Source organism: Mesobacillus harenae, from assembly GCF_013343715.1.
GTDB lineage: Bacteria > Bacillota > Bacilli > Bacillales > Cytobacillaceae > Mesobacillus_A > Mesobacillus_A harenae.
In genome coordinates this window covers 56,056-113,726 of the sequence record NZ_JABUNR010000002.1, presented here as the reverse complement: position 1 = coordinate 113,726, position 57,671 = coordinate 56,056, and the positions used below count along the sequence as shown (strand labels likewise).

The 57,671-nt window shown below is 41.7% G+C and carries 60 protein-coding genes and 3 riboswitches (2 of these 63 only partly in view); of the genes, 46 read left to right on the top strand and 14 right to left on the bottom strand.

The window, feature by feature from the left end:
- Nucleotides 1-164, bottom strand: the 5' portion of a protein-coding gene (locus tag HRJ06_RS02830) for a hypothetical protein (protein WP_174728515.1). Its footprint begins 157 nt before the window's first position; only the first 164 of its 321 coding nucleotides appear in the window; it begins with the start codon at nt 162-164; the stop codon falls past the left edge of the window.
- 555 nt (nt 165-719) lie between these two features.
- Between HRJ06_RS02830 and HRJ06_RS02825 the strand changes: the two genes are divergently transcribed.
- Together HRJ06_RS02825 and HRJ06_RS02820 are read left to right on the top strand one after the other, a co-directional pair.
- A complete protein-coding gene (locus HRJ06_RS02825; RefSeq protein ID WP_174728512.1) occupies nt 720-1,442 on the top strand; it encodes a response regulator in 723 nt (240 codons plus the stop codon).
- Nucleotides 1,420-2,787, top strand: a complete 1,368-nt coding sequence (locus HRJ06_RS02820) for a sensor histidine kinase (protein WP_174728509.1) — start codon at nt 1,420-1,422, stop codon at nt 2,785-2,787. Before HRJ06_RS02825 ends, HRJ06_RS02820 begins: the two co-directional genes overlap by 23 nt.
- Before the next feature lie 42 nt (nt 2,788-2,829).
- On the opposite strand, the gene HRJ06_RS02815 is transcribed toward HRJ06_RS02820, so the two are convergent.
- The 5 genes from HRJ06_RS02815 to HRJ06_RS02795 form a co-directional block, all read right to left on the bottom strand.
- Nucleotides 2,830-3,585, bottom strand: coding sequence for a (S)-benzoin forming benzil reductase (locus HRJ06_RS02815; protein WP_174728507.1), 756 nt, complete (start codon nt 3,583-3,585; stop codon nt 2,830-2,832).
- A 393-nt stretch (nt 3,586-3,978) separates the two neighbouring features.
- The gene (locus HRJ06_RS02810) at nt 3,979-4,713 is read right to left on the bottom strand and encodes an ABC transporter ATP-binding protein (protein ID WP_174728504.1); all 735 of its coding nucleotides are present in this window, start codon (nt 4,711-4,713) and stop codon (nt 3,979-3,981) included.
- Nucleotides 4,710-5,408, bottom strand: a complete 699-nt coding sequence (locus HRJ06_RS02805; RefSeq protein ID WP_174728501.1) for an ABC transporter permease — start codon at nt 5,406-5,408, stop codon at nt 4,710-4,712. The genes HRJ06_RS02810 and HRJ06_RS02805 overlap by 4 nt, the downstream gene beginning before the upstream one ends.
- Nucleotides 5,409-5,429: 21 nt before the next feature.
- Complete coding sequence (locus HRJ06_RS02800) at nt 5,430-6,287, bottom strand: ABC transporter substrate-binding protein (protein ID WP_174728498.1); 858 nt, start codon at nt 6,285-6,287, stop codon at nt 5,430-5,432.
- An 11-nt stretch (nt 6,288-6,298) separates the two neighbouring features.
- Nucleotides 6,299-7,216, bottom strand: coding sequence for a helix-turn-helix transcriptional regulator (locus HRJ06_RS02795; protein WP_174728496.1), 918 nt, complete (start codon nt 7,214-7,216; stop codon nt 6,299-6,301).
- Nucleotides 7,217-7,477: 261 nt separating this feature from the next.
- On the opposite strand from HRJ06_RS02795, the gene HRJ06_RS02790 reads away from it, so the two are divergent.
- From HRJ06_RS02790 to HRJ06_RS02760, 7 genes are all read left to right on the top strand, one after another.
- The gene (locus HRJ06_RS02790) at nt 7,478-7,825 is read left to right on the top strand and encodes an ArsR/SmtB family transcription factor (RefSeq protein ID WP_174728493.1); all 348 of its coding nucleotides are present in this window, start codon (nt 7,478-7,480) and stop codon (nt 7,823-7,825) included.
- 101 nt (nt 7,826-7,926) lie between these two features.
- Nucleotides 7,927-9,225 (top strand): arsenite/antimonite efflux transporter, encoded by a 1,299-nt coding sequence (locus HRJ06_RS02785; protein WP_174728490.1) that lies wholly within the window; start codon nt 7,927-7,929, stop codon nt 9,223-9,225.
- Between the two features lie 50 nt (nt 9,226-9,275).
- Nucleotides 9,276-9,695, top strand: coding sequence for an arsenate reductase (thioredoxin) (gene arsC, locus HRJ06_RS02780; RefSeq protein WP_174728487.1), 420 nt, complete (start codon nt 9,276-9,278; stop codon nt 9,693-9,695).
- Nucleotides 9,696-9,740: 45 nt separating this feature from the next.
- The gene (gene arsD / locus HRJ06_RS02775) at nt 9,741-10,088 is read left to right on the top strand and encodes an arsenite efflux transporter metallochaperone ArsD (RefSeq protein ID WP_174728483.1); all 348 of its coding nucleotides are present in this window, start codon (nt 9,741-9,743) and stop codon (nt 10,086-10,088) included.
- A gap of 18 nt (nt 10,089-10,106) precedes the next feature.
- Nucleotides 10,107-11,879 (top strand): arsenical pump-driving ATPase, encoded by a 1,773-nt coding sequence (gene arsA / locus HRJ06_RS02770; protein WP_174728480.1) that lies wholly within the window; start codon nt 10,107-10,109, stop codon nt 11,877-11,879.
- A gap of 425 nt (nt 11,880-12,304) precedes the next feature.
- Nucleotides 12,305-13,081, top strand: coding sequence for a DUF4931 domain-containing protein (locus HRJ06_RS02765; RefSeq protein ID WP_174728477.1), 777 nt, complete (start codon nt 12,305-12,307; stop codon nt 13,079-13,081).
- Between the two features lie 136 nt (nt 13,082-13,217).
- A complete protein-coding gene (locus HRJ06_RS02760) occupies nt 13,218-14,390 on the top strand; it encodes an FtsW/RodA/SpoVE family cell cycle protein (RefSeq protein WP_174728474.1) in 1,173 nt (390 codons plus the stop codon).
- Between the two features lie 378 nt (nt 14,391-14,768).
- Here HRJ06_RS02760 and HRJ06_RS02755 read toward each other — a convergent pair whose 3' ends face one another.
- On the bottom strand, nt 14,769-15,737 hold the full coding sequence (locus HRJ06_RS02755) for an ABC transporter substrate-binding protein (protein WP_174728471.1): 969 nt from the start codon (nt 15,735-15,737) through the stop codon (nt 14,769-14,771).
- Between the two features lie 213 nt (nt 15,738-15,950).
- On the opposite strand from HRJ06_RS02755, the gene HRJ06_RS02750 reads away from it, so the two are divergent.
- From HRJ06_RS02750 to HRJ06_RS02730, 5 genes are read left to right on the top strand one after another with little or no spacing between them, the layout of a single operon-like run.
- Nucleotides 15,951-16,955 (top strand): FecCD family ABC transporter permease, encoded by a 1,005-nt coding sequence (locus HRJ06_RS02750; protein ID WP_174728468.1) that lies wholly within the window; start codon nt 15,951-15,953, stop codon nt 16,953-16,955.
- Complete coding sequence (locus tag HRJ06_RS02745; protein WP_174728465.1) at nt 16,952-18,007, top strand: FecCD family ABC transporter permease; 1,056 nt, start codon at nt 16,952-16,954, stop codon at nt 18,005-18,007. The genes HRJ06_RS02750 and HRJ06_RS02745 overlap by 4 nt, the downstream gene beginning before the upstream one ends.
- Before the next feature lie 30 nt (nt 18,008-18,037).
- A complete protein-coding gene (locus HRJ06_RS02740) occupies nt 18,038-18,868 on the top strand; it encodes an ABC transporter ATP-binding protein (protein ID WP_174728462.1) in 831 nt (276 codons plus the stop codon).
- Nucleotides 18,849-19,610: an IucA/IucC family C-terminal-domain containing protein gene (locus HRJ06_RS02735; RefSeq protein ID WP_174728459.1), complete on the top strand. Its 762-nt coding sequence runs from the start codon at nt 18,849-18,851 to the stop codon at nt 19,608-19,610. The genes HRJ06_RS02740 and HRJ06_RS02735 overlap by 20 nt, the downstream gene beginning before the upstream one ends.
- Nucleotides 19,611-19,622: 12 nt before the next feature.
- On the top strand, nt 19,623-19,880 hold the full coding sequence (locus tag HRJ06_RS02730; RefSeq protein ID WP_174728456.1) for a DUF2573 family protein: 258 nt from the start codon (nt 19,623-19,625) through the stop codon (nt 19,878-19,880).
- A 21-nt stretch (nt 19,881-19,901) separates the two neighbouring features.
- Here the strand turns inward: HRJ06_RS02730 and HRJ06_RS02725 are convergent, their stop codons facing one another.
- Entirely contained in the window at nt 19,902-20,090 is a 189-nt protein-coding gene (locus HRJ06_RS02725) for a hypothetical protein (RefSeq protein ID WP_174728453.1), read from the bottom strand.
- A 350-nt stretch (nt 20,091-20,440) separates the two neighbouring features.
- Here HRJ06_RS02725 and HRJ06_RS02720 point away from each other — a divergent pair, with 350 nt between their 5' ends.
- Complete coding sequence (locus HRJ06_RS02720) at nt 20,441-21,358, top strand: proline dehydrogenase family protein (RefSeq protein WP_174728450.1); 918 nt, start codon at nt 20,441-20,443, stop codon at nt 21,356-21,358.
- 53 nt (nt 21,359-21,411) lie between these two features.
- On the opposite strand, the gene HRJ06_RS02715 is transcribed toward HRJ06_RS02720, so the two are convergent.
- Nucleotides 21,412-21,543 (bottom strand): YuzL family protein, encoded by a 132-nt coding sequence (locus tag HRJ06_RS02715; protein ID WP_174728447.1) that lies wholly within the window; start codon nt 21,541-21,543, stop codon nt 21,412-21,414.
- A gap of 217 nt (nt 21,544-21,760) precedes the next feature.
- Here HRJ06_RS02715 and HRJ06_RS02710 point away from each other — a divergent pair, with 217 nt between their 5' ends.
- The 29 genes from HRJ06_RS02710 (at nt 21,761) to HRJ06_RS02570 (ending at nt 52,234) form a co-directional block, all read left to right on the top strand.
- Nucleotides 21,761-24,145, top strand: coding sequence for a 3-hydroxyacyl-CoA dehydrogenase/enoyl-CoA hydratase family protein (locus HRJ06_RS02710; protein ID WP_277874650.1), 2,385 nt, complete (start codon nt 21,761-21,763; stop codon nt 24,143-24,145).
- A 175-nt stretch (nt 24,146-24,320) separates the two neighbouring features.
- Nucleotides 24,321-25,496: an acetyl-CoA C-acetyltransferase gene (locus HRJ06_RS02705; protein WP_174729296.1), complete on the top strand. Its 1,176-nt coding sequence runs from the start codon at nt 24,321-24,323 to the stop codon at nt 25,494-25,496.
- Nucleotides 25,497-25,547: 51 nt separating this feature from the next.
- Nucleotides 25,548-27,332, top strand: coding sequence for an acyl-CoA dehydrogenase family protein (locus HRJ06_RS02700; RefSeq protein ID WP_174728442.1), 1,785 nt, complete (start codon nt 25,548-25,550; stop codon nt 27,330-27,332).
- Between the two features lie 236 nt (nt 27,333-27,568).
- Entirely contained in the window at nt 27,569-27,925 is a 357-nt protein-coding gene (locus tag HRJ06_RS02695) for an arsenate reductase family protein (protein WP_174728439.1), read from the top strand.
- A 59-nt stretch (nt 27,926-27,984) separates the two neighbouring features.
- Entirely contained in the window at nt 27,985-28,368 is a 384-nt protein-coding gene (gene gcvH, locus HRJ06_RS02690) for a glycine cleavage system protein GcvH (RefSeq protein ID WP_174728436.1), read from the top strand.
- A 223-nt stretch (nt 28,369-28,591) separates the two neighbouring features.
- Nucleotides 28,592-28,831 carry a YusG family protein gene (locus HRJ06_RS02685; protein ID WP_174728433.1) on the top strand — a complete coding sequence of 80 codons (240 nt, stop codon included), beginning with the start codon at nt 28,592-28,594 and terminating at the stop codon, nt 28,829-28,831.
- 388 nt (nt 28,832-29,219) lie between these two features.
- On the top strand, nt 29,220-29,573 hold the full coding sequence (locus HRJ06_RS02680) for a toprim domain-containing protein (RefSeq protein ID WP_174728430.1): 354 nt from the start codon (nt 29,220-29,222) through the stop codon (nt 29,571-29,573).
- Between the two features lie 10 nt (nt 29,574-29,583).
- Nucleotides 29,584-29,895 (top strand): thioredoxin family protein, encoded by a 312-nt coding sequence (locus tag HRJ06_RS02675; RefSeq protein WP_174728427.1) that lies wholly within the window; start codon nt 29,584-29,586, stop codon nt 29,893-29,895.
- Between the two features lie 426 nt (nt 29,896-30,321).
- Nucleotides 30,322-30,681 (top strand): SCP2 sterol-binding domain-containing protein, encoded by a 360-nt coding sequence (locus tag HRJ06_RS02670; protein ID WP_174728424.1) that lies wholly within the window; start codon nt 30,322-30,324, stop codon nt 30,679-30,681.
- 52 nt (nt 30,682-30,733) lie between these two features.
- Nucleotides 30,734-30,834, top strand: a riboswitch (SAM riboswitch).
- A 79-nt stretch (nt 30,835-30,913) separates the two neighbouring features.
- Complete coding sequence (locus tag HRJ06_RS02665) at nt 30,914-32,230, top strand: O-acetylhomoserine aminocarboxypropyltransferase/cysteine synthase family protein (RefSeq protein ID WP_174728421.1); 1,317 nt, start codon at nt 30,914-30,916, stop codon at nt 32,228-32,230.
- Between the two features lie 113 nt (nt 32,231-32,343).
- Nucleotides 32,344-32,457, top strand: a riboswitch (SAM riboswitch).
- A 152-nt stretch (nt 32,458-32,609) separates the two neighbouring features.
- Nucleotides 32,610-33,635 (top strand): ATP-binding cassette domain-containing protein, encoded by a 1,026-nt coding sequence (locus tag HRJ06_RS02660; RefSeq protein ID WP_174728420.1) that lies wholly within the window; start codon nt 32,610-32,612, stop codon nt 33,633-33,635.
- Nucleotides 33,628-34,296: a methionine ABC transporter permease gene (locus HRJ06_RS02655; RefSeq protein ID WP_174728417.1), complete on the top strand. Its 669-nt coding sequence runs from the start codon at nt 33,628-33,630 to the stop codon at nt 34,294-34,296. Before HRJ06_RS02660 ends, HRJ06_RS02655 begins: the two co-directional genes overlap by 8 nt.
- Before the next feature lie 12 nt (nt 34,297-34,308).
- Nucleotides 34,309-35,154: a MetQ/NlpA family ABC transporter substrate-binding protein gene (locus HRJ06_RS02650; protein WP_174728414.1), complete on the top strand. Its 846-nt coding sequence runs from the start codon at nt 34,309-34,311 to the stop codon at nt 35,152-35,154.
- Between the two features lie 396 nt (nt 35,155-35,550).
- A complete protein-coding gene (locus HRJ06_RS02645) occupies nt 35,551-35,922 on the top strand; it encodes a carboxymuconolactone decarboxylase family protein (RefSeq protein WP_174729293.1) in 372 nt (123 codons plus the stop codon).
- 211 nt (nt 35,923-36,133) lie between these two features.
- The gene (locus HRJ06_RS02640) at nt 36,134-36,310 is read left to right on the top strand and encodes a YuzK family famiily protein (protein WP_174728173.1); all 177 of its coding nucleotides are present in this window, start codon (nt 36,134-36,136) and stop codon (nt 36,308-36,310) included.
- A gap of 702 nt (nt 36,311-37,012) precedes the next feature.
- Entirely contained in the window at nt 37,013-37,798 is a 786-nt protein-coding gene (sufC, locus tag HRJ06_RS02635; RefSeq protein ID WP_174728411.1) for a Fe-S cluster assembly ATPase SufC, read from the top strand.
- An 18-nt stretch (nt 37,799-37,816) separates the two neighbouring features.
- Nucleotides 37,817-39,127, top strand: coding sequence for a Fe-S cluster assembly protein SufD (gene sufD, locus HRJ06_RS02630; protein ID WP_174728408.1), 1,311 nt, complete (start codon nt 37,817-37,819; stop codon nt 39,125-39,127).
- A complete protein-coding gene (locus HRJ06_RS02625; RefSeq protein ID WP_174728405.1) occupies nt 39,127-40,356 on the top strand; it encodes a cysteine desulfurase in 1,230 nt (409 codons plus the stop codon). Before sufD ends, HRJ06_RS02625 begins: the two co-directional genes overlap by 1 nt.
- Nucleotides 40,346-40,783 carry a Fe-S cluster assembly sulfur transfer protein SufU gene (sufU, locus tag HRJ06_RS02620; protein ID WP_174728402.1) on the top strand — a complete coding sequence of 146 codons (438 nt, stop codon included), beginning with the start codon at nt 40,346-40,348 and terminating at the stop codon, nt 40,781-40,783. The genes HRJ06_RS02625 and sufU overlap by 11 nt, the downstream gene beginning before the upstream one ends.
- 55 nt (nt 40,784-40,838) lie before the next feature.
- On the top strand, nt 40,839-42,236 hold the full coding sequence (sufB, locus tag HRJ06_RS02615; protein WP_174728399.1) for a Fe-S cluster assembly protein SufB: 1,398 nt from the start codon (nt 40,839-40,841) through the stop codon (nt 42,234-42,236).
- Between the two features lie 134 nt (nt 42,237-42,370).
- Nucleotides 42,371-43,216 (top strand): DUF72 domain-containing protein, encoded by an 846-nt coding sequence (locus HRJ06_RS02610; RefSeq protein WP_174728396.1) that lies wholly within the window; start codon nt 42,371-42,373, stop codon nt 43,214-43,216.
- 131 nt (nt 43,217-43,347) lie between these two features.
- Nucleotides 43,348-44,175: a sulfite exporter TauE/SafE family protein gene (locus tag HRJ06_RS02605; RefSeq protein ID WP_174728393.1), complete on the top strand. Its 828-nt coding sequence runs from the start codon at nt 43,348-43,350 to the stop codon at nt 44,173-44,175.
- Between the two features lie 64 nt (nt 44,176-44,239).
- The gene (locus tag HRJ06_RS02600) at nt 44,240-45,613 is read left to right on the top strand and encodes a bifunctional metallophosphatase/5'-nucleotidase (protein WP_174728390.1); all 1,374 of its coding nucleotides are present in this window, start codon (nt 44,240-44,242) and stop codon (nt 45,611-45,613) included.
- A gap of 58 nt (nt 45,614-45,671) precedes the next feature.
- Nucleotides 45,672-45,974: a YunC family protein gene (locus tag HRJ06_RS02595; protein ID WP_174728387.1), complete on the top strand. Its 303-nt coding sequence runs from the start codon at nt 45,672-45,674 to the stop codon at nt 45,972-45,974.
- Between the two features lie 210 nt (nt 45,975-46,184).
- The gene (locus HRJ06_RS02590) at nt 46,185-47,294 is read left to right on the top strand and encodes an HD-GYP domain-containing protein (RefSeq protein WP_174728384.1); all 1,110 of its coding nucleotides are present in this window, start codon (nt 46,185-46,187) and stop codon (nt 47,292-47,294) included.
- A 58-nt stretch (nt 47,295-47,352) separates the two neighbouring features.
- Nucleotides 47,353-48,120: a sporulation protein YunB gene (gene yunB, locus HRJ06_RS02585; protein ID WP_174728380.1), complete on the top strand. Its 768-nt coding sequence runs from the start codon at nt 47,353-47,355 to the stop codon at nt 48,118-48,120.
- A gap of 69 nt (nt 48,121-48,189) precedes the next feature.
- Nucleotides 48,190-48,374, top strand: a riboswitch (Lysine riboswitch).
- Nucleotides 48,375-48,513: 139 nt separating this feature from the next.
- Nucleotides 48,514-50,085, top strand: a complete 1,572-nt coding sequence (locus tag HRJ06_RS02580; RefSeq protein ID WP_174728377.1) for a Na+/H+ antiporter NhaC family protein — start codon at nt 48,514-48,516, stop codon at nt 50,083-50,085.
- A gap of 527 nt (nt 50,086-50,612) precedes the next feature.
- Nucleotides 50,613-52,136: a sodium-dependent transporter gene (locus tag HRJ06_RS02575; protein WP_174728374.1), complete on the top strand. Its 1,524-nt coding sequence runs from the start codon at nt 50,613-50,615 to the stop codon at nt 52,134-52,136.
- On the top strand, nt 52,136-52,234 hold the full coding sequence (locus HRJ06_RS02570) for a methionine/alanine import family NSS transporter small subunit (protein WP_174728371.1): 99 nt from the start codon (nt 52,136-52,138) through the stop codon (nt 52,232-52,234). Before HRJ06_RS02575 ends, HRJ06_RS02570 begins: the two co-directional genes overlap by 1 nt.
- Before the next feature lie 253 nt (nt 52,235-52,487).
- On the opposite strand, the gene HRJ06_RS02565 is transcribed toward HRJ06_RS02570, so the two are convergent.
- The gene (locus HRJ06_RS02565; RefSeq protein WP_422392710.1) at nt 52,488-53,450 is read right to left on the bottom strand and encodes a M23 family metallopeptidase; all 963 of its coding nucleotides are present in this window, start codon (nt 53,448-53,450) and stop codon (nt 52,488-52,490) included.
- 174 nt (nt 53,451-53,624) lie between these two features.
- Here HRJ06_RS02565 and lipA point away from each other — a divergent pair, with 174 nt between their 5' ends.
- Nucleotides 53,625-54,584: a lipoyl synthase gene (gene lipA / locus HRJ06_RS02560; RefSeq protein WP_277874651.1), complete on the top strand. Its 960-nt coding sequence runs from the start codon at nt 53,625-53,627 to the stop codon at nt 54,582-54,584.
- Nucleotides 54,585-54,903: 319 nt separating this feature from the next.
- On the opposite strand, the gene HRJ06_RS02555 is transcribed toward lipA, so the two are convergent.
- Entirely contained in the window at nt 54,904-55,662 is a 759-nt protein-coding gene (locus tag HRJ06_RS02555) for a YhcN/YlaJ family sporulation lipoprotein (RefSeq protein ID WP_174728362.1), read from the bottom strand.
- A 115-nt stretch (nt 55,663-55,777) separates the two neighbouring features.
- On the opposite strand from HRJ06_RS02555, the gene HRJ06_RS02550 reads away from it, so the two are divergent.
- Nucleotides 55,778-56,053: a YutD family protein gene (locus HRJ06_RS02550; protein ID WP_174728359.1), complete on the top strand. Its 276-nt coding sequence runs from the start codon at nt 55,778-55,780 to the stop codon at nt 56,051-56,053.
- 476 nt (nt 56,054-56,529) lie between these two features.
- Here the strand turns inward: HRJ06_RS02550 and HRJ06_RS02545 are convergent, their stop codons facing one another.
- From HRJ06_RS02545 to glpX, 3 genes are all read right to left on the bottom strand, one after another.
- Nucleotides 56,530-56,817 carry a cytosolic protein gene (locus HRJ06_RS02545; RefSeq protein WP_174728356.1) on the bottom strand — a complete coding sequence of 96 codons (288 nt, stop codon included), beginning with the start codon at nt 56,815-56,817 and terminating at the stop codon, nt 56,530-56,532.
- Nucleotides 56,818-56,907: 90 nt separating this feature from the next.
- Nucleotides 56,908-57,174 (bottom strand): DUF3055 domain-containing protein, encoded by a 267-nt coding sequence (locus HRJ06_RS02540; RefSeq protein WP_174728353.1) that lies wholly within the window; start codon nt 57,172-57,174, stop codon nt 56,908-56,910.
- A gap of 31 nt (nt 57,175-57,205) precedes the next feature.
- Nucleotides 57,206-57,671, bottom strand: the 3' end of a protein-coding gene (gene glpX, locus HRJ06_RS02535) for a class II fructose-bisphosphatase (protein WP_174728350.1). The gene runs 503 nt beyond the window's last position; only the last 466 of its 969 coding nucleotides appear in the window; the start codon falls outside the window, past its right edge — the gene reads right to left on this strand; the stop codon is at nt 57,206-57,208.

Below are 57,671 nucleotides of genomic sequence, written 5' to 3'. Positions count from 1 at the left end.
AATGCCTTGAGCTCAAGCTCTGCCCCCGCACCTCCTGTATCTTCATCTCCTAGTGTGACCCCTGTCGATTCAACCTCGTGCTGAGCCATCCATAACTCAGATTGTCCTCTGTGTTCCTGGGCTTCCTCGATAAGTTTTGTAAGCGAGTGAATAGTCTTTTTCATTTTCATCACCTCTATTCCTTATCTATCCTCTTATAGTGATTTAAAACAAGTTCCCTTTATCAAAAATCTTCAGCGCCGAGGAGGTAGTTTTTTCACGATAGGGCATAACCTTCCCGACCGCCCCGCGGAAAGCAGCGCCTGAAACGAAAATCTTTAACTGAGCCAATAAAAAAAGATTGGCATGATAGCCAATCCGTCCAAAAGGGAGTTACTATTAACATTATAAAAAGGGAAGTTTGTAAAACTTTTACGCTTGGGCACTTAGCACTCTTGAAAATAGGATTTCTCATTATACTAAGTGTAAGAAAACCGATGACTCTTAAAGTGTTACCGATTTTCAGGCTTGGTTTCTTCTGATCCAATATATTAAAAAGGTTGGTCACTATTTTCAAGGTGTTAACAGGAAGAGTCATTAATTCTTCCTTTTTAGTGACTCCTTGTTGTTTTTGTTATCTTTATAATAATTAATAGGTATGTGAATCTTATGTTGAAGTTATGTGGAAGTTGTGAAGATTTATCTTTAGAAGATAAAGGAGCAATAAGGGGAGAGCGGCCGTGCGTGAAACGATTTTGCTTGTTGATGATGAGAAAATGATTAGTGAAGTATTGGAAGCCTATTTAAAGAAGGATGGCTACCAGGTTTTTATCGCTGATAATGGAATTGATGCCTTGAAAAAGGCTGACACAGTTCAGCCTGACTTAATTGTTCTTGATTTAATGCTTCCGGATATTTCTGGTGAGGAGGTATGCAGACTTATTCGTAAAGACTCCGAAGTACCGATATTAATGCTCACAGCTAAATCAGGTGAGGCTGAGCGGATAAATGGAATTGTTATCGGTGCTGATGATTATGTGACAAAGCCTTTCAGTCCAAGGGAAGTTGTCGTCAGGATCCAAGCTATTTTCCGCAGAGTCAAAAAATCATCAAAAACCAGCGGGATGGAGCTTTCTTTTAACAAACAGGGGCTTGTAATCAACTTGTTTAAAAGGGAAATAGAAATTGGCGGACAAATTATTAACGTCACCCCGATCGAATACAGACTATTGTCAAATTTAGCTCAGCATCCAGGCAGGGTATATAGCCGGATGGATTTGCTGGAAAAAATACAGGAAGATGGGTTTTCCTATGAAGGTTATGAGCGCAGCATCGATACTCATATTAAAAACCTACGAAAAAAGATCGAGGCAGATGCACGTGATCCTAAATATATCCTGACTGTCTTTGGAATGGGTTATAAGTTTGGGGGATCACCGGATGTTAAAAACGCTTCGATCTAAAATCCTATTTTATTTTTTGCTAGTTTCCTTGACAGGTATCCTGCTTGTCAGCTTTGGAATTCAATGGGGTTTTGAAGCAAGTTTTAATCATTATATTAATGAGAATCGGACTGACCGGGTTAAACAGCTGATAAGTGACTTAAAATTGGAGTATCAGGATAGCGGTACTTTTACAGGAGAAAGAGTGTCGCAGCTACTTCATGAACATGCAATGACGGACAGCCTTTATTATCAAATTTATACACCTGAAGAGGTTTTATTGCTCGACTCAACCTCTATCCGCGGGATTATGGAAGGAATGGGTTTAAGAAACAACCCCTATTTGGAAGATAACTGGAAGACTTCCATGGAGACCTTTACACATGAAGGAGAAACCATTGGCATCCTTAAAGCCTACTATCCAAAAGGTTTCGTAGATAGTGAATACGTTTTCCTGCAAACAATTAAGAACTATATTATTATCGCGGGGGCAATAACCGTTATATTGGCTCTGGCGTTCAGCATGCTGTTTTCCAAACGCCTGACAGCAGGTGTAAACAGTCTGTCTTCAGCTGTAGAAGAACTAATGATGCATCGGAAAAACGTGCGTGTTCCATTAGAAAACCTGTCTCTGGAAATGAAACAGCTTGGAATGGCTTTCAATGACCTGTCTAAATCACTGGAAAAAGAAGAACGTCTTCGAAAGGAATTCACTGGGGACCTTGCCCATGAGCTGCGCACGCCGCTGGCCACCCTAAGAAGCCAGATTGAAGCTTTTCAGGATGGTGTTTGGGAGCCGACTCCAGCAAGACTTAAACAAAGCCATAGTGAATTAATGAGACTTGTCAGGTTGGTTAATGAACTAGAGAAGCTCCTTGCTGCCGAGAATCCGCAAATCCGCTTAAACAAAACAGACCTTGAAGTTAGTGAACTATTAGGATCAATGAGTGAGCTCGTAATGCCTGTTTTTAACCAAAAAGGCGTAGAACTGAGGGTTCTGACCCCGATAAAGGATTTATGCTTTAAGGGTGACCGGGATAGGATAATGCAAATATTAACAAACGTTATCAATAATGCGCTAAAATTCACTCCTGAGCATGGTACCGTCACCATTGCAGGGATTGAAGAAGGAGATATGGCTGGGTTTATGATCGCTGATGATGGAAACGGGATTGCTAGTGAGGATTTACCTCATATATTCGAACGATTTTACAGGGGAGATAAATCACGTGCCCGAAAAACTGGCGGTGTCGGGATTGGCCTATCAATTGTCAAGGCTCTCGTAGAAGCCCATAGGGGTACGATTGAGGCAGACAGTGAGCTTGAGGAAGGAACAATGTTTACGATTTTATTTCCAAAACAATAGGCTGAAAAAAAGGAGCCGGCATACTGCCAGGCTCCAATTTTTTTACAGCAGGTCGTTTACGCGATAGATTTTTCCGTTTTCCAGCTTGCCTTGCATGATAAGCCGGACGAGTGCTTCTGCAACGGTGTCGGGTTGACGGAGCAGTCCTTGTTCTTTGTAGCCTTGGAAGGTTTCGACTTCAGCAAAGGCTTCTCTGGAAGATGAACGGATTGTACCTTGCATTCCCGTATCCATGATTCCGGGGCTAAAGGCAATAACTAGGTTGTTGCTCTTTGCCTCATCCAGCTCCATTGCTGCGGTTTTGGTAAACATATTTAAGGCTGCCTTTGTACTGCAGTACATGCTCCAGCCGTGAACAGGACGTTCTGCTGCACCAGAACTGATATTGACCACAACCAGCCTTGCCCCGGAACGTGCCGCTTCGTTTAAAAACAAATTACTAACTAGAACCGGCGCTGTTAAATTAACTTGTACGCTAGTCAAAATGGAAGCTTCATCAAGGTTTCCAGCTGTATCAATTGGCTCAATTACTCCTGCATTATTAAATAAATAGACTGTGTCGGTGTCAGGACCAAAAATCTTTTCAGCTATCTTGTTAAAGACAATTTTGGTTTCCTCTAAGGAAGAAAGATCGCACTTATAGTGGAGATATCCGGCTCCTTGCTCTGCGGTCTGGCTTTTAAGCTCAGTGTTTTCTGAACGTGAGACAGATATCAACGTCATGTCCTTTGCTATCATTTTTTTTGCGATAGAAGCTCCTAGTCCCTTGGACGCCCCGGTTACTACTGCATAATTCATAACTATCACCTCATGGAATTGTTTTAACTCTATTCAACCATGAAATGAGTAAAATACCAAAATGAAAAGAAAATAATAACATCTAAAGATATCTGATGATTCTTAAAAAAATTCCATGAAAATGCCTGCTGTAAGTCCGAATCCGAGGCTGATTCGGACAGGATAAGAGGAAAAAGGCCGCGGCGAGTCCGAATCCAAGGGTGATTCGGACAGGATAAGAGGAAAAAGGCCGAAGCGAGTCCGAATCCAAGGGTGATTCGGACAGGATGTGAGGAAAAAGGCCGCGGCGAGTCCGAATCCAAGGGTAATTCGGACAGGATAAGAGAAAAAAAGCCGCAAAGAGTCTGAATCCAAGGGTGATTCGGACAGGCCTTGCAGGGCATCCCTCTGGAGTTACTGCAGAAAAGCTTTCCACTCACCAATAAATGGTGTGGCTGCTTCATTTGGTGATTCAAGGACAGCGGCAGTTTGTGCTAATTGCTTGATTTCCCCATCCATCAGGATAGCAAGGCGATGTGTTAAGTATTTGATTTCCATTAAATCATGGCTGATAAACACCGCCGTCGTCCCAGTTTGTGACATGATTTGTTTGAAATCCTTCAAGAGCTGTAATTTTGTAGGGAAATCTAAGGCTGAAAAGGGTTCATCCAGAAGGAGAAACTCAGGCTCAAGTACCATGGCCCTGGCAAGGTTGACTCGTTGTGCTTCTCCACCGGACAGGAGATGAGCATTCTTTTTGGCCAGGTGGGTGATGTTAAAAGCATCAAGCCAGTATGCAACCTTCTTGTTAATCTCTGACTTTTTGTTTTTTCGTAGTTTTAGTCCAATTGCAACGTTCTGATAGACACTTGTATCAAGCAATAGGGATTGTTGGAGAGCAACAGCACATTTCCTGCGCAGCTCTAAAGGCGCCTGCGTATTAAATATTTGCTCCTCTTGATAATAGATTTTGCCCTGGGAAGGAGGATCGAGCAGAGCGAGCGTTTTGAGGAGGGTACTTTTACCGGCACCATTTGGGCCCATAACACCAAGTACCTCGCCTTTAAGAACTTCAAGAGATGGAATGGATAAAATCATTTTATCACGTACGGTTACCTCGATATTTTCCAATCTGACCAAGGCTGTCATATTCTTCGCTTCCTTTGCTGTAAAAAAGTCAGGGTAAATGTAATGATGAAGGCGATTCCCATAAGAATAAAAGACAGGGCGAGTGCGACATCAAAATTCCCTTTGGATACTTCCATTACAATAGACGTGGTCAGGATTCGGGTTTCCCCGCGAATATTTCCGCCAACCATCATCGCAGCTCCTACCTCTGCCATCACCCTGCCAAATCCGGCAATGATGGCTGCGAATATAGCAAGCTTCGTCTCCTTCATTAAGATAATGAAAAACTGAATTTTTGTTGCTCCAAGTGCTTTGATCTGGAGGAGCAATTTTTCATCCAGCTGCTGGAATGCTGTGCTGGTCAGGCCAGTTACAATTGGCAAGGAGACGATCACCTGTGCTAGTATAATCGCTGTTGGAGTAAACAGCAGAGCTAAATCCCCGAGTGGACCAGATCTCCATAATAAAATTGTAATCCATAAGCCGGCTACAACTGGAGGCAATCCCATGCCTATATTTATAAGGACGAGCAGAATTCTCCTGCCCGGAAATCTGGAAAGCCCTAAGAAAATGCCAGCCGGGATTCCGATCATCATACTGATGAAAATAGCTGTAAAAGAAACTTTTAAGGTCCTTAACGTGATTTCCCATATTTCCGGATCGCCATTTATGAACATGTTAAAGGCTTGTTTCAGCCCTTCAAGTAAAAGGTCCATTCCCATCAGACTTTCTAATCGTTATTCTGTATAAGAGAAGAAAAGGGCTTCTCCGTACAGGTCTTGGCCAAATTCAGCTATAATGCTCTGCGTCTCAGCAGCTGTCATAAATTCAACGAAGGCTTTGGCCCCGTTTGAATTTATTTTTTCATGTTTATTTTCATTCACTTGCATGACATGGTAAATGTTTAATAGGGTGTTATCGCCTTCAGAGACAATCGATAAACCATTGAGATTATCCCTTTGAGCTAGGAAGGTGGCCCTGTCTGTAAGTGCATAGCCGTTTTTCTCTGAGGCAATCTGGAGAGTGCTTCCCATTCCCTGTCCTGTTTCTATATAAGAGGTTACACTTGCTGGTTCGATTCCTGCCATATTCCATAATTGGAGCTCTTTTTTATGGGTGCCCGAATCGTCCCCGCGTGAAATGAAAGGAATATCGGATGAAGCGATTTTTAGAATAGCACCCTCTACTGGCAGCCCTCTAATTTGAGCTGGATCTTCTTCAGGTCCCACAATAATAAAATCGTTATACATGACCCGCTGGCGGTTGATCGCATCGCGGCTGTCGATAATTTGCTGCTCCGCTTCTGGGGCGTGAACGAGCAGGACATCTGCTTCGCCGCGTGTTCCCATTTCAAGTGCCTGGCCTGTTCCAACGGCGATTGTTTTTACATTATAGGGTGCTTCACTTTCGAATTTCGGGAGCAGAACATCTAATAGGCCGCTGTCCTGAGTGCTTGTTGTCGTGGCAAGTATCAAGTCCGTTTTTTCAACTGCTGCGGCTTTTTCTGTGGGCTGACTTTTAGTTGAGTTAGAGCAGGCTGAGGCAGATAGGACAATAATGATAGCAAACAGACTTACTAGTATCATTTTTTTCATAGTGAACCTCCTTAAGGGTGCTGGTAGATGATTTTACCGAACTCGCTTCCATTGTAGCCAGCTAAATCATGAAGACTATTCTTAAAGCTTGTAAAATGAATGATGTCGAGAAGGTGCTCAAGAGCCTGTTTGTTTTGGGCGGTCCAGCGAAATACAAGGTCAAATTGTTCCTCAGCAATCGGGATAAATTCTAGCCCAAGCTGGCTGGCTGCACAGTGAATTCCAAACGTAACATCGGCGCTGCCTCTGGATATGTAAGATCCTGCAGATAAATGGTTCCATTCCTCCGTTTCATAGCCAACTATGTCAGAAGGGCTAACTTTTTCTTTAGCTAAAAAAGAATCCAGCAAAAACCTTGTGCCTGCGCCTTTTTGACGATTTACAAATTTAACGTCCTTGCGTGTTAAATCGGAAAAGTCTGTAATGTTCTTGGGATTGCCCTTTGCAACAATTAATCCTTGCTTACGGGAGGCTAATCGCATCACGGTAATTTGTTCATGGACAAACAATTGTTTGATAAAGGGCAGATTATATTCCTGAGAAGATGGGTCTAGCAAATGAATGGCTGCAATATCTGCACTGCCTCTGTATAACATCATTAATCCTTCCAGGCTGCCGATATAAGAGGGTTGCATGTGGATGCCTGCTGATTCTTGCGCAACATATTTAATTAAATGCTCAACCAGAAAATCATGGCTTCCGGCTAAATGAAGAGACCGGATAAACTGCTGATCTAGATTGGGTTTTGTTCTTTGAGGACGGGCTCCCATATTTCCTTTGAATCGGTCAAGCTCCTCCTGTTCAACCCTCATCTTATTTCCGACCTTAAACGCTGATAGCTCGCCGCGCTTAATTAGTTCATATACAGTATGTTTGGAAATCTTAAACATTTTTGCTATTTCTTCAGCGGTATACGTTATCTCAGCCATTTGTAACCCTCCTCACTAAGAAGTATAAAAATAAATGGAAGGTACTACTGTGAGTTTTGTCTCATTTCGTTAAGTTCCGCTTAGTTTTGTTCAGGTATGACACAGAGTGTTCACAAAATCATTCGTCCGGACCTGGCAGCCAGAAATAATTAAGGATGAAACTAAGCAAGTTGAAGTATGCTAAGTAAAATGAAAAATTCGCTATTGCGTATATAAGCATGTGCTTATATAATGATGGAGGGAAGATAGGAGGTTCGGCAAATGAAGGTAAAAAAAGCGGTTGAATTAGACAAAGCTGCAGTTATTTTAAAGCTTTTGGGGGATAAAACCCGGTTAACAATGCTGAAAATACTGGCTTGTGAAGATTGCTGTGTCTGTGAATTTGTTGAAATCTTTCATGCATCGCAGCCTTCGATCAGCCAGCACTTGCGAAAGCTGAAGGATGCTGGCCTTGTGAGAGAGAGTCGAAAAGGTCAATGGATGTTTTATTCCCTGAATAAGGAATATGAATATAAAGATTATGTCCTTGAAGTTTTGGATGCTCTACCTGATCAGCGCTACCGGCTGACAGAACTTGAAGAACAGGGCAAGCGGATTTCTTGCTGTTAAGGAAAATAGAGTTGAATTACAAGGACAGCCGGCAACCCACTTTATTTGAGATAGTCTAAAGAGCTTCTGTTTTTGTATTTGCTTTTAGGGGAGGTTTTATTGTGACTGAGGCGATACTCGCTTCACTTATTTTTTTAGCTACACTTACACTGGTTATTTGGCAGCCTAAAGGTTTGTCCATCGGCTGGTCAGCCTGCGCAGGTGCCATTGTTGCCCTGCTTGCAGGAGTAGTTTCACTTCAGGATGTTGCAGATGTTACAGGGATTGTCTGGAATGCAACCTTGACCTTTGTTGCGTTAATTATTATCTCGCTCATCCTTGATGAAATTGGCTTTTTTGAATGGTCTGCTTTACATATGGCCAGATATGCAGGCGGCAATGGCATCAAGATGTTTTTGCTCGTCACCGTGCTTGGCGCGATTGTTGCGGCGTTCTTTGCGAATGATGGAGCAGCGCTAATTTTGACACCGATCGTTTTGGCTATGGTCAGAGCTCTTAGGTTTGACGACAAAATGATTTTGCCTTTCATTATGGCAAGCGGCTTTATCGCAGATACGACCTCTTTGCCGCTTGTAGTCAGCAATCTTGTGAATATCGTGTCCGCCGACTTTTTCGATATCGGTTTTGCTGAGTATGCATCCCGGATGATTGTACCTAACTTCTTCAGTTTGGCAGCAAGCATTATGGTCTTGTATTTGTATTTTAGAAAAAGCATTCCTAAAACGTATGACCTTAAACATCTGAAACAGCCTAAGGAAGCGGTTAAAGATGAACGAATGTTCCGGTTATCCTGGCTTGTGCTGGCCGTTTTGCTAATCGGCTATTTTGCAAGTGAATTTTTGGGAATCCCAGTGTCGTTTATTGCTGGAGCCATTGCCATTCTGTTTTTGGCTATGGGCCGAACAAGTCCTGCTGTTCATACGAAAAAGGTACTAAAAGGCGCTCCATGGGCAATCGTTTTTTTCTCTATCGGAATGTATGTCGTTGTATATGGGTTGAGAAATGCAGGTCTTACGAGCCTGTTGGCTGGCCTGATTCAGGAAACAGCTGATCAAGGTCTGTTCGCCGCGACAATCGGCATGGGCTTTATCGCTGCTATTCTTTCATCGGTCATGAACAATATGCCAACTGTTATGATTGACGCACTGGCAATTGCGGAAACGGATACGTCAGGAGTTATCCGGGAAGCATTAATTTATGCGAATATTATCGGATCAGACCTAGGCCCTAAAATAACGCCAATCGGCTCATTGGCCACGCTGCTTTGGCTTCATGTCTTAAACACTAAGGGCGTGAAAATCTCATGGGGCTACTACTTTAAGGTTGGAATTATCCTAACGGTTCCTACCTTATTCATTACATTAGTTGGTCTGTATATCTGGCTGTTAATTCTTTATTAATGTTCGAACGATTTAACTAATAAAAAAGCTATCTAAAAGGAGCGTTTTATATGACAAAAAAAACTATCTACTTCTTATGTACAGGGAACTCTTGCCGGAGCCAAATGGCTGAAGGATGGGCAAAAAAACATTTAGGTGAAGAATGGACCGTTCGCAGTGCGGGACTTGAAGCACACGGGTTAAACCCGAATGCTGTCAAAGCTATGAAAGAAGCTGGGGTTGACATTACCAGCCATACTTCCGACGTGATTGATAATGAAATTCTAAATAACGCAGATTTAGTTGTAACGCTATGCGGACATGCTGCCGACCATTGTCCGGTTACCCCTCCACATGTGAAAAGAGTACACTGGGGTTTTGATGACCCGGCCAAAGCAGAGGGAACCGAAGAAGAAAAATGGGCTTTTTTCCAGCGTGTGCGTGATGAGATTGAAGCTAGAATCAAGGAATTTTCAGAGACAGGTAAATAAGAAAAGGTAAATCGCCTTAACAGAGCAAAATAGGAGGTAGCGATTATGGGGAAATTAGAGATTTACGATCCAGTTATGTGTTGTCCAACAGGAGTGTGCGGACCGAGTGTTGATCCGGATTTAACTAGAATAGCTTCAGCATTATTTTTGCTAAAAGGAAAAGGAATAGAAGTAAATAGATACGGCTTGGCAAATGAGCCGGACCAGTTTATTACAAATAAAGAAGTCAACCTGCTTCTAAACGAAAAAGGTGAAGATGCCCTTCCGCTTGTTTTTGTAAATGGGCAGCTTAAAAAGCAGGGCAGTTATCCGGCCAATAGCGAACTGGCCAGCTGGCTTGGCGTTGGTGAAGATGAGTTGGCTGCCCCGAAGGCTAAAAAGAATCTTTTATAGGAGAAAGAAGGGTTATTGATGTTCCCAGTATTCAGTCCTAAAGATTTCCCGCTGACTCCATTTTTGTTTTTTACAGGAAAAGGAGGAGTGGGCAAAACTTCTGCTGCGAGCGCACTGGCTGTTGAGCTTGTAAATAGCGGCAAAAAGGTTCTGATTGTGTCGACAGATCCGGCCTCAAATCTTCAGGATGTATTTGAAATAGAATTAACTAATGATATAATGCCGCTCCCAGCGTTACCTGGGCTCTCGGCATGCAACTTGGATCCGGAAGAAGCTGCCCGAAAGTATCGTGAAAAAGTGGTGGATCCCTACAGAGGGAAGCTGCCGGGCAGCGTTATTCAGTCAATGGAAGAACAATTATCTGGGGCTTGTACAGTTGAAATTGCGGCTTTTGATGAATTCACAGGTTTGCTGGCCAGCCCTGATTTAAAAGAGTCGTACGATCATATTATCTTTGATACAGCGCCGACTGGCCATACACTTAGGCTTCTTCAGCTGCCGTCTGCCTGGACAGACTTTTTAAATGAATCAACACATGGAGCCAGCTGTCTTGGCCCACTGTCCGGATTAGATGAAAAGAAAGAGTTGTACGCGCAAACTGTAAAAGCACTTTCCGATCCAAAACAGACAACGCTCATGTTAGTTTCCCGGCCTGATCAAGGGTCGCTTCAGGAAGCTGCCAGAGCATCAACCGAGCTAAACGAAATTGGCATCCAAAATCAGAACCTTTTGCTGAATGGGGTTCATCAAGCGGTTGTTCGTGGAGATGAGGTCTCGGAAGCTTACTACCGTAAACAGCAAACTGCAATCGCAGAAATGCCGGTTTCTTTAAAAAAAGTAAAAACATTTGAAGTTCCACTTGTTCCGTTTTCCTTGACCGGTCTTACTGCGTTAGGCATGCTGTTTCAAGGAACCTCCGTACAGGCCGAACTAGCTGGAAAAGAAGCAACCAACAAAGTAGATCTGCCGGATTTTTCTGGGATGATTAACAATCTCGCGGACAGCGGCAAAAAAATTATTTTTACAATGGGAAAAGGCGGAGTAGGGAAAACAACAGTAGCATCCGCGGTTGCAGAGGGCCTTGCCGAAAAAGGCAAAAGGGTTCATTTAACTACAACGGATCCGGCGGGGCGGCTGGAGCAGCTTGCCCAGAAAGAGGAAAGCAGCCTGATATCGATTAGCAGAATCAATCCAAAAGAAGAAGTAGAAAAGTACAAAGCAAGCGTTCTCTCTAAGGCTTCCGATACTCTAGATGAAGCTTCGCTTGAATATATGAAAGAAGATCTTGAATCTCCATGCACAGAGGAAATTGCTCTTTTTCAAGCATTTGCTGATATTGTGGCTCGTTCAAAGGATGAAGTCGTAGTCATTGATACTGCACCAACTGGCCATACCTTGTTACTGCTTGATGCCGCAAATTCTTATTCCAGAGAACTGGAGCGATCTACTGGGGAAATACCATTAAATGCTGCTGAACTATTACCGCGTCTCCGTAACGAGGAGGAAACAGAAGTGGTCATTGTTACTCTGGCGGAGGCAACACCAGTATTTGAAGCAAAGCGGCTTCAGGATGATTTGAAAAGAGCTGGTATAAACCCTGGCTGGTGGGTGATTAATCAAAGTATGCATGCTGCTGAAACGAATGATCCAATTTTAAAGGGTCGTGCAGCAGCAGAGCAGAAATGGATTCAAGAAGTCTCTCAAAATTTTGCAGAGCAGTATACTGTTATTCCATGGCTAAACCATGATAAAATAGGCTATAAAGATATAAAGAGTATGAAAGGAAAGTGAAACATGCAAATTACAGATCAAGCACGCGATGTGCTTAAGCAACTCTTTTCAGAGCGCAGCGCTGAAGGGATTCGTGTTTACTTTGCAGGCTTTGGCTGAGGCGGCCCACAATTAGGACTGGCTCTGGATGAGCCGGAAGAAAATGATGAAATACTGAATATTAACGAAATTAGAGTAGCTATAGATTCTCAAGTTAAAGACCAAGTCGGAGATCTGGTTTTGGATCTTGATGAGGCAAATAACGGGTTGGTTTTAAAAGGGAACGAGAGCAACTGTTGTTAATATAGCACGTATAGATAAAGCACACCGTTTTAACGATGGTGTGCTTTTCTAAATTTTCGTTGTCTCATAAATTAGCAGCTTGTAACATTAGATTTTGATTATTCCTCTATCAATCTTAAAAATATTTAAGCAGGTGAAAAAGTGTGGAAAACCTCAAACAATCTACCCATCTATTTTTCAACACCGCAATAGGTATCCAAAAACCAGAAAGTATCCGCAATAAAAATCAAAGTTGCCCATTCTGTGCCAGAGAGGAATTAGCCGAAATTATCGATATAGAGGATTCTATCATCCTCGTAAAAAATAAATATCCAGTACTCTCGGATGCTTTTCAAACAGTTCTTATTGAAACAGATCAATGCGATGGAGATATGTCAGTTTATTCTAAGCCTCACTTAATAAAACTGCTAAAGTTTGCAATCCGGCACTGGACAAAAATGGATGAAAGCGAGGATTATAAATCTGTAATTTTATTTAAAAACCATGGACCTCTTTCAGGTGGGTCTATCGCTCATCCCCATATGCAAATTGTTGGTTTAGAAAAGATGGATTATATGGAAAAGGTCCAAGAAAGTGATTTTGAAGGGCTGCTCATCCACGAAACAAAGGATATTGAATTTAATTTATCAACGAAGCCTCGCGTCGGATTTTATGAATTTAATATTAGGATGAAAGAGGAAAGTGGAATAGAGGAATTTGCTTTCAGCCTTCAAACAGCAGTCCATTATATTTTAAAGTCATTCCCATTCCCGTGCAGCAGCTATAACTTGTTTTTTTACAGACTAAACAGTGAGATAATTTGCAAGGCCGTACCGAGGTTTATCACAACTCCATATTTTATTGGTTATTCAATTCCGCAGGTGCCTAGCAATTTAGAGTGGATGAGGGAAGAAATCAAGTTACGCTATTACCAGATATAAATTTGATTTTACTTGCAAGGTATTATGTCGAATAACTTGTAAAAATATCCATTATCTAGTTAGAAGTTGTGATTTGTCTCTAGAAAAAATATAATGAAGTATTGTACGGTTCTTCACTTTTAAAGGGGAATAGGCCATGACTTCTAATAATAAAAATACGTCCAGACTAGACTATGGTTTGGTTTCAATATTAATTTTACTTTTTGTTACAAGCTGTATTGCCATTTACAGTGCACAATCTACTGGTCAATATAACGATAACTTCCTCATAAAACAAGTTATCTTTTATATAATCAGTATCGGTCTTATCGTCGGAGTGATAACACTCGATTCTGACCAGCTAAAAAAATTATCCTGGTATGTGTATGGACTGGGAATTTTCATGCTCGGATTTTTAATCGTAGCTCCGAGCAGCATTGCTCCGGTTATAAATGGTGCTAAGAGCTGGTATAAGGTTCCATTTATTGGCTCTCTTCAGCCATCTGAGTTTGTTAAAGTGTTTCTTATATTGGCCCTCGCAAGGCTGATTGTCGAGCATCATCAAAAAAACCGGATTAAAACAGTACAGAGTGACTTATGGCTGCTCGTTAAAATCGGTCTTGTAACAATGGTTCCCCTTTTGCTGGTTATGCAGCAGCCTGATCTTGGGACTTCATTAGTGTTTATTGCGATTATGCTTGGAATGGTTTTTATATCGGGCATTTCGTGGAAAATCCTAGCTCCGATTTTCGGGGGAGGATTAGCATTAGTCTCTGGTATCTTTTACTTTGTTCTGGCTCATCCAGAAATACTGGAGAAATATTTAGGCGTAAAAGAATATCAGTTTGGGAGAATCTACTCCTGGCTTGACCCGTATAATTATCAAAGTACAACGGGGTTTCAGCTAACGAGATCGCTTTTGGCAATTGGTTCCGGAGAAACGACAGGGAAGGGATACGGTACGAGGGAAGTCTATCTGCCTGAAAGCCATACGGATTTTATTTTCAGTATTATTGGAGAAGAGTTTGGATTCATGGGAGCAAGTGTAATCATTTCACTGTTTTTTCTGCTCATTTATCAAATAACAAAAGTGGGCATGGAAACGAAAAATGACTTTTACACGTATGTTTGTGTAGGTGTTATCAGCATGATTACGTTTCATGTTGTCCAAAACATCGGCATGACAATCGGGCTTTTGCCGATTACAGGAATACCGCTGCCGTTTATCAGCTACGGAGGCAGCTCGCTGATGGGGAACATGCTGGCTGTCAGCCTTATTTTCTCAATTAGATACCATTACAAAAAATATATGTTCTCAACGAGTGCATAATAATAAAGAGCAAAGGCCATTATAAATGGCTTTTGCTCTTTTTCAATAGAAAAATAATTAAAATGAAAGAGAGTAAAAACAGTTAGGTTAGATTTCCACTGCTGGTGGACGCTTTCCGCGGGCGGGGCCGAGCCGCTTCCCTCGCTGCGCTCAGTCCAGGGTCTCGACTTTCCCGCTTTTCCCGCAGGAGTCGCCACCCTCCGCTCCAATCGTCCGTGTTTATCAAAGTGCTCGGAAAGCAAGAGCCTGGAGTGGAAATCAGCATTCCCTACCATTCTAAACAAAAAAATGACAAAAGGAAGCGAGAAAGGATTTCTCGCTTCCTTTTGTCGACAATCAGGAACCTGCTGGCAAGCAGGTTCTCCTGAGAAATGTCTATTATTCTAAAAAGAATTTTTCAATATCATCAAGCATTAAGTTTGCTGCTACTACTCCGCCAGCTGTGTTCCAAATTGAATCGCTTACCTCGTGGACTTCACCGTTCTTTGCCACCTCAAGGTTTTGGAATAATGGATTGTTAATCCATTCCTCAGCCGCGCTCTTTGCTTTGCCTTCAGCATCTGCATAAGTGAAATAGAAGAGTTTATCTCCATCCATTTCAGGAATACGCTCAGGTGTTACACCTAAAGCTGCAAAGTCATTGACGTCCTGGCTCTCAGGGCGGGCGAATCCTAGCTGCTCTAAAATTACACCTGAGAATGAGTCTTTATAGTAAATTCGAACATCATTTGCCATGAATCTTACGATGGAGATTTCTTGGTTCAATTTGTCACCGAGCTTCTCAGATAATCCGGAAATTCGATCATTATAATCTCCGATTACTTTCTGCCCTTCTTCTTCCTTGTTTACTGCTTTTGAATATAACTCAAAGTTTTCTTGCCAGTTGCCGCGCAGTGTTTCAGCAAACACAGTAGGAGCAATGGCATCAAGTTGTTCATAAATATCCTCTTGGCGCATTTTGTTTCCAATAATTAGATCAGGCTGCAGGGCAGCGATTGCTTCCACAGTTACTGCGCTTTCGGTTCCAACTACCTGCACATCCTTCATATCAGCTGCAATATGATCATACCATTCGCCGTCAGGACTCCAAGACTGCACGGCACCAACTGGAGTAATCCCCAAAGCCAAAAGTGCTTCTGTGCCTTCGTTTGTTAAAATGACCACTTTCTCAGGCGCTTTTTCCAGTGTAGCTGTGCCCATAGCGTGCTCAACAGTATAGCTTGTGTCTTCAGTGTTACCCTCTTCTGCTTTACTTTCTTTAGTTGTTTCTTCTTTTCCGCCGCATGCCGCCAGCAAAATCACCATTAAAACGCTAATCATTGCTAAGAATCTTTTGCTTTTTTTCATTTGTTTTTCCCCCAAAAAAATTATGTTGTGAATGATAATCATTTTCAACGAGTACCATTTCATGATAAGATGTTGTTGAAGCGTTGTCAATATAAATGATAATCATTTTCATTAGAAATTTTGGCAGGTATAGAGTCTCTATTAAAAATGTTAAATATTAAACTGTTATTACCTGGAGTTATCACATTCATTCGACGCAGGAAGGTACTTATTATGCTACTAAAAAATACGGCACATAGATGGATTGGCTTACTGGTTGCACTGGCTGGGATCGTCCTTTTAATGTGCGCAAGCATTATATTTGGGTACACAGATACAACCTGGAAGATGGCTTACCTTGCATTCACCAGCTTTGATGGTTCAAATGAACACATAATTATTCAATCAGTACGGTTGCCAAGGGCGCTTATAGCTGCTGCAGTTGGAGCGAGCCTTGCGATAGCTGGTGTCCTTATGCAGACGTTAACGAAAAATCCACTTGCTTCCCCAGGTATCTTTGGTGTGAATGCGGGAGCTAGCTTTGCAGTCGTTGTGGCCGTATCGCTCTTTTCTGTTAATAACTTGCAAGCCTTTACATGGATTGCCTTTTTAGGCGCTGCTGTTGCTGCAGTTTCCGTCTATACAATTGGGTCACTTGGAAGAGAAGGCTTAACACCGATGAAGCTGACTCTTGCTGGAGCAGCTTTTGCAGCAATGTTCTCTTCCTTTACACAAGGATTTCTTGTCTTAAATGAAGTGGCATTAGAGCAGGTGTTATACTGGCTAGCTGGTTCGGTGCAGGGGAGAAAGCTCGAGGTGTTAACAAGTGTACTCCCTTATATTGCTATCGGCTGGATTGGCTCGCTATTTCTCGCGGGCAAAATGAACGTGTTGTCAATGGGAGAAGATGTCGCTAAGGGGCTAGGTCTGAAAACTGGATTAGTTAAAATAGCGGCAGGCATTATAATTATCCTTTTATCGGGAGGTTCAGTTGCCATTGCAGGTCCAATCGGATTTATCGGCATCGTGGTTCCTCATATCACCCGGGCTGTTGTAGGCATCGACCATCGCTGGGTCATTCCCTTTGCCGGAATTTTTGGAGGGATCCTTTTGATTGCAGCTGATATAGCGGCTCGTTATCTGCTAATGCCCCAGGAAGTTCCGGTTGGTGTAATGACAGCCATCATTGGAACTCCATTCTTTATTTATATTGCGAGAAAGGGGTTCAATGGCAGATGAGTCACTATAAAAGCATTAGATTATTTAAAGATAAAATTTCATTATTAGCTGATAAACGAGCGGTAGCCGTTGTAGTCTGGCTCCTCTTGATAGCTGCCATTGTATTTATAATCAGTACCGGATCTGGTGAAATGAAGATCAGTCCGCTATCCGTTCTGCAGGTCTTTTTTGGAGGCGGAACAGAAATGGAACAGCTCGTAGTCCAGTCGTTCAGACTCCCAAGGATCATTGTTGCTTTTATGGTGGGAGCAGGCCTTGCTGTTGCGGGAGGGCTGCTTCAAGGAATGATTAGAAACCCGTTGGCATCTCCAGACATTCTGGGGATAACTGGTGGAGCAGCAGTTGCTGTTGTTGGATTTTTAGCTATTTTCAGTAATAATAGCAATGCACTAACAGTAAGCATTAAATGGCTTCCTGTGGCAGCCTTTGTTGGGGCAGCTGCTGTATCACTGCTCGTCTATACGTTAGCCTGGAAAAATGGGGTATCGCCGATCAGGCTAGTGCTGATAGGCATAGGTCTTTCTGCGTTGATGCAGGCTTTGACAACATTAATGATGATTATGGGCCCTATTTACAGGGCAAGCCAGGCGAACATTTGGATTACTGGAACAGTCCATGGATCTACATGGAGCAACGTATATACCCTCGTACCATGGACGTTGATTTTTATCCTTCTGGCCTTTATTTTTGCAAGAAGTGTAAACCTGCAGGAACTAGGGGATGACATTGCAACTGGGGTTGGCGGACAAGTTCAGCGTCAGCGCTTTGGTCTCCTGCTGATCAGTACAGCCTTAATCGGAAGTTCGGTGGCTTTTGCAGGAGGAATTGGGTTCGTCGGCCTAATGGCACCTCATATGGCCCGGCGCCTTGTTGGATCTGCCTTTGGTGCATTGCTGCCAGTTTCAGCCTTAATCGGCGGGATTTTGGTCATGGTTGCCGATCTAATTGGACGGACGGTTTTTTCTCCGCTCGAGGTTCCAGCCGGAGTTTTTACAGCAGCTATAGGTGCTCCGTACTTCATTTACTTACTATTTAAGTCAAGAAACTCATAATTTTTATTGATAGAAAGGAGCGGCAGGGAGATGCAGGGAATTGAAACCAACAACCTTACATTATCTTATGGTGAAACGATTATTATAAATGAGCTCAATTTGCAAATACCTAAAGGAGAAATTACCGTTTTCATAGGAGGGAACGGGTGTGGGAAATCAACACTACTCCGGTCTATTGCCCGGCTTTTGAAGCCTCATTCAGGTTCTATTTTGCTTGAAGGCGGTGAGATTGCAAAGCTTTCAACAAAAGAGGTTGCCAGGAAAATGGCCATTCTTCCGCAATCTCCCGCAGCTCCAGAGGGACTTACCGTACTTCAGCTTGTCAAGCAAGGGCGCTATCCTTACCAATCTTGGCTGAAACAATGGTCAGCGGAGGACGAGGAAAAAGTCAATGCTGCTTTGAAGGCAACGGGAATCGAGGAACTGAGGGAGAGGACTGTTGATTCGCTATCTGGAGGCCAGCGGCAGCGAGCCTGGATTGCGATGACCTTGGCTCAGGATACCGATATTATTTTGCTGGATGAACCAACGACCTATCTTGATATGACACATCAAATAGAAATACTCGATTTGCTGTTTGAATTAAACGAATTAGAAAACAGAACCATTGTTATGGTCTTGCACGATTTGAATCTTGCGTGCCGCTATGCTCATAATATCGTTGCTATCAAAGACCAGAACATTTTTGCGCAAGGCAAACCGGAATTTGTGATTAACTGCAGTCTTGTAAAAGATGTATTTGGCATGAATTGTGAAGTCACGAGAGACCCTTTATTCGGCACACCTCTCTGTATTCCACATGGAAAAGGGCGATGTATTCTTAACAAAGTGGAGGCCGTCCATGAAAAAGCTTTCGGATGAAGAAATCAAAATACTGAAAGAGTTACATCTTTCGGTTGATATCGGAGATCGGTCTGTCCTTAAGGCAGAGGATTTTCTATTTCCTGAAAAGACAGTTCCATTTTTAGAAAGCGCAGTGGATCGCCTTAATGCTCCGGATATTAAGGTTACGGCCTCGCTTTTTCTGAAGCGCTATTCCTTTCTTGCTGTTATATATTTATATACGATGTCAGCTTGGAATAAGCGTCTGGATGTCTCTCTGGAAAATGTAGAGCTAATTGATGATACCGCCAATCCTTTATGGATTCCCAGCTTTCATCTTAAAAGTTTGAACTTTCAAGAGTTCAGAGGAGAAGACAGGGAACAATGGAGAAAGGATACAGTAAACCATTTATTCAAGGATCACCTAACGCTCATCCTTGAAAGTTTTTCGAAAATCTCGAAGCTTTCAAAGCTTATTTTATGGGAGAACATTTCTGTTTATATTTTCTGGTTGTATGAACATATTCTTCCTGAAATTGACAATGGGGCAATTAAAGAGAGGGCGGCTTTAGATTTCAAATTTTTGATGGAGGAGGCCGAGGGAAGCTTATTCGGGGACTATCACCAAAATCCGTTTAAACAGTACAACTCGAAGCCTGTTTATCTCGATGAACTGGATAAGTTTGTTAGAGTTCGCAAAACCTGCTGCTTTAACTATCAGTTAAAAGAAAAGCAAGTATATTGCGGTAATTGTCCGCGTTATTGTAAGCAATATATGTAAGGAGGTTTTTAGATGAATAAGGATTTAACAGATCAGCTAGAGGGCTTGCTTGAAAAATACACCGAGCTGTTAGTAGGAGATGGATCCGAAAAGAATCAACAAAAGGTAAGAGCCTGGATTTTTTATAATCACATATCGAAAACCATGCCTTCTTTGGCGAAGCATTGGAATGAGATGTATCCAGATGCGAAAGAGGAGATCAAACAGGTAATTCTTGAAGTGAAAACTTTAAATGAAAAGACTCGAAAACATCCCCCGAAAAATAACTAAAAAAGACCTTTTACATAGGAATTAACCCGCCGTTGCTAAATGCAGAAATGGCGGGTTTGTCTTTATCTTTTTAACGGCTAAATCGACTTGAATTTCGCCCAGTCTGGACAAGCTGTTTTTGAACTGGATTTTCGTATGGAAGCTGCGAAGAGTAGCCTGGGAATTTGCTGCTTCTACCCATACCATCCCTTTTGGAACAAAAATTATCAAATCGGCGTTGGGCATCCAGTGTTTTAGTGAAAATAGAGAGGGTATCTTGATAAAGACAGTCAAGACTAATTTGATTTAAGGCAATTGCATAAGAGTCTGTCATTCACTTTCCATTGTCAGGATGTGATTAATGAAGTCTCGATCGTTCATTTGTGGAGTTTTTGGAACCTGGGTTTCAGGGCTTTGTAAATTTTCTAGATGAAGTTGTCGAACTTCAGAGATTTATTAAACTCATGATATTCAAAACTAGTTAAAAATGATAAACTATTTCTGCCCACCTTAATATACTAGTATAAGAAAATTCTTTTTTTATCTTTAAAATGTAATCGTTTTCAGGGGAGTGGAAACCAGTGGAACAACTGTCGAGAAATTTCTTTCTATTCTTATCAAAAAACAAGTTTTTTACAAAAATGGCTAAAAGATATGGGCTGCAATTTGGGGCGGCACGATTTGTTGCAGGCGAAGATATTGATAAGGCGGTTAATGTAATCAAAGAATTAAATAAAAAAGGCCTTGTTGTGACAATCGACTATCTTGGAGAGTTTGTTGACAATGAAAAAGAAGCTAATGAAATGGCTGATTACTCTATAAAAGCAATTGAAGCCATTGGCAGGGAAAATATTCTTTCACAGTTGTCTTTAAAATTGACTTCGTTGGGCCTGGATATTTCCGAAGAAATTGTTCTTAATAACATGCGCAGAATCCTGGATGCAGCAAAAGAAAATGATGTATTTGTTACAATAGATATGGAAGATTACTCCCGCTGCGAAAAGACGCTAGATATCTTTAAACAGCTAAGGGCTGACTATGATAATATTGGTACCGTCATTCAAGCTTATTTATATCGAACTGCAGCTGATATTGAAGATCTGAACAGCTATTCTCCTAATCTGCGACTTGTAAAAGGAGCCTACAAGGAGTCATCTGAAGTGGCATTCCCTGAGAAAAAGGATGTAGATGAAAATTTTAAAAAGATTATTAAAATGCATCTTTTAAATGGAAATTACACAGCAGTAGCCACACATGATGAAGCAATTATAGAATATACAAAGAAGCTTGCTGCAAAAGAAAATATCCCAACCAGCCAGTTTGAATTTCAAATGCTTTATGGCATTATGCCTGAAAGACAGGTAGAGCTGGCCGAGGAAGGCTATACAATGCGGGTATATGTGCCATTCGGAAGAGATTGGTACGGCTACTTCATGAGGCGCTTGGCTGAAAGGCCTGCGAATGTTGCTTTTATCCTTAGGGGAATGATGAAAAAATAAATATAAACTAAGGGTCCAGAAAATAGGTCTGGACCTCTGTTTAGTTATATAGGTTATTGCTTTTTATATTGATTGTTTTGACTGTTCACTTTTCCGCCGCCATCTAGTTCAACTGTAGGTCCCGCATTCCCTTTCACACTCGCTGCGCTAACGGCGGCTTTAGAAGGATTCTTTTTTCTTTTCACTGTAAATATTCACCTCCGATTATAGAGTACCCAAGGCTTTGGAAATTATCGTAAAAGGTAAATTTAAAAAATATTTTATTTTTAAGCATCTTATTATTGCGGAAATTTTTTAAATATTTTATAGTATTAAGTAGTATAACTCATTCTTCACCAAAATTTTTTTGAGTAAAAATGAATGAGTGTTCATTCAAAAACATTGTCAAAGGGGGAGACGAAATTGACCCAGCAAATTCAAAAAGCAGCTGTACTAGGCTCTGGAGTCATGGGTTCCGGTATTGCGGCCCATCTTGCTAACATTGGAATTCCGACCTTATTGTTGGATATCGTACCACGGGAACTAACAGAAGGTGAAAAAGCTAAAGGTTTAACTCTTGAAGACAAACAGGTTCGCAATCGCATAAGCGCAGGCGCCCTGCAAAAGCTTCTGAAGCAAAAGCCTGCACCGCTGGCATCGAAAAAGAATTTAAGTTTACTAGAAGCAGGCAACTTTGAAGATGATATGGAGCGTTTAAAAGACGTAGACTGGATCATTGAGGTTGTTGTTGAAAATCTTGATATAAAGAAACGGTTATTTGAAAATGTTGATAAATATCGGAAACCTGGCAGCATTGTCAGTTCCAATACCTCCGGAATCTCTGTCGAAGCGATGGCTGAGGGCCGTTCAGAGGATTTTAGAAAGCATTTCCTTGGCACCCATTTCTTTAATCCGCCGCGCTACTTGAAGCTCCTGGAGGTTATCCCAACCAAGGATACAGATCCTGATGTTCTCGCTTTTATAAAGAAATTTGGCGAGGATCGACTTGGAAAAGGCGTTGTTGAAGCAAAGGATACGCCAAACTTTATTGCTAACCGGATTGGAACTTACGGTCTCCTCGTAACGGTCCGTGAAATGCTTAAAGGCGGATATAGTGTTGGGGAAGTTGATTCTGTAACTGGGCCTTTAATTGGCCGTCCAAAGAGTGCAACATTCCGGACGCTGGATGTTGTAGGACTTGATACATTCGCCCATGTAGCAAAGAATGTACACGAACAGGTAGAAGGAAAAGAAAAAGAAGTATTTGAAGTTCCATCCTTTATGAAAGACATGCTGGAAAAAGGCTGGCTGGGCAGCAAGTCGGGCCAAGGATTTTTCCTCAAGCAAGGCAAGGAAATATTAGAACTGGATCCAGAAACACTTGAGTATGGTCCACGGAAAAAGCTCAAAACTGCAGCAACAGAAGCTGCAAAACAGCAAAAGGGCTTAGCAAATAAAATGAAAGCGCTTGTGTATGCAGATGATCGTGCTGGGCAGCTTTTATGGAATGTGTTTAGTCCAGCGCTTGTGTACTCAGCTGAACTGCTCGGAGAAATTGCCGATGATATCGTAGCAATCGACCGTGCGATGAAATGGGGCTTTGGCTGGGATCTTGGCCCGTTTGAAGCATGGGATGCGATCGGTGTAGAAAAAGCCGTTCAAAAAATGGAAGAAAGCGGATTGACTGTCCCTGCTTGGGTTAAAGATATGCTGGAAAAAGGCATTACTTCCTTCTATAAGGAAGAAGAAGGGGATGTGTACTTCTATGATAATGGCGAGTATAAGCCATTAGAAGTAAATCCGAAGGTAATTAACCTGAAGCAGCTAAAAAAGAAACAAGGCGTTATAAAAAAGAATGGTGGAGCAAGCCTGATCGACCTTGGAGATGGGGTAGCCCTTCTTGAATTCCATTCACAAAGCAATGCGATTGGTTTAGATATTATTCAAATGATCAATTTTGCTGTTGATGAGGTTGAAAAGAATTTCAAAGGCCTTGTTATCGGTAACCAGGGAAAGAATTTCTGTGTAGGCGCAAACCTGGCAATGATTTTAATGGCTGCGCAGGACGATGATGTTTATGAACTTGATATGACAGTCAGCCAGTTCCAGCAGGCTATGATGAAAGTGAAATATAGCAAAAAGCCAGTTGTTGCGGCTCCTTTTGGAATGTCATTGGGAGGCGGAGCGGAAGTTTGCTTGCCTGCTGCACATATCCAGGCTTCAATGGAAACTTATATGGGTCTAGTAGAAGTAGGAGTCGGACTTATCCCAGGAGGAGGCGGCAATAAAGAGCTTTACATTAAGCATCTTGAAGGCCTGCCAAAAGGAGTCGAGTTTGACCTTCAGAAAGTCGCAAATAAAGTATTTGAATCGATTGCGATGGCCAAGGTTTCTACTTCTGGACAAGAAGCACTTGACAACAATTTCTTGAATTTCGCTGATGGAATCAGCGTAAATGGAGACCATTTGATCCACGATGCAAAGCAGGCGGTTCTTACCCTGCATGAAAGGGGCTATACAGCTCCAGTTCGCCGGAAGGTACCTGTAGTTGGAGAACCCGGATATGCGACGTTGCTTCTCGGAGCTCAAACAATGCACCTGTCAGGGTACATTTCAGCTCATGACCTGAAAATAGCTCAGAAGCTTGCGTTTGTTATTGCAGGAGGCAACGTTCCTTACGGCACAGAAGTAGATGAGGATTACTTGCTGAACCTTGAAAAAGAAGCATTTTTAAGCCTTGTGGCTGAGCCGAAATCGCAGCAGAGAATGCAGCATATGCTCGTTAAAGGCAAGCCGCTTCGCAACTAGTCACAAGTTTACAGCTCAATATGACCGGCCAAAAAGAGAGGCAAGCTTAAGCTATTGCCTTTCTGCGGTCAAAGTTTTGATGAAAAACGATGATTTGCAGCAACTAATTCGCTGGAATACGCGAGAAATCATTCATAGAACATACTCTAAGATTGCAGGAAAGAGAGGGAATGAGATGAGAGAAGCGGTTATTGTTGCCGGTGCGAGAACACCGGTTGGACGGGCAAAGAAAGGTACACTTGCATCAGTCCGTCCTGACGATTTAGGTGCTCTTGTTGTAAAAGAAACACTTAGACGTGCAGGAAATTACGAGGGAAATATTGACGACTTAATTATAGGCTGTGCAATGCCTGAAGCAGAACAAGGGTTAAACATCGCCCGTAATATAGGTGCTCTTGCCGGCCTATCCCATGAGGTCCCGGCTTTAACGGTAAACCGATACTGTTCTTCAGGATTACAAACAATTGCTTATGCAGCTGAAAGAATTATGCTCGGACATTCTGACACGATCATTGCCGGCGGTGCAGAGTCAATGAGCTTAGTCCCAATGATGGGCCATGTTGTCCGTCCTAATTCGAAGCTGGCTGAAAGTGCACCGGAATATTACATGGGAATGGGGCACACAGCTGAAGAGGTAGCGAAGAAATTTGGAGTCTCACGTGAAGATCAGGATGCTTTTGCGGTGCGAAGCCACGAAAGAGCAGCGAAAGCTATTCAGGAGGGTAAGTTTCAGGATGAAATCGTTCCTGTAGATGTTACGCTTCGTTCTGTCGGTAAAGATAATAAACTCGTAGAAAAGAAGGTTCTTTTTAGTCAGGATGAGGGTGTTCGTCCTGGAACAAATATGGAAACTTTGGCTAAACTTCGTCCGGCTTTCTCTGTAACAGGGTCTGTAACAGCCGGGAACTCTTCGCAAACAAGTGATGGAGCAGCTGCTGTTATGGTAATGGACCGGGAGAAGGCTGATTCACTCGGACTTAAGCCAATGGCGAAATTCCGCTCGTTCGCAGTTGGCGGAGTTCCTCCAGAAGTAATGGGAATTGGTCCAATCGTGGCTATTCCAAAAGCATTGAAGCTGGCTGGACTTGAAATTTCAGACATTGACCTTTTTGAGTTAAATGAAGCATTCGCTTCCCAGTCCCTGCAAGTAATGCGCGAGCTTGGATTGGATGAAAATAAAGTAAATGTTAATGGCGGTGCGATCGCATTGGGTCATCCGCTAGGCTGTACAGGTTCTAGGCTTACATTATCTCTTATCCACGAGTTAAAGCGCAGAAACCAGCAATTTGGGGTTGTAACGATGTGTATTGGCGGCGGAATGGGAGCTGCAGGAGTATTTGAGATTTTATAATTTTAAGAGGGGCCTTTTGCCCCTCTCCAAAAAATGACAGGGGGAATAAAGATGGCAAACCAAACAGAAAAGTTGGTTAAAGGTGGAAGCTTCATTATCGAGGATATTTCCTATGAGCAGGTTTTCACACCAGAGGATTATAATGACGAGCAGAAAATGATTGCAAAGACTACTGAAGACTTTGTTGAAAATGAAGTTGTTCCACAAATCGAACATCTTGAAAATCATGAATTCGACCGCACTGTTAAGCTGCTTAAGAAAGCAGGCGATCTTGGACTTCTTGGGGCAGATGTTCCAGAAGAGTACGGCGGTTTAAACCTTGATAAAGTAAGCTCTGCGCTGATTACTGAAAAAATGGCTCGTGCAGGCGGTTTTTCACTATCTCATGGTGCTCATGTTGGAATTGGTTCTCTTCCAATCGTCCTGTTCGGTAACGAAGAACAAAAACAAAAATATCTACCAGCACTTGCTTCTGGCGAAAAACTTGCAGCTTACTGCTTAACTGAGCCTGGCTCTGGTTCCGACGCACTTGGCGCGAAGACATCTGCTAAGTTAAACGCTGAAGGTACACACTATGTTTTAAATGGTGAAAAGCAATGGATCACAAACGCTGGTTTTGCCGATGTATTTGTTGTTTACGCAAAAATTGACGGCGAGCAGTTTACAGCATTTATAGTAGAACGTGACTTCCCTGGTGTTTCTACTGGGGCAGAAGAGAAGAAGATGGGTATCAAGAGTTCATCTACTCGTACGGTTATTCTTGAGGATGCACAGGTACCAGTTGAGAATTTATTAGGCGATCCTGGTAAAGGCCATGTTATCGCATTTAACATCTTAAATATCGGCCGTTACAAGCTTGGAGTAGGTGTTGTTGGCGGATCTAAGCAAGCATTCGGTTTAACTGTAAAATATGCAAACCAGCGTCAGCAATTTAAGACATCAATTTCTCAATTTAATCTTACAAAGGAAAAGATCGGTACAATGGCTTCCAAAATCTATGCAGCAGAAAGCTCCGTTTATCGTACTGTAGGACTTTTTGAAGATAGAATGAGCCAGTTATCCGCTGAAGAAGTGAAAAACGGGAAAGCTGTTGCTGATTCAGTAGCAGAGTACGCAATCGAATGTTCCCTGAATAAATTCTTCGCTTCTGAAGTACTTGACTATGTTGTTGATGAAGGCGTTCAGATTCACGGTGGCTACGGGTTTATGCAGGAATATGAAATAGAAAGAGCGTACCGCGATTCACGTATCAACCGAATCTTTGAAGGTACGAACGAAATTAACCGCTTGCTAGTTCCAGGAACATACTTGCGCAAAGCTCTAAAGGGAGAATTGCCATTATTCCAGAAAGCACAAGCTCTTCAGGAAGAAATCATGATGATGATGCCAGAAGAGCCAGGCGATGAGCCGTTAGCACAAGAAAAGTATCTTGTCAGCAATGCCAAGAAAATTGGTTTATTAGCAACTGGATTGGCTGCACAGAAATACGGCAAAGCTCTTGAAAAAGAACAGGAAATCCTTTCAAATATAGCTGATATCGTTTCTAACGCTTACGCAATGGAGTCTGTTATTCTTCGTACTGAAAAAGCTATCGCTAAAGACGGAGTCGAGAAGAGCAAGCAAAAGCTTCTTTACACTCAAATCTACTGCCAGGAAGCATTCAATGAAATTGAACAGCATGCTAAAGAAACACTTGTTGCAACAGAACAAGGCGATACACTTCGCATGTTGATCTCTAGTCTTCGCAAGCTGACTCGCCATAATCCAATCAATGTGATTGCGAAAAAGCGTGAAGCTTCTGACAAACTTATTGATGCAGAACGCTTTGTAGTTTAATTCATCAAATGGGCTCCCTTCTGTAAAGATGGGAGCCTTTTTTCAGTAATCTTCTTTAATATTTTTAGGCTTTTTAAAAAAATCAGGAGGGATTTTTGAGTTAAAGTCGAATGGTATCGAAGGACAGAAAATTCTTTTTTTAGCTAAACCTCCTGGTTAGGATTTTAATTTGGAATGTGGTACTATCCGTTTATAGGGTAAAAGATTTTGGATAAGATAGCATAGGTGGTGTTAAGATGGCATTGACGTTTTATTGGTACCCAAAATGCGGAACTTGCAGAAATGCCAAGAAATGGCTGGATCAGCACGAAATAAACTATTCAGCTGTACATATTGCCGAGAATCCGCCTTCCTTGCAGGAGTTGAAGCAGCTGTACGGTAAAAGCGGCCTCGAGTTGAAAAAATTCTTTAACACTAGTGGGCAGAAATACCGCGAGCTTGGTTTAAAGGATAAGGTCAAAACCGCTTCAGAAGAGGAACTTTTAGAGATTCTATCTTCAGACGGAATGCTTATAAAACGTCCTATTTTAACGGATGGCGAAAAAGTGACTGTCGGTTTTAAAGAAGAGGAATTTGCGAGGGTTTGGCTGTAGAAGGCGGGAAGCTAATCTACTTGAAGTTGATGAAACTAAACAAACGGGGGTAGTCGTAAATGAACGTACCAAAGGAATTAAAGTATTCAAAAGAACATGAGTGGGTCAAGACAGAGGGAAAGAACGTCCGTATTGGCATCACTGATTTTGCACAGACTGAATTGGGCGACATCGTATTCGTCGAACTTCCGGAAGTTGGCGATGAGATTACTGCCAATGAGCCGTTTGGCAGCGTTGAGTCTGTTAAAACCGTTTCTGAGCTATATGCACCAATCAGCGGGAAAGTTGTAGAAATAAATGAAGAGCTGAGTGACAGCCCTGAATTTGTAAATGAGTCTCCATATGAAAAAGCATGGATGATTATCGTTGAACCTGCAAATTCAGGAGAAATGGATAATCTTATGACTGCAGACCTATACGAAAAAATGTTAAATGAAGACTAATAAATAATAAAATGCCTTGACTGTGTGATCACAATCAAGGCATTTTTTATTTAGCAAAAAGCTAAAAATCTTTAGCAATACTCTGTTATATCAAACTTGTTTGCATCCTTACGTCATAACTTTTTAAGGGATGTGCTGTTATTAGTGTTGTTTATTACCACCTATTCTTAATGTGGCTCTGGACAAACTAAAGACACAGGAATAGCAAGAAAGGGTGAGGGAAATGACTTTAGAGCCTAAAAAACTTGATGTTACAGATCGTATTGTTGGAAAAATAAAAAATAATGAAATACAGCTATATCTCGAAAACGAGCAGATAGGCATGATGGTGATACCAGAAGGATATGATTTAAAGCTAGAGCATCACTTTGAATCAAATAACAATAAAATTTATCAGCACGTTTCAATGCCTTCTGAGCCAGAGCCTAGATATACTGACTGTGATGAAGGCGGCTGGTGTTAATAAACACAGCGGATGGCAGCCCGCTGTGTTTTTCTAAACTTTTCTAAACATTTATATAAGGTCCTGTTAAAGTCGATGGTATTTTAGCAGGGTAGAATGGTGTGAAGGCAATTTATTCCCCGAAAATGTTTAGCAGCCTACTCGTAGACAGCGGGAGAAGCGATACAGGGAGACCCTTCAGCTGCATTACCGAGGAGGCTTTCTGTCCGCTCCGAAGAGCGAGCGCCTGAAGAAACTTAAAATTTATTACGGCTCTTGAAGCAGAATTTTTGCAAATTAACTCAAAAGAAGTAAAAATAGATTTAATAATTCTGTTAAGAACACAAGCAAACTTATGCAGTTTACAATATGCTAACAGTAAGACAACTGTATTATGGGTGGTTATAAAATGACAGAAATAGGCGAAAAAGTAATTATTGTTGAAGGTACTTCTGACAAACGAAAGGTCCAAAGTGTTCTGAAGGAACAGGTAGATATTATCTGTACAAACGGGACGATTGGCTTAGCTCGGCTTGATGAAATAGTTGACTCTCTTTTTAACCGGGACGTCTATATTCTCGTGGACGCGGATGACTCCGGGGATAAGCTGCGTAAACAATTTAAACGCGAGTTTCCTGAGGCAAGCCATCTGTATATTGACAAGATGTATCGGGAAGTAGCAACAGCACCTGAAAATCACCTTGCTACCGTGTTAATTGGGGCAAATATCGATGTGCATACTGAATACTTAGAAAAAGGATGAAGCAAGCAGTATGAAGGAATTGTCTGAGGGAGAGATAAGAGGGTTTTTAGAAGAGAAACTGACTGGGCTTATTTATTTATATACGCCTATGTGCGGAACATGCCAGGTGGCGGGGCGGATGGTTGAGATTTTAGAACAGCTCCAGCCTACTATCCGTTTAGCCAAAGCTAATTTGAATTATATGCCGAAACTGGCAGAAGCACTTGAAGTTCAAAGTGTTCCCTGCCTTCTTGTTATAAAAGAAGGAAAATTGATTGAAACAATTTTTGCTTTTCATTCTGTACCGTACCTGCATGATAAAGTGAATACAATATTATCCTGAAAAGCAGCCGGAAAAAAGCTGCTTTTTTTAGTTACCTCGATGAAGGATTTTACTTTTAAAAGGTTCACTTATACAGGTCACTTTAATATTTAACAGATTACCTTTTTCAAAAGTTTGACATATTTCTCAGGAAATAGTGACATTAAATGGACTGAACAGTGAGGCAAATTGTAAAAATCTATATATCCCTTGCACAATATAGGGTAAATTACTGGTTATTCACTACCAGGGATAATTTAAAGAGAGAATTATCGGATTTGTTGAAAGCGTTTTCCGATTGACTGCGGAAGAATGTCGAACAGTAATTAAAGGAGATCTGCTGCCTGTCGAAGAATATTTCTTTTATAAAAGGCGAGCCAGTCAGTTATTTCAATAGCTTCTCATACATTACTGGACTGCTAACCAATCGACAGGCAGGTGTAGATATTGGATAGACTGCTCGAAAACCTAACAATAAACATACACAAGAACAAAAGCCTAAGTGTGCTGTTAGGCCGTCTTGATACTTGTGTCATTATCCGGACTCCAGATGACTGCTACATAGTAGATTTAATAAACGGAGAAGTAAGCAGGTGTAATGGAGATTTAAAAGAAAAAGCTGGGATATTGATCACAGGGAGTGAAGAAGCCTTCTTAGAATTACTCAATGGAAAGATTAAACTACGGACTGCTCTTAAACAAAACACAGTTAGTTTAAAGAGTTCTGTTAGAACGGTTCTGTTGCTAGAGTCGATCTTGTACCTTGGAATAGGGGGACTTTCGAAGATTAAAAACCAGCCTGTTTAGGTTGACCTACTGCATTTTAAATGGTATAATATTCTTAATATTCGAACTTGATATCTTATCGAGAGTGGTGGAGGGAACTGGCCCTATGAAACCCGGCAACCGGTTAAATACACGGTGCTAATTCCACAGAGCAACAGCTCTGAAAGATAAGAAGAGATGATCTATTCGCCCTCTTCTTATTGAAGAGGGTTTTTAGTTATAAAAAATAAAGATTTTGTGAGGAGAGATGAACATGGCAGAACAAAAAAAGAGTTATCGGTTTGAGACGATTGGGGTTCACGGAGGTCTTTCGCCCGATCCAGTAACTGGAGCAAGAGCGGTTCCAGTATACATGAGCAATGCTTTTCAATTTCAGAACACAGATCATGCCGCAGATTTGTTTGGCTTAAAAGAGCAGGGTTATATTTATTCGAGGATACATAATCCGACTGTAACTGTATTTGAAGAAAGAATAGCGCAGCTTGAGGGGGGGATCGGCGCTCTGGCTGTTTCAAGCGGTATGGCGGCTATTACAGTAGCCATTTTAAATATTGCTGGTGCAGGAGATGAAATCGTAGCAGCTTCAACTCTTTATGGGGGTACATACAATCTCTTCACTGTCACCCTCCCTAAATATGGAATCAAGGTGAAGCTTGTCGATCCGAGTGATCCAGACAATTTCAAAGCAGCTATCACCGAAAAAACAAAGGCAGTTTTTGCAGAGACTATTGGGAATCCAAGCTTAACCGTATTAGACATTGATAAGACGGCTGCAGTTGCCCATGAAGCCGGTATTCCCTTAATCGTCGACAACACTTTTCCAACCCCATATTTATGCAGACCAATCGAACATGGGGCAGATATTGTAGTCCATTCTGCAACTAAATGGCTGCTGGGCAATGGAACTACAATGGGTGGCGTTATTATCGATGGCGGGAAGTTCGACTGGAACTCTCCAAAATTTCCGGATTTCACAACTCCAGACTCTAGTTATAATGGACTCGTGTACAGTGCTGCCTTGGGGCCAGCGGCTTTTATTGTTAAAGCAAGAGTTCAATTGCTGAGGGACCTGGGTCCGTCACTAAGTGCTCAGAGTGCTTTCCAATTTAATTTGGGATTGGAGACACTGCATGTCCGAATGAAGGAACACATTGCAAACACACAAAAAATTGTTGAATATTTGGAATCACATCCAGCAGTAACGTGGGTGTCTTACCCGGGAAATGAAAAACACCCAGATAAGCAGCTTGCTGACAAATACTTGCCAAAAGGAGCAGGAGCTGTCGTGGTCTTTGGAATCGAAGGTGGAAGAGAAGCGGGTGTAAAGCTAATTAATTCGATTCAGCTGTGGTCTCATGTTGCAAATGTCGGTGATGCAAAAAGCCTGATTATTCACCCGGCAAGTACTACACATCAGCAACTGGATAAAGAGGGGTTGAAGGCTGCAGGTGTTCCAGAAGATCTAGTCAGATTGTCAGTGGGAATCGAAAATGTGGAAGACTTAATAGAGGATTTGGAGCAGGCGATTAGCACAGCAACTGGGATCCCTGCTGTTTCTGCACATTCTTAATAGACTCTTCATAGTGAAGTGAGAAATTTTTAGTTGACACTCGTTTTTATTCCATGATAGAATCACTCTCGTACTATAGAACAGCTAATTTTAATTTATTAATTTAATAATTGCTCTTATCAAGAGAGGTGGAGGGAAGTGCCCTATGAAGCCCGGCAACCGTCAATAAGCATTGCTTGTTGAAATGGTGCCAATTCACGCAAAGCAATTGCTTTGGGAGATGAGAGAAAGGTATTCAATAAATATTGCCTTTCTGCTCACTTGCAGAAAGGCATTTTTAATTTATTTGCATCAATTTGCCTGTATAAACAAAAACTTGAATGAATTAGCTGTTTTTAGTGAAATGTCTCCGCTTTACGGAATGAAGAGGGTGAATCAAGTGATTTCAATAAAAAATGTTAAAAAGATTTATCCTTCAAAAGATGGTCCGGTAACGGCTGTTGATGATGTAAATCTGGCAATAGAAAATGGAGAAATTTTCGGCGTTATTGGCTATAGTGGGGCTGGAAAAAGTACGCTAATCCGGATGCTTAATGGCCTAGAGATTCCTACTGAAGGTTCGATTGTTGTAGCTGGCAGAGAAATGTCGAAAATCGGAGGTTCCGAACTGCGACAGGCCCGCCAGGAAATCAGTATGATCTTTCAGCACTTTAACCTTCTTTGGTCACGTACAGTTCGCGATAATATAGCTTTCCCGCTTGAAATCGCTGGTGTGCCAAAGAAAGAAAGGCTTAAAAGAGTAAAGGAATTAGTGAATCTTGTCGGCCTTGAGGGGCGAGAAAATTCTTACCCATCTCAATTAAGCGGCGGGCAGAAGCAAAGGGTTGGTATAGCAAGGGCGCTAGCTAATAACCCAAAAGTACTGCTTTGTGATGAAGCAACTTCAGCTCTTGATCCGCAAACAACCGATTCAATTTTGGAACTTCTAGTCGATATAAACAAACGGCTTGGACTAACAATTGTGCTCATTACCCATGAGATGCATGTAATTAGGAAAATCTGCCACCGTGTAGCGGTTATGGAAGGTGGGCGGGTAGTTGAATCAGGGCCTGTCCTCAACGTCTTTAAAAATCCGCAGCAGGCAATTACGAAGAGGTTTGTACAACAGGTTACTGAACCAGAAGAAACTAAGGAAACAATAAAGCATTTACTTTCGCTTTATCCAGAAGGACAAGTGATCCAGCTGTCTTTTGTCGGTGAAGGTGCAGAGCAGCCGCTCATTTCTAACCTGATTCGAAACCATCCGCTCATGGTGAATATTTTACAAGGGAAAATATCACAGACTCAAAACGGCTCTTACGGCACTTTGTTTATTCATCTAGATGGAGAAAAGGCCCAAATTGATGAAGCGATTGCCTATATCCGTTCCTTCGAGGTCGGAGTGGAGGTGATCAAGAATGATTGAGGAATTTTTTCCTAACGTAAACTGGGAACGAATGTGGGAGGCTACAAGAGAAACACTCTATATGGCAAGTATCTCTGTGGTGGCGACCTTTATTTTTGGTATTATCCTTGGATTACTGCTTTTCTTGACATCGAAGGGAAATATCTGGGAAAACAAGCCGGTTAATTTTATCGTTAGTTCATTTGTTAATATTTTTAGGTCCATTCCCTTTATAATTCTAATTGTTCTGCTGATTCCGTTTACTAAAATCGTGATTGGCACAATGATCGGTGAGAATGCCGCACTGCCAGCCTTGATCATCGGGGCTGCACCATTTTATGCAAGAATGGTTGAAATTGGACTCCGTGAAATTGATAAAGGAGTAATCGAAGCCTCTAGGTCTATGGGGGCAAAAACAACAACGATAATTTGGAAGGTGCTTATTCCAGAATCGATGCCAGCTCTCGTATCAGGGATAACCGTAACAGCCATTGCACTCGTCAGTTATACCGCGATGGCTGGAGTGATTGGGGCAGGCGGGCTTGGTAATCTCGCATTCCTTGAAGGTTTCCAAAGAGGCCGTAACGATGTAACATTAATGGCGACAATCATTATACTTGTAATAGTTTTTATTATCCAATATATTGGTGACACGATAACATCTAAGTTAGATAAACGATAAGGAGAGGTTAACATGAAGAAATTTTTAAGCATCATTCTTACCGTAGCACTTATTGCTGCTCTTGCAGCATGCGGAGGGACAGAAGACAATGCCGGAGGCGGAGCCGAGGGCGGAAATGAAGAAAGCACAGAATTAGTAGTTGGGGCTTCTAACGTGCCTCACGCTGAAATTCTCGAACAAGCAAAGCCGATCTTAGCAGAACAAGGAATTGACCTTACAATTGAAACTTTCCAAGACTATGTTGTTCCGAACCAGGCTCTTGAATCAGGTGAACTGGATGCTAACTACTTCCAGCATATCCCTTACCTTGAATCACAAATGGCTGAACATGGCTATGAATTTGAAGTAGCAGGCGCAATTCACATCGAACCAATTGGAGTATACTCTAAAAAGTACAAAAGCTTGGACGAGCTTCCCGATGGGGCAACCATTATTATGAGCAGCTCGGTACCTGATCATGGCCGAATTCTTTCTATGCTTGAAGCTGAAGGATTAATTACGCTGAAAGAAGGCATTGAAAAAACAAAGGCAACCATTGAAGATATAGTTGAGAACGAGAAAAATCTTGATTTCCAAACTGAGTATGAAGCTGCACTATTACCGCAAATCTACAATAATGACGAAGGCGACGCAGTTTTAATTAACTCAAACTATGCAATTGATGCCGGGTTAAATCCATTAGAAGATGCAATTGCACTTGAGGAGCAAGAGTCTCCATACGCTAACGTCATCGCAGTCAATAAGGGAGATAAAGATAATGAAGCTATTCAAGCTCTTGTAGAGGTTCTTCACTCAGCAGAAATTCAAGAATATATTCTTGAGCAGTACGAAGGAGCCGTAGTACCTGTAACTGAATAATAAAAGCTAATCCGATTGTGCCCCTGGGCTGCAATCGGATTTTTTGTCAATTGGGTTAGAAATCTAGGTTGTGGACGTTGTCTATACCTAGCTCACCACGTAACTACAAGAGCTTGTCTAGCAGGTAAAATCGTTCATTGACCGCTGCTGAAGAATGCTTCTAGTGATTTATTATGATAAGCAGCAAATGGGATTGTTTTGAGTGCTATATAGGCAGAATGCTTGATTTTTTAGGAAATATAATCGGATTTCATGGAATATAAATAAAGCCTCTTTTTTAAGAAGCACCATCTGCTCGTTATTACACAGCAAGTGATGCATTTTCCACGGTATTCGAATAGTTCCCTTAAAAATAAACATACTATTGATGAAAAAACTAAAATGGGGTGGAGTATGATGGAACATCATTTCGAAGCGCAAAATTCATCTGAAGCGGCTCTTCATGAATATAAGTATGGATTGGGGCTTTTTACGAAAAAAATGCCCGAGATAGCACGCCATTATAATGCTTTTACAGAAGTTTGCTTTGAAGAAGGGACTTTGTCCCAGAAAGAAAAGCAACTGATTGCACTGGGCATTAGTTTATATTCACAAGATGAATATTGCATTATTTATCATGTTAAGGGTTGTCTGGACCAGGGGGCAACCGAGGAGCAAATTCTTGAGGCTGTTGGAGTGACAGCGGCATTCGGAGGAGGAGCTTCCTTGAGTCAGGGTGTGACACTTGTCCAAGAAGCCATACAGGATTTTAACCAATTACAGCAATAAAAGATGGTACAGTGAAGAATTGGGAGGTATCTGCCAGTATTTTAAGGCTAAGTGAGCTGGGGAAGTGGTACCCATGCTGACTCCGAAATATCCAGAAATTTACGGTTTTATCAGCTTTGTAACGGGTAAATAGATAGTGTTAAGCTTATATTGTCTAAATTACCTCGCGAAAGCGAAAAAACGAAGGGATGGATTCTTTATCAGTAGTCGAATGCATTTAAACTATACGAGTGAAATGGAAAAAGCGATGCAAGGTGCCCATGGAGTTGGATATGAAGTTTATAGCCAAAAGCATGAAGTTCGAATGAAAGTTGAACAAAAGAGAGAACAGGATTACCTGCAAAGCCAACGTATAGTAGCAGATCTAGACCGTAAAGTCCATTCGTAAGCCACTGTATATTTAATAGGAAGAAAAATGGTAAACCAGTGTATCCGTACACTGGTTTTATCTTTATGAACATATTGTTTGCTTATGTGTTTCTGGACAGTCGGCGAGCGACGGACAGGATGTCCTAGTCAGGCGAGTGCCGCAGGACGCGGCAAGCTACGAGCGTGGCTTTTCTTTGTCTAGCTGCAGCGCCTAGCTCCTCGAGTCGCTTCGGTCCTGCCGATGAAGTCAAAGAACGACTTCACTCGGCGGGCCCTCCAGCGCTTGTCGGAGCTAAACAAGGCGCTTCCGCTTTTCTTTGTCCAGCTGCGCCTCCTAGAAACTCGGCAAACTTCAATTCCTCCTTCAGAAGCACAAACCGCTTCTTTGTTGGAATTTCCAGTTTGCTCGTTTCTGGACAGTCGGCTCGCTTTTCTTGCCATACATGTTTCTGGTTTCTGGGGAAAAAATAAGGTGGACATGCCTCTTATTTAGGAGGAGGAATCTTTAAACTGTGAAGAATCCAGCAGCAGTGCGGGTGGGTAAGGAGTTATTACTGCCCATGTGGTGGTTTCCCTAATTATGCCAATAATAATATAGAGGTTCTAAAGGTTGCTAACAGTTTTCAATTGTTATAAGATTGTAATGAGAATAAAATGAGAATGGAAGAAAACTTCGGTACAACCGAGTTAAATCTTCATTTATATTGACGGAGGTAATATTATGGCAGGATCTGTATTATCAATTAAGGACCTTCATGTAGCAATTGAAGGCAAAGAAATATTAAAAGGTGTGAACCTTGAAATAAAGGGTGGAGAAATCCATGCAATTATGGGGCCGAATGGTACAGGTAAATCCACTTTATCGTCTGCAATTATGGGACACCCTAAATACGAAATAACCAGCGGAAGTGTTACCTTAGATGGTGAGGATGTTCTTGAAATGGAAGTTGACGAGCGTGCAAAGGCAGGCTTATTCCTAGCAATGCAATATCCAAGTGAGATCAATGGTGTTACAAATGCTGACTTTTTACGTTCTGCTGTTAACAGCCGCCGTGAAGAGGGTAAGGAAATTTCTTTAATGAAATTTATCCGCACTATGGATTCAAAAATGGAGCTTCTTGAAATGGATCCGGATATGGCCCAACGTTATCTAAACGAAGGCTTTTCAGGCGGGGAGAAAAAACGAAATGAAATTCTCCAGTTAATGATGATTGAACCAAAAATTGCCATACTTGATGAAATCGACTCTGGACTTGATATCGACGCGTTGAAAGTTGTTTCAAAAGGCATTAACGAAATGCGCGGCGAAGATTTCGGATGTTTAATTATTACACACTATCAGCGTTTATTAAACTACATTACTCCTGACCACGTCCATGTCATGATGCAGGGACGCGTTGTAAAGTCAGGCGGTCCAGAACTTGCACAGCGCCTTGAATCAGAGGGTTATGACTGGATTAAAAAAGAACTGGGCATCGAAGACGAAACAGTCGGGCATGAAGCGTAGGCCGTTAGGGGGATCGTAATGACAACAGAACTAAAATTACCATTTGATCAGGAATACATTAAGTCCTTTTCAAAGGACATGAACGAACCGGAATGGCTTACAGAGCTGCGGATTCAGTCCCTCACAAAAGCTGAGGCACTGCCGCTTCCAAGGCCGGATAAAACAAAGATTAATAACTGGAACTTTACACAATTTGATAAATTGATCGTTAAAAGTGAAGCATTTGCTTCCCTTAACGAGCTGCCAGAACAGGTTAAAGCGCTCGTTGATATGGAAAATAACGATAAGAACATTTATGTGCAACGCAATAATAAGCCGGCATACCTGTCTCTTTCTAAGGAAAGTCAGGAAAAAGGCGTTATTTTTACGGATATCTATACAGCTGCAAGAGAACATAGCGATCTGCTAAAGAAGTTCTTTATGACTACGGCTGTAAAGGCGGATGAACACAAGCTTACCGCTCTCCATGCAGCGTTTTTAAATGGCGGGGCATTCTTATATATACCAAGAAATGTGGAGTTGGATGAACCGGTCCAATCAGTCTTTATCCATGACGATGAGGAAGCCAGTGTTTTCAATCATGTCCTCGTAGTAGCTGAAGACAATAGCTCCGTCACGTATGTAGAAAATTATATCTCTACTGTTGAATCATCTAATAGCTTATTCAACATTGTGACTGAGGTAATTGCTAATTCCAATGCAAAGGTGCTATACGGTGCCGTTGATACACTTGCTAAAGGTGTAACAACTTATGTGAACCGCCGCGGAATTGCCGGCAGAGACGCCAGAATTGAGTGGGCACTTGGTTTAATGAATGATGGAAATACAATTTCCGAAAATATCACTAATTTAATCGGAGACGGTTCCTTTGGCGACACCAAAACGGTTGTAGTTGGACGTGGAGACCAGAAGCAAAATTTCACAACAAGCGTTGTTCACTTTGGCAAAAATACCGAAGGCTTTATTCTTAAACATGGTGTTATGAAAGACAGTGCTTCTTCTATCTTTAACGGAATTGGCAAGATTGAGCATGGCGCATCAAAATCAAATGCTGTTCAGGAATCAAGAGTTTTGATGCTGAGCGAAAAAGCACGCGGTGATGCCAACCCAATTCTCCTAATTGACGAGGATGACGTAACAGCAGGTCACGCAGCTTCAGTTGGGCGTGTAGATCCTTTACAGCTGTACTATCTAATGAGCCGCGGTATTTCTCAAAAAGAGGCGGAACGTTTGATCATTCACGGCTTCCTTGCACCAGTTGTTAATGTACTACCTATTGAAGGGGTTAAAAAACAGCTTGTGGAAGTTATTGAAAGGAAAGTAAAATAATGAATGTTCAAGATATTCGCGAAATGTTTCCGATATTAAACCAAGAGGTAAATGGAAGTCCGCTCGTTTACTTGGATAGCGCTGCTACATCACAAAAGCCATATCAGGTTATTGAAGTGCTTGATAAGTATTATCGTGAATATAATTCCAATGTACACCGGGGTGTTCACACGCTTGGAACGAGAGCAACGGATGGATATGAAGGCGCGAGGGAAAAAGTTAGAAGATTTATTAACGCGAAATCCACAGAACAAGTTATTTTTACGCGAGGAACAACAACTGCTATAAATACTGTTGCCCATGGATATGCAAGACCCAATCTGAAGGAAGGCGATGAAATCGTCATTTCCCATATGGAGCACCATAGTAACATTATTCCATGGCAACAGGCTGCGAAGCATACTGGAGCAACTTTGAAATACCTTCCTCTACAGGAAGACGGTACGATTTCAATGGAAGATGCCCGCAAAACGATTACGGCTAACACTAAAATCGTTTCGATTATGCAGGTATCAAACGTTTTGGGCGTAGTTAACCCGATAAAGGAATTAGCTCAGCTTGCTCATGAAAATGGTGCGATTATGGTTGTTGATGGGGCACAAAGCGCTCCCCATATGAAAATAGATGTCCAAGATTTGGATTGCGATTTCTTTGCTTTTTCTGGACATAAAATGTGCGGACCAACCGGAATTGGGGTATTATACGGGAAAAAGGCTTTGCTTGAGAATATGGAGCCCATTGAATTTGGCGGGGAAATGATTGATTTTGTTGACCTATACGATTCAACCTGGAAAGAGCTTCCTTGGAAATTCGAGAGCGGTACACCTATTATTGCCGGAGCTATCGGATTAGGGGCTGCCATCGATTTCCTTGAAGAGATTGGGCTTGACAACATTCTGGCTCACGAGCATAAACTGGCAGCATATGCATTTGAAAAAATGTCTGCTCTAGATGGCATGACCATTTATGGGCCTAAGGATCCGATGAAACGTACGGGGCTTGTAACGTTTAATATTGATGATGTGCATCCTCATGATGTTGCTACTGTGCTTGATGCAGAAGGGATCGCTGTTAGAGCAGGTCATCATTGTGCTCAGGTTTTAATGAAATGGCTAAAGGCTTCATCTACAGCTCGCGCCAGCTTCTACCTGTATAATACGGAAGAAGACATTGATAAGCTTGTCGAAGGGCTTATCAAGACAAAGGAGTATTTTAGCGATGGCTTTTAATAATTTAGATACGCTTTACCGTCAGGTTATTATGGACCATTATAAAAATCCCCGTAATAAGGGCGCTTTAGATGAAGGCAGTCTAACGATTAACATGAATAACCCTACTTGTGGTGACAGAATTCAATTAACACTAAAAGTAGAAGACGGCAATGTCTCAGATGCAAAGTTTGACGGAGAAGGATGCTCAATCTCCATGTCATCTGCCTCAATGATGACTCAGGCAATTAAAGGCAAGAGCCTTGAGGAAGCAATTAAGCTTTCTTCTATCTTCTCTGATATGATGCTAGGCAAGGAATATGATGAGGATATTGACCTGGGCGATATTGAAGCCCTTCAAGGAGTTGCCAAGTTTCCGGCCAGAATCAAATGTGCAACGCTGGCATGGAAGGCAATGGAAAAGGGAATAAGGGAAGATGAGCAGTAACGAAAAAGCAAGCCGTTAAACTTTAAACGTTTGCTTAGGAATGGAGGAATTGACGATGGCTAAAAAGATGCCTGAAATCGGTGATTATAAATATGGCTTTTCTGATAAGGACGTTTCCATCTTCCGGTCCAAGCGTGGATTAACACGTGAAATCGTAGAGGAAATCTCAAAGTTAAAGAAAGAGCCACAGTGGATGCTTGACTTCCGTTTGAAGTCATTAGAGCAGTTTTACAATATGCCAATGCCTCAGTGGGGCGGCGATATGGCTTCTCTGAATTTTGATGAAATCACTTACTATGTAAAACCTTCTGAAAAAACAGAACGCTCTTGGGATGAGGTACCAGAAGAAATCAAACAAACGTTTGATAAACTCGGTATTCCTGAAGCCGAGCAAAAATACCTTGCAGGTGTGTCTGCTCAGTATGAATCAGAAGTTGTTTACCATAATATGCAAGAAGATCTTGAAGCGCAGGGGATCATCTTTAAAGATACAGATTCAGCGCTTCGGGAAAACGAAGAACTTTTCCGGGAACACTTTGGAAAGGTTATTCCGCCAACGGATAACAAGTTTTCAGCGCTAAACTCTGCTGTATGGTCTGGCGGATCCTTTATATATGTTCCTAAAGGAATCAAAGTGGAAACTCCTCTTCAGGCTTACTTCCGAATTAATTCTGAAAACATGGGACAGTTTGAGCGGACACTCATCATTGTTGATGAAGGCGCGCATGTCCATTATGTTGAAGGCTGTACAGCTCCTGTGTACACAACAAACTCACTCCACAGTGCTGTTGTTGAAATTATCATAAAGAAAGATGCATACTGCCGTTACACGACTATCCAGAACTGGGCAAACAACGTATTCAACCTTGTAACCAAACGGGCAGTCTGTGATGCTCATGCTACAATGGAATGGATTGATGGGAACATTGGATCCAAACTTACGATGAAATACCCTGCTGTTATTTTAAAAGGTGAAGGCGCAAGAGGCATGACCCTTTCCATCGCAATAGCAGGTAAAGGCCAGCATCAGGATGCTGGTGCAAAAATGATTCATCTTGCACCAAATACTTCATCTACTATCGTATCTAAATCGATTTCAAAGCAAGGCGGTAAAGTAACCTACCGCGGCATCGTCCACTTTGGGCGCAAAGCTGACGGAGCCCGCTCGAATATTGAATGTGATACACTGATTATGGATAACAAGTCTACATCTGATACAATTCCTTATAACGAAATCCTAAACGACAACATCTCGCTTGAGCATGAGGCGAAGGTTTCTAAGGTTTCGGAAGAGCAACTGTTCTACTTGATGAGCCGTGGAATTTCTCAGGAAGAAGCAACAGAAATGATTGTAATGGGCTTCATCGAGCCATTTACAAAAGAACTTCCAATGGAATATGCTGTAGAAATGAACCGCCTGATCAAGTTCGAGATGGAAGGTTCTATCGGTTAAAAAGTTTATCGGAAATCCATTTGCCCTTTGGGTAAATGGATTTTTTAAATCGTTTTTTAGCCATCCTAAAGGGATATAGTCCTACTATCTAACTTGCAGCGGAGTTATGATATCATAATTTTAGGGGGTGTATTATGATTTTAATTGGTGTAACTGGATGGGGCGATCATGACAGCTTGTATACAAGCAGGGTTTCTGGCCGGGAAAAGTTAACTGAGTATTCAAGTTTTTTTCCAGTTGTTGAAGTCGATACTTCGTTTTATGCGGTTCAGCCTCTCAAAAATGCAGAACGCTGGGTCAAACAGACACCAAAGTCGTTTCGCTTTATCGTTAAAGCCTATCAGGGAATGACAGGCCATCAGCGAGGCGACCTTCCTTTCGACAGCAATACGGAGATGTTTACGGCATTTAAAGACTCACTTAAGCCTTATATGGAGGCTGGGAAACTTGCCATGGTTTTATTCCAATTTCCTCCTTGGTTTGAATGCAAACGTGAAAATGTTAATTATTTGCGCTGGTGTAGAATTCAAATGGATGACATCCCTTGTGCATTAGAGTTCAGGAACCAAACATGGTTTACTGGTGAAACTAGATCAAAGACAATTGATTTTATGAAAAAGGAAAATTGGATCCATAGCATATGTGATGAACCCCAAGCAGGAGTAGGGTCTATTCCGACTGTAGCAGAAGTTACGAACTTAGATCAGGTCTTAGTGAGGTTTCATGGCCGAAATGTGCATGGCTGGAATAAAAGAGGCAATGTGAACTGGAGGGAAGTCCGCTATCTGTATCGTTATAATCAACGAGAGCTGGAAGAATGGAGTAAAGTGTTAAAAAAGCTTCATAGCCAATGTGAAAATGTGTATGCCGTTTTTAACAATAACTCAGGCGGAGATGCAGCAGACAATGCCTTACAGATGCTTGATCTTTTAAACATAGAATATGGAGGGCTTGCCCCCAGGCAGCTAGGTTTGTTCTAACATACCAGCCCAATGTCCTTTTAAAATTACATATGCATTGTCGATGTAAGTGAGGGTGGCTAAAATTAAGGTTGTCTGCCGTCATCCTTAGTAAAATAGTTAAATCGTTACAAATGAAAGAGGCAAAGTTAATGGAAATCATAGTACTGCTTATAATTGGACTATCAGCTGGAACGATTGGTGCTCTTGTAGGGCTTGGAGGCGGAATCATCGTGGTTCCAGCGCTTCTGTTTTTCGGAACTTATACAGCTGTTATCAGTGAAGTTTCACCGCAGACTGCTGTGGGTACGTCATTAATTATTATGATTTTTACCGGATTATCTTCAACGCTTGCGTATTTAAAACACAAAACGGTTGACTATAAAAGCGGTTTGATTTTCTTTGCGGGCAGTGGTCCAGGTGGAATAATCGGAGCCTGGATCAATAAGTTCCTTAATATACAAAGCTTTAATATTTACTTTGGCATCTTTATCGTCCTTATCTCACTGCTTTTAATGGTAAAAAGCCATTTGAAGCCCATGTCGGCTGTTACCGAAAAGGGGGTTAGGAGGACTTTTACTGATCCTGCAGGCCGAACCTATACCTATGGTTTTGGAGCAATAACTGGAATCCTTGTTGCCTTTGTAGTAGGGCTTGCTTCTGGATTGTTCGGTATCGGTGGTGGTTCCATGATGGTCCCAGCAATGATCCTGATATTTCTATTTCCGCCCCATGTAGCTGTTGCAACTTCAATGTTTATGATATTTTTATCTTCGTTAACGAGCTCAGCTGCGCATATCAGCCTTGGAAATGTGAATTGGACATACGCGCTTGCTCTCATTCCAGGAGCCTGGATTGGCGCAAAACTTGGATCTTACATAAATATGAGATTGGAAAGTGCAACTGTTGTAGTGTTTTTACGTATCATTCTGATTCTTATTGGAATAAGATTAATCTACCAGGGAGTTACAGGCTCATAGGCTTTAGAACATAAAAGTGTCACGCTTGCTTTGTGACTCAGCTTAATGCAGAGGACTGAGAATTTTGGAAACCATTCATATTTATCATACAAATGATTTACATAGCCATTTTGAGCATTGGCCGAGAATTGACCAGCTTCTGAAAGAGCGGCGGCATTGGCATGAACAGGCCGGCGATGAAGTGTTTATTTTTGATATAGGCGACCATATGGACAGATGGCATCCCTTTTCTGAAGGTACCAGGGGTAAAGGAAATTGTCAGCTGCTTAATGAGTCAGGCTATGATGCAGTTACTATTGGAAATAATGAAGGAATCACACTTTCCTATGATGAACTGGACAATTTGTATAACGAGAGGAACTTTCATGTACTTGCTGCTAATTTGTATAAACAGGATGATAGCAGGCCAGATTGGGCAAGTCCGTTCCATGTATACACTACAAAAAACGGAATTCGGCTCGGTGTAATCGGCTTAACTGCTTACTATGGGCATTTTTACAATTTGTTAGGCTGGAAGGTTACCGATCCGCTTGAAGAGATTAAGCTGCAAATAGACCAGCTTAAAGATAAGACTGATGCAATCGTACTGCTTTCACATTTAGGCATACATGATGATGAAGAGATCGCAAAGCGGTTTCCGGAAGTAGATGTGATCCTTGGCGGGCACACACATCATATTTTCCATAATGGGCGGCTCGAAGGGGAGACACTTTTGGCAGCAGGAGGGAAGCACGGACAGTATATAGGGCATATCACTATTGAATTTAATCCGGAAACAGGCGTGATAGCACAAAAGAGGGCGGTTCTTTATGATGTGCTTGAACTATCACCAGTTCCTAAAGAACAGGCAGTAACGGAACAGCTGTATGATGATGGGAAAACTCTGCTGAATGAAACTGTAGTAACAATTCCTGAAACCTTAGAGGTTGACCATTTTGGAAACTCCGCTCTTCCTAGGCTTTTATGCCAAGCAATGCTGGAATGGTGTAATGCTGATTGTGCCTTTCTAAATGCTGGGCTAATTCTTAAAAGTCTTCCTAAGGGCCCTGTTACGAAGTATGATTTATTAACCATATGCCCTCATCCGATAAATCCTTGTATAGTAGAACTGTCGGGCCGAGAATTAATCGAAATCATGAAAGAAACCTTTGAGCCAAAGTGGCCCCATCTGCAAGTAAAAGGGTTAGGTTTTAGGGGTACAGTAATGGGGATTTTCATTTATGAAGGGATAGAATTTACTCCAGGATCGCATGATCATCAAATGTGGGTGAATGAAAAGCCAATCGACCCAAGCTTTAATTACAAAATTGCTGTACCTGATATGTATACGTTTGGGCGGCTGTTCCCTTCAATCCGCCGGGCTGAACACAAAAACTATCTCTTTCCAGATTTTCTAAGAGATCTGCTTGAATGGGAACTAAAAAAAGCCTTTGAATAGAGCATTCACGCTTTTCCCCTTCCTGTCATAAATTGTAATGGGAAGGAGGATGACAAGAATGATTGATCTTTCACCAATTGTTATAGATGGCCACACCTTTTTGGCCGTATCGGTTGAACTGCCTAAAACAAACCTGCTTGTTGTCACTAGCGAAAAAGGCTATATCATGTGCGGAGCCTTAGATGTTGGATTGTTAAACGAAAAGCTTAAGGGCCGCAAAGTAATTGCCGGCCGGGCTGTTGGGGTTAAAACCATTCAGGAGCTGTTAGATGCACCCTTGGAATCTGTTACCTATGAAGCAGAAAGCATGGGCATTCCCAAAGGGACGATAGGCCGAGAAGCTTTATTAAAAATGATCTAAGAGACAGTCTGACGAGGCTGTCTTTTAATTTGCCATAAAACCTTGAAAAAAATTATTGAAATGTTGATTTTTTCAGGTTATGGTAAAATTAGAAATAATTTGTCGAATAATGAAATGTTTTTCATCGATTACTAATAGAATCAAGCCGCTTTTAGCTGAAGATAAGTGAAAGACAAATAATATTAAAGCATAGAATTAGGAGACGGTTTTATGAGACTGGTAGCAACTGCCTCAGTTGAAGAAGGCACGATTTTGGCAAAGGTTATTTATAATGACAAAGGGCAGGTTCTTCTCCATGAAGGCGTCTCGCTTACTGAAAGAGTGCTTACCAGGCTTAAGGAGTTTGGTATTCATTATATTTATGTGAAGGACCCAGATACAGAGGATATTTATTATAAAAGCTCAATTCCTGATTCTCTTCGGGCTGAAGCTATTGCTGCAATTGAGCTAACCTTTAAACAGGTTCAATCAGACAATAAGATATCGAACTCTTTTACCATTGAAAAGGCTTCAAGAAAATTTAAAGATATAATTAGAATTTTAATGACGGAGCTAAATCAAAGCAAGGATCTTCTAAATCTCCTATCAAATGTTTTTGTTCATGATAACTATATCTTTTCACACTCCTTAAACGTAACCATGTATGCGCTTGCGATAGGGATGGAATTGAAGCTTTCACAGAAGGAGTTGGAAAGTCTGGGCTTGGGGGCGATTCTGCATGATGTTGGCAAAATGAATACTCCTCATAAAATATTAACAAAGCCTGGAAGGTTGACAGAGCCTGAGTTTAAAAAAGTAAAAGAGCATGCCGAGGATGGTTTTAATTTATTAAGAAACATTATAACTATCCCCCTGCTTGTTGCACATTGTGCGTATCAGCATCATGAGCGCCTTGATGGATCAGGCTACCCGCGCGGACTTAAAGGGAAAGAAATCCACGACTTTGGAAAAATCCTTGGGGTTGCTGATGTATTCGATGCGGTCACTTCTAACCGGGTATACCGCCAGGCGATGCTTCCGCATGAAGGTCTTGAGATTCTTTACGCAGGATCAGGAACTCAATTTGATACAGCAGTTGTAGATGCATTTCGCAGATCAGTGGTCATTTATCCAGTGGGATTAACGGTCGAGCTCAATGATGGAAGAAAAGGAGTTATTTCTGGCCAAAACAAAGGGTTAAGTGAACGGCCTATTATTAGAATTCTTGAAGAAGCTGGGAGTAGGGTAAATCCATATGAAATTGACCTAAAAACGAACCTGTCTTTAATGATCACAGGCTGTGACACAACCTTTAAGCACCAAATGGCAAACAATTTCTAAATTATAGGCTAGTTCCCCCCTTTTGAGCATACATATAGCTTGTAAAGGGGGGATTTTTTTGGCAAAATTCGGTGGCCGGCTGCCCCGTAGAGGTCCGCTTCCTTTTCGGTATGTGTTTTTATTAACATTCGTCTTTTTTATTTTCTCCACTGCTGCTGGCCTTTGGGTAATAAATGCAGGTCTAAAGCCAACCCTAATGAGCTATGCAACAGCTGAAACCAGGAAAATTGCAACACTTGTTATTACGAAAGCTATTAATAAAAAAATTGCCAACAGCATCGACGTTAGAGAATTAATTATAAACGTACCCGGACCAGATGAGGGATCTGGCTCTACTCGTATACTTAATACTGAAATTATCAACAGAATTGCTGGAGAAACGACTAATATGATCGAAAGAAACCTGAAGGATGCTGAAAGAGGAGATTTATCTGAGCTGGAAATGCTCACGGATGTAGAAATTGAAACAGACAAAGACGAAAGCTCAGATGGAATTGTCTATTATGTGCCGCTTGGTCAAGCGACAAATAATGCCTTACTCGGAAACTTGGGTCCAAAAATTCCGGTTAAGTTTAATGCAATCGGAAACGTCCATTCAGATGTTAAAGCTAAGTATGCAGATCACGGCATTAACAATGTTTCTGTAGAAGTATCGATAGAAGTTATCGTTAATGTACAGATCATCATTCCATTTGCAACAGAGGTCATTACTGTTAAGCAAAGTATTCCAGTAACATGGTTCGTCATTGAGGGCGGGGTACCACAGTTTTATAATGGCGGAGGAAGTACATCTCCTTCGATTCAGCTGCCAAATAACAACAACTAAGTGTGTATTGCCAAAATAGCAGCCGGCTTGTATAATTAGGAATGGAAAAATGAATAACCCTAATCATTTCGATGGGGTAGAGGCGCAAAATTAATAAGTAAGCCATGTGAGGATGACAACGTTGACCATGGTTGAAAGGGAATTTTGCCGAAGCAGGTAAACAGGTCAGCTGTTAACTGCTGGGGTTGCTCTTAAGAGGAGTAACACTGTCATTATGAGGGATACTGTCTTCATAGTGGGGAGCTACAGATCGTGATGGAGAATTCAGTTACTTGTGAAGAGTAGCGATTGAGATTTCTCTGTCGTTACTCTTTTTGTTTTGCCCAAAATAGAAGCCGCAATCTCAATTACTGACTTGTTACTCCCTTTCAAAGATAAGGAGGAGACAGGAAAATGGAAAATACGATTTATTCTTTACTGCCGCCATTGCTGGCAATTGTAATGGTGGTACTAACCAGGAGGGTTCTGCTTTCCCTGGGCATCGGTATACTAACGGCGGCTCTGCTGCTCGCCCAATTCAATATGGGTGAGACACTTTCGATTTTAGCAGATAGTGTAAAAGGTGTTTTTGTAGATGAAGGCGCACTGAATACTTGGAATGTTTATATTATATTATTCTTGTTGTTACTGGGTTTTATTACTGCATTTATTTCGATTTCAGGAGGAAGCCGCGCATTTGGAGAATGGGCGATGAAGCGTGTCAAAACACGTGCAGGTGCTCAGCTAGTTGGAGCTGTCCTTGGTGTTATTATTTTTATCGATGATTATTTCAATGCATTGGCTGTAGGACAAATTTCCCGTCCAATTACAGACAGGCAAAACGTCTCTAGGGCAAAGCTTGCCTATTTAATAGATTCTACTTCAGCACCTGTCTGTGTAGTATCGCCAATCTCAAGCTGGGGTGCTTATATTATTGCCTTGATTGGGACGATTTTAGCTGCCCATAATATTACAGAGTACTCCGCGTTTTCAGCGTTTGTGCAAATGGTGCCGATGAACCTGTATGTGTGGGCTGCATTAGCCATGGTTTTCATTGTATCTATTAAAAATATTAATCTGGGCGCTATGAGGCTTCATGAAGAACGGGCAATAAATGAAGGTCTTCTTCTTGATCCAAATAAGCCCGCACCTGGAGAGCTGAAAGATGACTTGCCAACAAGTACAACAGGTACAGTTGGAGATCTTGTCTGGCCAATAATAGCTCTGGTTGCAGGTACAGTTGGAGCTATGCTTTGGACTGGTTACACGGCAACAGAAGGCGCTGCCACAATCCTCACCATCTTTGAAAACACTGACGTAACAAAGTCATTGCTTATTGGCGGTTTATTTGGCCTCGCAGTAACGCTTGTTTTATTTTTCCGTCAGGCGTTTGCTTTAAAAGGTGTAAAAGGAGATTCGTTCTTAACAGGTGTTGTTGAAGGGATTAAATCTATGCTTCCTGCCGTGTACATTTTGTTATTTGCATGGGTTATTGTTGACTTAATCGGTCGGCTGGAAACAGGTACTTTCCTCGCAGGAGTGGTTGAAAATTCAAATCTTAATCTATCGTTCCTTCCGGTTATTTTATTTTTAATTGCCGGCGTTATGGCTTTCTCAACAGGAACATCGTGGGGATCATTTGGTATTTTGCTTCCAATTGCAGGAGAAATTGCAGCTGCAACGGATATTACGATGATCCTTCCTGCCATGGCAGCTGTTCTTGCTGGAGCTGTATTTGGAGATCATTGTTCACCAATTTCAGATACGACCATCCTATCATCAACAGGAGCAGGCTGTAATCATATTGATCATGTCATGACTCAATTGCCTTATGCATTAATATCTGCAGGTATTGCAGCGGTGGGCTATCTTGTGCTTGGCTTTACTGGCAGTACACTTGCTGGTTTAGGAACAGTGATCGCTTTATTGGCTGTTACAGCATATGTACTTAGCGGAAAATCTCAGAAGACATCGGTAACTAGTTAAATTCCAGGTGAACTAAAGCTTAGAAGGAACTGCTCTTCCAATATGGAAGAGCAGTTTTTTATATTCTTTCTTTTTAATTTTAACCAACATTTATCAGAGTGTAGATAATTAAACAGATATCCCCTTTAATTTACAAAAATATGAAAGTTTATCATTAATAAGAATAAGGATGAGGTAAGGAGGTGAAGAAATATTTCAATAAATATTATTTCACTAGCACATTAAAGGATAATTTATTTTTGAAAAAAGAGAAGGGGATGCCAAAGGAGGGGGGAAAATAGTTGTCTACTTCTGATTATTTTGGCTGTAAATCTCACTTTTTGTAAGTTTTAATTACTTTTAGAGAAATATGAAAGAAGGAAAAAAAAGATAATTTGCAAAAAACATATTATTCCTAAAATAATGTTTTGACAGGGACATAAAAACTAGATATACTAACTTTAGATTAAATCAAATAATCAGAAAATATAAAAATTTCCCATTCTTCCCACTAGAGGGAAGAATGGAAATAACAGGGGGAAAAGATCATGGAAAATCGTCCACAATGGGGAACGAGAGCTGGTTTTATCTTAGCGGCGATCGGTTCAGCAGTTGGATTAGGGAACATCTGGAGATTCCCGGCAACAGCATATGAAAATGGAGGGGGAGCCTTCTTCCTGCCATACTTATTTGCCTTATTAACAGCAGGGATTCCACTCTTAATCATGGAATTTACAATGGGTCATAAGTACAGAGGTTCTGCTCCTTTGACCTACTCGAAAATAAATAAAAGCTCAGAATGGATTGGCTGGTGGCAGGTTACGGTATCATTTGTTATTTCCACTTATTATGCAGTCATCATTGCCTGGGCCCTGTCTTATACAGTATTCTCATTTAATTTAAAATGGGGAGATGATACGGAGGGATTCTTGTTTGGAAACTACCTTCAGCTAGCTGATACTCCTGGCCAGCTTGGCGGTCTTGTTCCTGGAGTCGCTATTCCGCTTGTTATAGTCTGGATCGTAACTTTAGGTGTCCTTTTTGCAGGTGTAAAGAAGGGGATCGAGGTTGCCAATAAAATTTTCATCCCGGCCCTATTAGTCTTATTCTTAATAATTGTAGTTAGAGCATTAACTCTTGATGGTGCTGCAGCTGGCCTTAACGCTTTCTTCAAGCCTGACTGGAGCCAGATAGCGAACGGAAAGGTATGGGTCGCTGCATACGGACAGATTTTCTTCAGCTTATCGATTGCATTTGCTATTATGATTACTTATTCAAGTTATTTACCTAAGAAATCGGATATCACGAATAATGCCTTTATCACAGGGTTTGCTAACTCAAGTTTCGAATTGCTTGCTGGTATTGGGGTTTTCAGTATTCTTGGATTTATGGCAGCACAGCAAGGCGTACCTGTTTCAGAAGTTGTTAGTGCGGGTGTGGGATTAGCTTTTGTTGTCTTCCCGCAAATCATTAATGAGTTCCCAGCGTTTAACCAATTCTTCGGTTTCCTTTTCTTCGGATCACTTGTTTTAGCCGGTTTATCTTCGCTCATCTCAATTGTTGAGACGTTCGTTGCCGGTGTTCAGGAGAAATTTAAGATTTCACGTACAAAATCAGTCCTTTTTGGAGGCGGGTTATCCGCAGTCATTTCACTTCTTTTTGCAACAAAGAGCGGACTATATTTCCTAGATGTTACTGATTATTTCATCAATAACTTTGGTGTTGCCTTAGCTGGGCTAATTCAGGTCATTGCAATTGCATGGTTTGCGAAAGAACTTAAAGGCCTGCAAGCACATGCAAACAGTGTATCTGACATTCAGCTTGGAACATGGTGGAGAATCTGCCTGGGTTTAATCACACCGGTTGTTCTTGGTTACATGATGTTCGATAACCTGCGTCAAAATTTAACAGGTGACTATGGAAATGGTGATTATTCAAGGGAATTCCTTTTCAACTTCGGATGGGCTATAGCCCTTGGAGCCATATTTATCGGAACACTGTTGAGCTTGAAGAAGTGGAATAAACAGGAATTAAACAAATCCGCAAAAGAGAGCAAGGAGGTATCCCAATAATGGATGCTAGTGCAATTGTTATGATGGTTGTTGGTATTGTGATCATTTGGGGCGGATTGGCCGCAAGTCTTGTGACTGCTGCGAAAAAGTCTAAATAAAGTAAACTAAAACCGGAGTTTGAACACAATTAATGTGTTTAAACCCCGGATTTTTTATGTTTTCAAAATTCAAGTTGCAAATGATCGGATGCGTTGAGTGCATCCAGCGACCAGCGACTTGTGTACTTCGCCCCACTCCCTTTGATAAGTCAAGCACGAATGCGCTAACGCTCTTCGTTGTTTTCTTTATCTCAGTCAGTGTGCTCCAGTCCTGTCGTGCGCTTAACGGGCGCTTACGATTTTGTTTTTAAATTTATTTCTTTTTGGTTCGCTGCCTCTCTTGGCGTTCCCACAACCTGAGTCGAGGATAAGGATCAAATGACCATTCTGTATATCCATTATCTTTGTATATTCCATAATGTAAGTGTGGAGGGAACTTACCTGAAGTTCCTGGCGGGCCATAGCCTGAACTGCCTACACCGCCTATTACCATTCCCGGTTCAACAATTTGGCCAGTTTTTAAATCTTTGGCAAAACCGCTTAGATGGGCAAAATAATGGTAGTTATTGTTTATATCACGGATGCCAATTCTCCAGCCTCCAAAACGATTCCAGCCTTTCATTTCGATAATTCCATAGCTAGTGGCTCTGACAGGTACTCCATAATTGGCAAATATATCGGTTCCTTCATGGATTCTGCGTCCGCCCCAGCCACGGGCATCTCCCCACGTGTTTTTATAGCTGTGGTTGCTCCTTAATGGTACAGGAAATGCATGCTCTTCAAGATTTAAGCGGCCAAAATGTTTATATACCAATGCTTTCCCAATTATGATCCCAACGGTTTTATCTCTCTTATAATAATTCCAGAGACCTATCTTAATATTGTCATGGTCGGTACCATATGACAGGAGATACTGGGCAAAGGCATGCAGTACATCTTCATCATCAGCCGTACTAGCTTTCCCATCTCCGTTCCCATCAAATCCCATGCCATTGAAGAATTGAATAGAGACAGGGCTTTCATCATTAATATTCGGGTTTAGTAAACCTGCCCATTCCTCGGGACGAAAATAAATCCCCGCTATTCCTTCTGGCTTTGGAAGATCCTTTCTGACCTGTCTTATGTTTCTCTCATACTGATCAACAGCTGCAAGGTAATACCAAGGGACATTCGTAACCGCTTCAACCTTTTTATAGAGCTCCATTCTCAATGGGTATGGGTCCTGTTCTTCTTGAGCATTGACACTTCCCAATCCAGGAAAAAAGATTAAAGCGATGAAAACAGCAGCAAAAAATAAAATTTTCAATGGGAATCCTCCCTTCTTAAAGGTTAGCTACGTTTAGTGTGTGATTTCTTGCCAATTTAATAAATATCAAATAATGGAAAGTGAAATGTATTCGGCTTGTTCTCCCATCTTTGATGTGTTAAAGTGACTACAGAAGCAGGCAGGCTGCCTGTTAATGCGTTATTTTCCGGAAAGAGGAGTGAAAATATGAGCACCGATGAAAAGATGCTAAGAAAGCCTGAATGGCTAAAAATAAAGCTGAATACGAATGAAAACTATACAGGTTTAAAAAAGATGATGCGTGAACAAAAGCTTAATACTGTATGTGAAGAGGCAAAGTGTCCTAATATTCACGAGTGTTGGGCTGTCAGAAGGACTGCTACTTTTATGATATTGGGAAGTGTTTGTACAAGGGCATGCAGATTTTGTGCCGTAAAGACCGGCTTGCCTACTGAACTTGACTGGGAAGAGCCAGAACGCGTTGCAGATTCGGTCAGCTTGATGAACCTTAAGCATGTAGTTGTTACCGCTGTTGCACGCGATGATTTAAAGGACGGCGGGGCTGCTGTATTTGCTGAAACAGTCCGCGCTATTCGCAGAAAGAATCCCTTCACATCGATTGAGGTTCTCCCATCTGATATGGGCGGATTATACGAAAACATTCAAACCTTAATGGATGCAAAACCAGATATTTTAAACCACAACATTGAAACAGTTGAACGACTTACTCCTAGAATCCGAGCAAGAGCTACATACAAAAGATCATTAGAATTCTTGCATCGGGCTAAAGAGCTGCAGCCTGATGTCCCGACTAAATCGAGCATAATGATTGGCCTGGGAGAAACGAAAGAAGAAATCATTCAGTCCATGGATGACTTGCGCAGTCACGATGTCGATATTCTGACACTCGGCCAATATTTACAGCCGACAAAAAAACATCTTAAAGTACAAAAGTACTACCATCCTGATGAATTCCTGGAATTAAAAGAAATTGCTTTAACGAAAGGGTTCAGCCATTGTGAAGCTGGCCCGCTTGTGAGATCTTCCTACCATGCAGATGAGCAAGTTAACTCTGCAGCTAAGAAGAAACAGCTTTTAGGTGAGCAAGAAGCCAAAGAAGCCTAAGACAAAAGCCCAGCCCAGCTGGGTTTTTTTATAGGTAGGAAAATTATAATCATTGACTACGGTGTAGCTCCAGAGCCTTGCCAGTTTTGTCCAAGAACCGGCTTCCTCGTGGCGTCTAGGATCACAATATTCATCTCTTAAAGCAAATATCTTGGGAAGCCTGCTCATCCGGTTAAGCCGCTTCGGATTGCTGATGAAGTTACAGATAACGACTGTACCTTTACACTCTTTAGAGCTAACGAAATTAAACATGGCAGCATATTTTATCGGTAAACAAACAAAGCCTTGTCCGAGTTACCGAACAAGGCAATCCATGGATTTAGTTATTCAAATTGTTGTCATTATCGTTTCTGTTGTTATTGTTATTGTTGTTGTTGTTGTTGGCATCATTTTGAATCTTATTTTCTTCGAGCCTTTCCGCTAAATCATCTTTATCCATGTTATCATTCATTTCACCCTTGGCTTCACCGTTGGCATTTTCGCCTTCATTTAAATTTCGGCCTTGGGGGGATTGGAGCATTTGTGTAATCACCCCATTGACTAAGGTTTCGATATTCCGGCTGTCAGAATCTAGTGTAGCAAAGTTTTCAACATCTTTGCGAAGGTTGGTATTATCTGACACATAGACATGGTACCAGCGAGGAACGACAGACATAGCCATTTTTTTTACCTGGTCAGCTGTTTGGAAACGGTCATCTGAATCGGTATTATAAATAATTAATACTTCTTCATCCGTTACCAAAGTTGAGACATCATCTACTTCTGGGACATCTGTGCAGAAAAGCCCGATAATGTCAGCCATTTCCTCACGGTCTATCCAAGCATAATGATCCCTTTGAGTATCTTGACCCATTATGCCAGTCTTTTGGTGGCGGATATAACCAAAGTCTTCACTTCTGTCCCTCATGCCGCGGTCGTCCCGGTTATAAATATCAGCACGCTGGTCATTTACATTTAATGTATTGCCGCTTCTCTCATGAAGGCCTCTGTCCGCATCGCCTGGCTCTGCCATGTTGTTTGCACAGCCAGCCAGTGCAGTTAATCCACATAGGCTCATTATTAGTACTGCTTTTTTCAATTAAAACACCCCCTCATTTATAGAATGACCATGCTTTTACTTTTTTTTCTTAGTAATTCATGGGGAATCAGTTATAATTTAATTAGACATGTTCGATCAAAGAGGTGAATAATTTATGGTATGCATCAATAATATTTGTTACGAAGTGATAGAAGAGAGCAGAAGCGGTTTTAATGAGGAAGCTTTTAGAGCTCGATATAGTGATATTCTTACCAAATATGATTTTATTGTAGGAGATTGGGGATATGGCCAGCTTCGGCTTCGGGGCTTTTTTGATGACCAGAATCAAAAAGCAACATTTGATACAAAAATCAGTACACTCAGTGAATATCTTTATGAGTTTTGTAATTTCGGCTGTGCATATTTCGTAGCACAAAAGGTAAAGAAATAGTATAAACCTTAACCGAGGGAATAAATTGCCTGCAAGGTATTCTGTGTACTGACAATCTGCAGGAATTTCTCTAACCATAGCTGAATGAAGAAAAGGCCAGCAGCAGCACTGGCCTTTTTTGCAAGATAAGAAAGTATAAAATTCTTGATATTGGCTGCTGTCTAGCTCCAGCGCCTAGCCAGTTTTCCCAAAGAGTTAGCTTCCCTGAGTATCTTGCGAGGAGTCGATAGGCTTCGAGCAGCTCGAGATCGCTTCGGTCAAGATGATGAAGTCAAAGAGCGACTTCACCCTCTGGCCCTCCAGCGCTTTTCCAATTGCGCCTCCTAACTTCTCGAGTCGCTTGGGTCTTGCAGCTGAAGTCAAAGAACGACTTTATCTTCAAGCCCTCCAGCGCTTGTCGAAGTTAAACAGGGCTTCATATTAAGGTTTGTCGGGGCTGTTCAAGGCGCTTGCGCTTTTCTTGCATAACTGAAACCCTATCCCTTGCCGTATGGGGGCTCTTCATTCTGATCAGGATCGTCATGGGTAGGATGAGCACCTTCCATCTGCCGCGGTAAATTTTGGTGCAGATTCTTAAATTCGTAATTAAACGGAGTGTAAAAGCGCTGACCCTCCTCCCATTTGTCAGCCTTATTCTGTACGGGGGCATCTTTTCGGATAGGCGATCCGAACGGACCTTCTGGAAATTCTTCAGAGGTAAGGAAGTTTTTTAGAGTCTCAACGTTTGAAAAATCTGTATATACTTGCTCTTCTTTGTCTGTCATGCTGTCACCCCTTTAATTGAATTATTTATAGTATCCCACCTAAAACAAGACAGGCACCATCCATAAAATGGATGGTGCCTGTCACCGTTGTCACACAACTTGGTAAAGGAAAGAGCGAAGTTCTTGAGCATCTTCTTCTGATAATTTAAAGGCAAATTCTAGGTAGCCTTCTTCTTCGAGATCGTCCTGTCCGATAATAGCGAAGCGGCTCCCCTGAATATCAAGCACGAGCTTTTTTCCGTAATAGCGGTCAGACTGAACAATGGCAAGGTCAAAGCGCTGATTTTCGCCCATAAAGCTAACAAATCGAGTCTTTGTGTCCACTAGATCGTCATATAAAAAAAACGGGTCTCCCAATCTTATTTCCTCCTTTTGGTAAATAAACTTTTTAAAGCATTATCAAGTGCGGTTTATGCTCAAGGTGATGGTGAGCGGTTATGTATCGGACCGTTTTTGTTTTCGACCGCATGACAATTGAATGGGTTTCAACCAAGTCGCCGCCCAAAAATCGTACTCCATCAAGCAGTTCCCCGCTTGAAACTCCAGTAGCTGCAAAAATCGCATCGTCTCCAGAAACGAGATCGTTTAAGGTCAGCAGCTGCCTTGGATTTTGCAGCCCCATCTGAACACAGCGTTCCTCTTCTTCGATCATGTGAGGCACCAGACGAGCCTGCATATCCCCGCCTAAGGCTTTAATCGCTGCAGCTGAAATGACGCCCTCTGGTGCACCGCCAGTTCCGACAAACAGATCTACACCGGTATGCGGAAGCGCTGTTGCAATCGCTGCACCTACATCTCCGTCTCCGAATAGTTTTACTCTAGATCCTTTGGCGCGTATTCTTTCAATCAGACCA

Excerpts from the sequence above, each read along its gene's own strand:
- HRJ06_RS02820 (WP_174728509.1), top strand. The coding sequence starts at position 1,420 with ATGTTAAAAACGCTTCGATCTAAAATCCTATTTTATTTTTTGCTAGTT.
- HRJ06_RS02815 (WP_174728507.1), bottom strand. The coding sequence starts at position 3,585 with ATGAATTATGCAGTAGTAACCGGGGCGTCCAAGGGACTAGGAGCTTCT.
- HRJ06_RS02810 (WP_174728504.1), bottom strand. The coding sequence starts at position 4,713 with ATGACAGCCTTGGTCAGATTGGAAAATATCGAGGTAACCGTACGTGAT.
- HRJ06_RS02805 (WP_174728501.1), bottom strand. The coding sequence starts at position 5,408 with ATGGACCTTTTACTTGAAGGGCTGAAACAAGCCTTTAACATGTTCATA.
- HRJ06_RS02800 (WP_174728498.1), bottom strand. The coding sequence starts at position 6,287 with ATGAAAAAAATGATACTAGTAAGTCTGTTTGCTATCATTATTGTCCTA.
- HRJ06_RS02795 (WP_174728496.1), bottom strand. The coding sequence starts at position 7,216 with ATGGCTGAGATAACGTATACCGCTGAAGAAATAGCAAAAATGTTTAAG.
- HRJ06_RS02790 (WP_174728493.1), top strand. The coding sequence starts at position 7,478 with ATGAAGGTAAAAAAAGCGGTTGAATTAGACAAAGCTGCAGTTATTTTA.
- arsC (WP_174728487.1), top strand. The coding sequence starts at position 9,276 with ATGACAAAAAAAACTATCTACTTCTTATGTACAGGGAACTCTTGCCGG.
- arsD (WP_174728483.1), top strand. The coding sequence starts at position 9,741 with ATGGGGAAATTAGAGATTTACGATCCAGTTATGTGTTGTCCAACAGGA.
- arsA (WP_174728480.1), top strand. The coding sequence starts at position 10,107 with ATGTTCCCAGTATTCAGTCCTAAAGATTTCCCGCTGACTCCATTTTTG.
- HRJ06_RS02760 (WP_174728474.1), top strand. The coding sequence starts at position 13,218 with ATGACTTCTAATAATAAAAATACGTCCAGACTAGACTATGGTTTGGTT.
- HRJ06_RS02755 (WP_174728471.1), bottom strand. The coding sequence starts at position 15,737 with ATGAAAAAAAGCAAAAGATTCTTAGCAATGATTAGCGTTTTAATGGTG.
- HRJ06_RS02750 (WP_174728468.1), top strand. The coding sequence starts at position 15,951 with ATGCTACTAAAAAATACGGCACATAGATGGATTGGCTTACTGGTTGCA.
- HRJ06_RS02745 (WP_174728465.1), top strand. The coding sequence starts at position 16,952 with ATGAGTCACTATAAAAGCATTAGATTATTTAAAGATAAAATTTCATTA.
- HRJ06_RS02740 (WP_174728462.1), top strand. The coding sequence starts at position 18,038 with ATGCAGGGAATTGAAACCAACAACCTTACATTATCTTATGGTGAAACG.
- HRJ06_RS02735 (WP_174728459.1), top strand. The coding sequence starts at position 18,849 with ATGAAAAAGCTTTCGGATGAAGAAATCAAAATACTGAAAGAGTTACAT.
- HRJ06_RS02730 (WP_174728456.1), top strand. The coding sequence starts at position 19,623 with ATGAATAAGGATTTAACAGATCAGCTAGAGGGCTTGCTTGAAAAATAC.
- HRJ06_RS02705 (WP_174729296.1), top strand. The coding sequence starts at position 24,321 with ATGAGAGAAGCGGTTATTGTTGCCGGTGCGAGAACACCGGTTGGACGG.
- HRJ06_RS02700 (WP_174728442.1), top strand. The coding sequence starts at position 25,548 with ATGGCAAACCAAACAGAAAAGTTGGTTAAAGGTGGAAGCTTCATTATC.
- HRJ06_RS02695 (WP_174728439.1), top strand. The coding sequence starts at position 27,569 with ATGGCATTGACGTTTTATTGGTACCCAAAATGCGGAACTTGCAGAAAT.
- gcvH (WP_174728436.1), top strand. The coding sequence starts at position 27,985 with ATGAACGTACCAAAGGAATTAAAGTATTCAAAAGAACATGAGTGGGTC.
- HRJ06_RS02685 (WP_174728433.1), top strand. The coding sequence starts at position 28,592 with ATGACTTTAGAGCCTAAAAAACTTGATGTTACAGATCGTATTGTTGGA.
- HRJ06_RS02680 (WP_174728430.1), top strand. The coding sequence starts at position 29,220 with ATGACAGAAATAGGCGAAAAAGTAATTATTGTTGAAGGTACTTCTGAC.
- HRJ06_RS02675 (WP_174728427.1), top strand. The coding sequence starts at position 29,584 with ATGAAGGAATTGTCTGAGGGAGAGATAAGAGGGTTTTTAGAAGAGAAA.
- HRJ06_RS02665 (WP_174728421.1), top strand. The coding sequence starts at position 30,914 with ATGGCAGAACAAAAAAAGAGTTATCGGTTTGAGACGATTGGGGTTCAC.
- HRJ06_RS02655 (WP_174728417.1), top strand. The coding sequence starts at position 33,628 with ATGATTGAGGAATTTTTTCCTAACGTAAACTGGGAACGAATGTGGGAG.
- HRJ06_RS02650 (WP_174728414.1), top strand. The coding sequence starts at position 34,309 with ATGAAGAAATTTTTAAGCATCATTCTTACCGTAGCACTTATTGCTGCT.
- HRJ06_RS02645 (WP_174729293.1), top strand. The coding sequence starts at position 35,551 with ATGGAACATCATTTCGAAGCGCAAAATTCATCTGAAGCGGCTCTTCAT.
- HRJ06_RS02640 (WP_174728173.1), top strand. The coding sequence starts at position 36,134 with ATGCATTTAAACTATACGAGTGAAATGGAAAAAGCGATGCAAGGTGCC.
- sufC (WP_174728411.1), top strand. The coding sequence starts at position 37,013 with ATGGCAGGATCTGTATTATCAATTAAGGACCTTCATGTAGCAATTGAA.
- sufD (WP_174728408.1), top strand. The coding sequence starts at position 37,817 with ATGACAACAGAACTAAAATTACCATTTGATCAGGAATACATTAAGTCC.
- HRJ06_RS02625 (WP_174728405.1), top strand. The coding sequence starts at position 39,127 with ATGAATGTTCAAGATATTCGCGAAATGTTTCCGATATTAAACCAAGAG.
- sufU (WP_174728402.1), top strand. The coding sequence starts at position 40,346 with ATGGCTTTTAATAATTTAGATACGCTTTACCGTCAGGTTATTATGGAC.
- sufB (WP_174728399.1), top strand. The coding sequence starts at position 40,839 with ATGGCTAAAAAGATGCCTGAAATCGGTGATTATAAATATGGCTTTTCT.
- HRJ06_RS02610 (WP_174728396.1), top strand. The coding sequence starts at position 42,371 with ATGATTTTAATTGGTGTAACTGGATGGGGCGATCATGACAGCTTGTAT.
- HRJ06_RS02605 (WP_174728393.1), top strand. The coding sequence starts at position 43,348 with ATGGAAATCATAGTACTGCTTATAATTGGACTATCAGCTGGAACGATT.
- HRJ06_RS02595 (WP_174728387.1), top strand. The coding sequence starts at position 45,672 with ATGATTGATCTTTCACCAATTGTTATAGATGGCCACACCTTTTTGGCC.
- HRJ06_RS02590 (WP_174728384.1), top strand. The coding sequence starts at position 46,185 with ATGAGACTGGTAGCAACTGCCTCAGTTGAAGAAGGCACGATTTTGGCA.
- HRJ06_RS02580 (WP_174728377.1), top strand. The coding sequence starts at position 48,514 with ATGGAAAATACGATTTATTCTTTACTGCCGCCATTGCTGGCAATTGTA.
- HRJ06_RS02575 (WP_174728374.1), top strand. The coding sequence starts at position 50,613 with ATGGAAAATCGTCCACAATGGGGAACGAGAGCTGGTTTTATCTTAGCG.
- HRJ06_RS02570 (WP_174728371.1), top strand. The coding sequence starts at position 52,136 with ATGGATGCTAGTGCAATTGTTATGATGGTTGTTGGTATTGTGATCATT.
- HRJ06_RS02550 (WP_174728359.1), top strand. The coding sequence starts at position 55,778 with ATGGTATGCATCAATAATATTTGTTACGAAGTGATAGAAGAGAGCAGA.
- HRJ06_RS02545 (WP_174728356.1), bottom strand. The coding sequence starts at position 56,817 with ATGACAGACAAAGAAGAGCAAGTATATACAGATTTTTCAAACGTTGAG.